The organism is Streptomyces sp. NPDC019443 (genome assembly GCF_044389785.1).
Lineage (GTDB): Bacteria > Actinomycetota > Actinomycetes > Streptomycetales > Streptomycetaceae > Streptomyces.
Genome location: NZ_JBIRYJ010000030.1, coordinates 1 through 43,269 on the forward strand (window position 1 = coordinate 1; position 43,269 = coordinate 43,269).

40 protein-coding genes and 1 riboswitch are annotated in these 43,269 nt (G+C 69.0%); of the genes, 11 read left to right on the forward strand and 29 right to left on the reverse strand.

Annotated elements, in window-relative coordinates; genetic code table 11:
• From ACH492_RS38650 to ACH492_RS38690, 9 genes are all read right to left on the reverse strand, one after another.
• The coding region (locus tag ACH492_RS38650; RefSeq protein WP_398993919.1) for an AMP-binding protein at positions 1 to 1,232 on the reverse strand (1,232 nt) is incomplete at its 3' end.
• 144 nt (positions 1,233 to 1,376) lie between these two features.
• Complete coding sequence (locus ACH492_RS38655) at positions 1,377 to 2,174, reverse strand: alpha/beta fold hydrolase (protein WP_398993921.1); 798 nt, start codon at positions 2,172 to 2,174, stop codon at positions 1,377 to 1,379.
• A gap of 11 nt (positions 2,175 to 2,185) precedes the next feature.
• Positions 2,186 to 2,407 carry an MbtH family protein gene (locus ACH492_RS38660; RefSeq protein ID WP_398993923.1) on the reverse strand — a complete coding sequence of 74 codons (222 nt, stop codon included), beginning with the start codon at positions 2,405 to 2,407 and terminating at the stop codon, positions 2,186 to 2,188.
• Positions 2,408 to 2,501: 94 nt separating this feature from the next.
• Positions 2,502 to 4,451, reverse strand: coding sequence for an ABC transporter ATP-binding protein (locus tag ACH492_RS38665; protein ID WP_398993925.1), 1,950 nt, complete (start codon positions 4,449 to 4,451; stop codon positions 2,502 to 2,504).
• A gap of 211 nt (positions 4,452 to 4,662) precedes the next feature.
• Positions 4,663 to 5,364: a response regulator gene (locus ACH492_RS38670; RefSeq protein WP_398993927.1), complete on the reverse strand. Its 702-nt coding sequence runs from the start codon at positions 5,362 to 5,364 to the stop codon at positions 4,663 to 4,665.
• Positions 5,361 to 6,611: a sensor histidine kinase gene (locus tag ACH492_RS38675; protein ID WP_398993929.1), complete on the reverse strand. Its 1,251-nt coding sequence runs from the start codon at positions 6,609 to 6,611 to the stop codon at positions 5,361 to 5,363. The genes ACH492_RS38670 and ACH492_RS38675 overlap by 4 nt, the downstream gene beginning before the upstream one ends.
• A 128-nt stretch (positions 6,612 to 6,739) precedes the next feature.
• Positions 6,740 to 7,855: a capreomycidine synthase gene (vioD, locus tag ACH492_RS38680; protein WP_398993931.1), complete on the reverse strand. Its 1,116-nt coding sequence runs from the start codon at positions 7,853 to 7,855 to the stop codon at positions 6,740 to 6,742.
• Between the two features lie 159 nt (positions 7,856 to 8,014).
• Complete coding sequence (gene gntD, locus ACH492_RS38685; RefSeq protein WP_398993933.1) at positions 8,015 to 9,025, reverse strand: guanitoxin biosynthesis L-enduracididine beta-hydroxylase GntD; 1,011 nt, start codon at positions 9,023 to 9,025, stop codon at positions 8,015 to 8,017.
• Between the two features lie 319 nt (positions 9,026 to 9,344).
• Entirely contained in the window at positions 9,345 to 10,385 is a 1,041-nt protein-coding gene (locus ACH492_RS38690; protein WP_398993935.1) for an ornithine cyclodeaminase family protein, read from the reverse strand.
• Positions 10,386 to 11,066: 681 nt separating this feature from the next.
• On the opposite strand from ACH492_RS38690, the gene dpgD reads away from it, so the two are divergent.
• Positions 11,067 to 11,870, forward strand: coding sequence for an enoyl-CoA-hydratase DpgD (gene dpgD, locus ACH492_RS38695; RefSeq protein WP_398993937.1), 804 nt, complete (start codon positions 11,067 to 11,069; stop codon positions 11,868 to 11,870).
• A gap of 427 nt (positions 11,871 to 12,297) precedes the next feature.
• Positions 12,298 to 12,738 (forward strand): Rieske (2Fe-2S) protein, encoded by a 441-nt coding sequence (locus ACH492_RS38700; RefSeq protein WP_398993939.1) that lies wholly within the window; start codon positions 12,298 to 12,300, stop codon positions 12,736 to 12,738.
• On the opposite strand, the gene ACH492_RS38705 is transcribed toward ACH492_RS38700, so the two are convergent.
• Positions 12,725 to 13,375: a cysteine hydrolase gene (locus ACH492_RS38705; protein WP_398993941.1), complete on the reverse strand. Its 651-nt coding sequence runs from the start codon at positions 13,373 to 13,375 to the stop codon at positions 12,725 to 12,727. The two genes, ACH492_RS38700 and ACH492_RS38705, sit on opposite strands and share 14 nt — an antisense overlap.
• 128 nt (positions 13,376 to 13,503) lie before the next feature.
• Between ACH492_RS38705 and ACH492_RS38710 the strand changes: the two genes are divergently transcribed.
• Complete coding sequence (locus ACH492_RS38710) at positions 13,504 to 13,971, forward strand: pyridoxamine 5'-phosphate oxidase family protein (protein ID WP_398993943.1); 468 nt, start codon at positions 13,504 to 13,506, stop codon at positions 13,969 to 13,971.
• Here the strand turns inward: ACH492_RS38710 and ACH492_RS38715 are convergent.
• Positions 13,960 to 14,874 (reverse strand): LysR family transcriptional regulator, encoded by a 915-nt coding sequence (locus ACH492_RS38715; RefSeq protein ID WP_398993945.1) that lies wholly within the window; start codon positions 14,872 to 14,874, stop codon positions 13,960 to 13,962. The two genes, ACH492_RS38710 and ACH492_RS38715, sit on opposite strands and share 12 nt — an antisense overlap.
• Positions 14,875 to 14,948: 74 nt before the next feature.
• Here ACH492_RS38715 and ACH492_RS38720 point away from each other — a divergent pair, with 74 nt between their 5' ends.
• Positions 14,949 to 15,968 carry a DMT family transporter gene (locus ACH492_RS38720; RefSeq protein WP_398993947.1) on the forward strand — a complete coding sequence of 340 codons (1,020 nt, stop codon included), beginning with the start codon at positions 14,949 to 14,951 and terminating at the stop codon, positions 15,966 to 15,968.
• Here ACH492_RS38720 and ACH492_RS38725 read toward each other — a convergent pair.
• The gene (locus tag ACH492_RS38725) at positions 15,959 to 17,290 is read right to left on the reverse strand and encodes an aminotransferase class I/II-fold pyridoxal phosphate-dependent enzyme (protein ID WP_398993949.1); all 1,332 of its coding nucleotides are present in this window, start codon (positions 17,288 to 17,290) and stop codon (positions 15,959 to 15,961) included. The two genes, ACH492_RS38720 and ACH492_RS38725, sit on opposite strands and share 10 nt — an antisense overlap.
• Before the next feature lie 35 nt (positions 17,291 to 17,325).
• On the opposite strand from ACH492_RS38725, the gene ACH492_RS38730 reads away from it, so the two are divergent.
• Positions 17,326 to 17,991, forward strand: coding sequence for a pyridoxamine 5'-phosphate oxidase family protein (locus tag ACH492_RS38730; protein WP_398993951.1), 666 nt, complete (start codon positions 17,326 to 17,328; stop codon positions 17,989 to 17,991).
• Between the two features lie 42 nt (positions 17,992 to 18,033).
• Here the strand turns inward: ACH492_RS38730 and ACH492_RS38735 are convergent, their stop codons facing one another.
• The 3 genes from ACH492_RS38735 to ACH492_RS38745 all read right to left on the reverse strand — a co-directional run bounded on the left by ACH492_RS38735 (position 18,034) and on the right by ACH492_RS38745 (position 20,771).
• Positions 18,034 to 18,996: a DMT family transporter gene (locus ACH492_RS38735; RefSeq protein ID WP_398993953.1), complete on the reverse strand. Its 963-nt coding sequence runs from the start codon at positions 18,994 to 18,996 to the stop codon at positions 18,034 to 18,036.
• Between the two features lie 163 nt (positions 18,997 to 19,159).
• On the reverse strand, positions 19,160 to 20,161 hold the full coding sequence (locus ACH492_RS38740; RefSeq protein WP_398993955.1) for an EamA family transporter: 1,002 nt from the start codon (positions 20,159 to 20,161) through the stop codon (positions 19,160 to 19,162).
• An 85-nt stretch (positions 20,162 to 20,246) separates the two neighbouring features.
• The gene (locus tag ACH492_RS38745) at positions 20,247 to 20,771 is read right to left on the reverse strand and encodes a Clp protease N-terminal domain-containing protein (protein ID WP_398993957.1); all 525 of its coding nucleotides are present in this window, start codon (positions 20,769 to 20,771) and stop codon (positions 20,247 to 20,249) included.
• A gap of 242 nt (positions 20,772 to 21,013) precedes the next feature.
• Here ACH492_RS38745 and ACH492_RS38750 point away from each other — a divergent pair, with 242 nt between their 5' ends.
• Complete coding sequence (locus ACH492_RS38750; RefSeq protein WP_398993959.1) at positions 21,014 to 21,442, forward strand: SRPBCC family protein; 429 nt, start codon at positions 21,014 to 21,016, stop codon at positions 21,440 to 21,442.
• A gap of 84 nt (positions 21,443 to 21,526) precedes the next feature.
• On the opposite strand, the gene ACH492_RS38755 is transcribed toward ACH492_RS38750, so the two are convergent.
• Entirely contained in the window at positions 21,527 to 22,117 is a 591-nt protein-coding gene (locus ACH492_RS38755; protein ID WP_398993961.1) for a PadR family transcriptional regulator, read from the reverse strand.
• 138 nt (positions 22,118 to 22,255) lie between these two features.
• Between ACH492_RS38755 and ACH492_RS38760 the strand changes: the two genes are divergently transcribed.
• Complete coding sequence (locus tag ACH492_RS38760) at positions 22,256 to 23,083, forward strand: PhzF family phenazine biosynthesis protein (RefSeq protein ID WP_398993963.1); 828 nt, start codon at positions 22,256 to 22,258, stop codon at positions 23,081 to 23,083.
• Between the two features lie 73 nt (positions 23,084 to 23,156).
• Here the strand turns inward: ACH492_RS38760 and ACH492_RS38765 are convergent, their stop codons facing one another.
• Positions 23,157 to 23,909 (reverse strand): CPBP family intramembrane glutamic endopeptidase, encoded by a 753-nt coding sequence (locus tag ACH492_RS38765; RefSeq protein WP_373430158.1) that lies wholly within the window; start codon positions 23,907 to 23,909, stop codon positions 23,157 to 23,159.
• A gap of 208 nt (positions 23,910 to 24,117) precedes the next feature.
• On the opposite strand from ACH492_RS38765, the gene ACH492_RS38770 reads away from it, so the two are divergent.
• Positions 24,118 to 25,917: a substrate-binding domain-containing protein gene (locus ACH492_RS38770; RefSeq protein WP_398993965.1), complete on the forward strand. Its 1,800-nt coding sequence runs from the start codon at positions 24,118 to 24,120 to the stop codon at positions 25,915 to 25,917.
• Between the two features lie 52 nt (positions 25,918 to 25,969).
• On the opposite strand, the gene ACH492_RS38775 is transcribed toward ACH492_RS38770, so the two are convergent.
• On the reverse strand, positions 25,970 to 27,481 hold the full coding sequence (locus ACH492_RS38775) for a glutamate-cysteine ligase family protein (protein WP_398993967.1): 1,512 nt from the start codon (positions 27,479 to 27,481) through the stop codon (positions 25,970 to 25,972).
• 500 nt (positions 27,482 to 27,981) lie between these two features.
• Between ACH492_RS38775 and ACH492_RS38780 the strand changes: the two genes are divergently transcribed.
• Positions 27,982 to 28,569 carry a hypothetical protein gene (locus tag ACH492_RS38780; RefSeq protein WP_398993969.1) on the forward strand — a complete coding sequence of 196 codons (588 nt, stop codon included), beginning with the start codon at positions 27,982 to 27,984 and terminating at the stop codon, positions 28,567 to 28,569.
• A gap of 349 nt (positions 28,570 to 28,918) precedes the next feature.
• Entirely contained in the window at positions 28,919 to 29,125 is a 207-nt protein-coding gene (locus ACH492_RS38785; protein ID WP_307664751.1) for a DUF5999 family protein, read from the forward strand.
• Between the two features lie 77 nt (positions 29,126 to 29,202).
• Here ACH492_RS38785 and gcvP read toward each other — a convergent pair whose 3' ends face one another.
• Entirely contained in the window at positions 29,203 to 32,088 is a 2,886-nt protein-coding gene (gene gcvP, locus ACH492_RS38790) for an aminomethyl-transferring glycine dehydrogenase (RefSeq protein ID WP_398993971.1), read from the reverse strand.
• A gap of 181 nt (positions 32,089 to 32,269) precedes the next feature.
• Positions 32,270 to 32,367, reverse strand: a riboswitch (glycine riboswitch).
• A gap of 101 nt (positions 32,368 to 32,468) precedes the next feature.
• Between gcvP and ACH492_RS38795 the strand changes: the two genes are divergently transcribed.
• Entirely contained in the window at positions 32,469 to 32,864 is a 396-nt protein-coding gene (locus ACH492_RS38795; protein ID WP_307666065.1) for a PRC-barrel domain-containing protein, read from the forward strand.
• Here ACH492_RS38795 and ACH492_RS38800 read toward each other — a convergent pair.
• The 10 genes from ACH492_RS38800 to ACH492_RS38845 all read right to left on the reverse strand — a co-directional run bounded on the left by ACH492_RS38800 (position 32,774) and on the right by ACH492_RS38845 (position 43,081).
• Positions 32,774 to 34,393, reverse strand: coding sequence for a DNA polymerase IV (locus ACH492_RS38800; protein ID WP_398993973.1), 1,620 nt, complete (start codon positions 34,391 to 34,393; stop codon positions 32,774 to 32,776). The genes ACH492_RS38795 and ACH492_RS38800 overlap by 91 nt on opposite strands.
• Positions 34,394 to 34,486: 93 nt before the next feature.
• Positions 34,487 to 35,083 carry a MerR family transcriptional regulator gene (locus tag ACH492_RS38805; RefSeq protein WP_398993975.1) on the reverse strand — a complete coding sequence of 199 codons (597 nt, stop codon included), beginning with the start codon at positions 35,081 to 35,083 and terminating at the stop codon, positions 34,487 to 34,489.
• A 167-nt stretch (positions 35,084 to 35,250) separates the two neighbouring features.
• On the reverse strand, positions 35,251 to 35,724 hold the full coding sequence (locus tag ACH492_RS38810; protein ID WP_006123076.1) for a bifunctional nuclease family protein: 474 nt from the start codon (positions 35,722 to 35,724) through the stop codon (positions 35,251 to 35,253).
• A 53-nt stretch (positions 35,725 to 35,777) separates the two neighbouring features.
• On the reverse strand, positions 35,778 to 36,521 hold the full coding sequence (locus ACH492_RS38815) for a MerR family transcriptional regulator (protein WP_398993977.1): 744 nt from the start codon (positions 36,519 to 36,521) through the stop codon (positions 35,778 to 35,780).
• Between the two features lie 43 nt (positions 36,522 to 36,564).
• Positions 36,565 to 37,446 (reverse strand): FHA domain-containing protein, encoded by an 882-nt coding sequence (locus ACH492_RS38820; protein WP_398993987.1) that lies wholly within the window; start codon positions 37,444 to 37,446, stop codon positions 36,565 to 36,567.
• 148 nt (positions 37,447 to 37,594) lie between these two features.
• Positions 37,595 to 38,503, reverse strand: coding sequence for a DUF881 domain-containing protein (locus ACH492_RS38825; RefSeq protein WP_398993979.1), 909 nt, complete (start codon positions 38,501 to 38,503; stop codon positions 37,595 to 37,597).
• Positions 38,504 to 38,508: 5 nt separating this feature from the next.
• Positions 38,509 to 38,841, reverse strand: coding sequence for a small basic family protein (locus ACH492_RS38830; protein ID WP_015032176.1), 333 nt, complete (start codon positions 38,839 to 38,841; stop codon positions 38,509 to 38,511).
• Complete coding sequence (locus ACH492_RS38835) at positions 38,838 to 39,767, reverse strand: DUF881 domain-containing protein (RefSeq protein WP_398993981.1); 930 nt, start codon at positions 39,765 to 39,767, stop codon at positions 38,838 to 38,840. The genes ACH492_RS38830 and ACH492_RS38835 overlap by 4 nt, the downstream gene beginning before the upstream one ends.
• 97 nt (positions 39,768 to 39,864) lie before the next feature.
• On the reverse strand, positions 39,865 to 42,360 hold the full coding sequence (locus ACH492_RS38840; protein WP_398993983.1) for a sugar phosphate nucleotidyltransferase: 2,496 nt from the start codon (positions 42,358 to 42,360) through the stop codon (positions 39,865 to 39,867).
• A gap of 112 nt (positions 42,361 to 42,472) precedes the next feature.
• Positions 42,473 to 43,081, reverse strand: a complete 609-nt coding sequence (locus tag ACH492_RS38845; RefSeq protein ID WP_398993985.1) for a CDP-alcohol phosphatidyltransferase family protein — start codon at positions 43,079 to 43,081, stop codon at positions 42,473 to 42,475.
• Between the last annotated feature and the right edge of the window lie 188 nt (positions 43,082 to 43,269).

Below are 43,269 nucleotides of genomic sequence, written 5' to 3' on the forward strand. Positions count from 1 at the left end.
GCCAACGCCAGATTCACCACACCACCATGAGCGACCTGCACACCCTTCGGCCGCCCCGTCGACCCCGACGTATAAATCACATACGCCAACTGATCTGCACAGACGTCTACTTCGGGCGGTGTGGGCGGCAGATCCGCCAGCGCCGCGACGACCTCCGGATCATCCAGCCACACCACCGACTCCGCCGGCACCGCCGGCAGCCCCCCGGCCTCGGCCACCGACCTGTGCCCGATCAGCACCTGCGCCCTACTGTCGGCCAGCATGAACTCCAGCCGCTCGACCGGGTACTCGGGATCCAGCGGCAGATACGCACCACCCGCCTGCCACACCGCCAGCATCGCCACGACCATGTCGACCCCACGCGGGATGCACAGCCCTACCACCGACTCCGCGCCGACACCAAGCCCCCGCAGACGATGCGCCAGCCGGTTGGCACGGGCCATCAAACCGCCGTACGTCAGCACCTCAGCGTCCGACACGACAGCCACCGCGTCCGGGCCCGCATCCGCCCGCCCGGCGATCAGCTCATGCACTCCACCCACCGCGGGAAGAGACACGACAGCGCCCTGCCACTCCCCCACCAGCTGATCGCGTTCGGCGGTGGTCAGGATGACGAGGTTGCCTACTTGCTGGTCGGCGTCCGCGGCGGCGGAGGTCAGGAGCGTGACGAGGTGTCCCGCCATCCGCTGCGCCGTCGTCGCATCGAACAACGCGGTGCTGTACTGGATCTCGCCGCCCAGTCCCCCGTTCTCCCGGTCGCCGAGGCGCACCGCCAGATCGAACTCCGCCTGGTCCGCGGGCGAGAGCTGTTGCCCGCGTCCCTCGGAATCGGTGTAGCCGAAGCAGACGGGGAAGAACGTGGTGTCCGACTCGTCCGGCGTGGTCCGTCGCACCCGGCCCAGCACCTCACGGAACGTCGGGTCGCCCGACAAATCCGTGCGCGTCACCGTCGTGCCGGCAACCAGCGACACGTCGTCCGTGGCGGCATACCGTCCCAGCAGTGCACTCAACGCCGCGAGCAGAGTCGTGCCCATGTCGCCGGACAGGGTCCGCAGCCGTTCCGTCGTGTCCGCCGGTACCTGGAACTCGATCACCGCCGCTTCGGGGGACCGTGCCGGTGTGCGTGGCCGGTCCATGGGCAGGTCCGGTACCGGCTGATCGGCCAACTGCCTGCGCCAGTAATTCAGTTCACTGTCCATGACGCCCCCACTAAGCCCTTCGAGCTGCCACACCGCGATACCGGCGTACTTCTCCTGCTCGTCCCGATGTTTTTTCTCAGCTCATTCCGTCAGCTCATCCCTTCGGTCCTCTCCTTCAGTATTTTTCTTCAATCTTTTTCTTCAGTCTTTTCCTTGCCGCTGCCCTCAGCGGACTTCTCAGTGGTTGTTCAGGAAGTCGATGACGGCCGCGTTGACCTCGGCGGGACGTTCGAGATAGCCGAAGTGCCCGCAGTCGGGAATCTCCACGTAATCGCACTCCGGAATCGCCTCGGCGACTTCGGCGGCCAGATGGGGCGGGGTGACGAAATCGTCACTGAAGCCGATGACGCGGCACGGCGCGGATACGTCCTGGAGTGCCTTGCGCCGATCCTCGTCCGTGTTGATCCAGGTCTGGCCGACCGAATTCTCCGCGCCGGCCAGCCGGAACGTCTCCAGCCACAGGGAGACGGCGTTGTCGTCCTTCAGCGTGGCGGGCGAGAGCATTTGCAGTACCGACATCGCGGATTGGTAGTCGGCCGGCAGCTTCACTCCGCTCTGCATCAGGGCGCGTTCGGCCGTGCCAAGAGCGGTTCGGAGGGCGTCCGAGCGCGATTTGGTGGCGATCAGGACGGCGCACCGGACCAGGTGCGGGTGGCTGATGGCGAGTTCCTGCGCGATCATCGCTCCCAGGGATACCCCGACGATCCGGCAGGGCGCGGCGTCGAGGGCCTCGATGAGGCCCTTGGTGTCGGCGACCATGTCGGCGAGGGTGTATTTACCCGGTGGAATGTCCGAGGGGGCGATTCCGCGATTGTCGAACGTGATGGCCTGATAGCCGGCCTCGTTCAGTGCCGGGGTCTGGTGCAGGCTCCAGACCCGGCCTGCGGCCGAGGAGCCCATGATCATGAGAACTCGTTCACCTCGGCCCGACCGTTCGTAGGAGAGCCGGATGCCGTTGGTGAATACGTGCGGCATTCCGTGACCCGCTATTCGCCGTCGAGCGCGATACGCAGGCTCTTGGGCCGCATATCGGTCCAGGTCTCCTCGATGTACTTGTCGCAGTCTTCCTTCGAGGCGGTCACGCCTGTCTCTTTCCAGCCGCCCGGGACATCGAGGTCGGCGGGCCACAGGGAGTACTGCTCCTCATGGTTGATCAGTACCTTGAATCGTGCCTCAGGGGTTTCGAAGTCGAAGCTCACGGTGCGCAAGGCAATCTCCTCATCACGACGTTGACCGAGAAAGGAACTGCGGGAATGGGAACTGCGGGAAAGAGTTCTGGGGTGTGCATGGGCGCGCGGGCTGTCAGCGCTTGGGACCCGCGACGTCGAGCACGGTTTCGTCGGCGGCCGTCTTCTGCCGGGCGAACTGTGTGTCGTAGAGGTCGGCGTAGAGGTCACCGTCGGCCAGCAGCGATTCGTGGGTGCCGCGCTCGCGGATCTGGCCCTCGTCGATGACGAGGATCTGGTCGGCCTCGCGAATGGTGGACAGCCGGTGGGCGATCACCACGGAGGTGCGGCCCGACAGTGCGGTCTTGAGGGCCCGTTGGATCGCGGCCTCGGACTCCGAGTCGAGGTGGGCGGTGGCTTCGTCCAGCACGACCACGGGCGGGGCCTTGAGCAGCAGCCGGGCCAGGGCGATGCGCTGCTTCTCGCCGCCCGAGAGCCGGAACCCGCGGTCGCCGACGACGGTGTCGAGACCGTTGGGCAGGGTGGCAATGGTGTCCCAGATCCGGGCCGCCTCGCAGGCCTCGACGAGGTCGCGTTCGGAGGCGTCCGGGCGGGCGTACAGGAGGTTGGCCCGGATGGTCTCGTGGAACAGGTGGGCGTCCTGGGTGACCACGCCGACCATGTCCTGCAAGGAGCTCAGGGTGACATCGCGGAGGTCGTGGCCTGCGATGCGTACCGAGCCGGAGACAGGATCGTAGAAGCGCGGCATCAGGTTGGTGATGGTGGTCTTGCCGGCGCCCGAGCGGCCGACGAGTGCCGTGAGCTTTCCGGCGGGTGCCCGGAAGCTGACCTCGTTGAGGACCAGCCCGTCGTCGCCGCGCTCCGAGTTGGGCAGCTCGATCGACTCCAGTGAGGCCAGGGAGACTTCGTGGGCGGCGGGGTAGCGGAAGGAAACCTTGTCGAACTCGATCTCCGGTGCGGCCGTGCCCATGGAGCCGCCGCCGGCGACGAGCAACGCTGTCGCTCCCGGCCGTTCCTTGACCAGTGGTTCGAGGTCGAGGATCTCGAAGACGCGGTCGAAGCTGACCAGTGCGGTCATCGCGTTGGCCTGCACGCTGGACAACTGCTGGATGGGCGTGTAAAGGCGGCCCACGAGCGTGACCAGGGAGACGAAGGTGCCGAGGGCGAAGGCGCCGTCGACGACGAGGAGGCCGCCGATTCCGAAGAGCAGCGCGAGAGTCACCGCGGCGGTAAGACCCATGACGATGCCGAGGAGTTGTGCCGTCACATTGGTCTTTACCCCGATGTCACGGACGTCGCGGGCTCGTCCCGCGAACACGGCGGACTCGTGGGCGGGGCGCCCGTACAGCTTGTTGAGCATCGCCCCGGCGACGTTGAAGCGCTCGCTCATCAGCGAGCCCATCTCCGCGTTGAGCTGCATGGTGCCCCTGGCGAGGCGCTGCATGCGATGGCCGATGATCTTTCCGGGGAAGAGGAAGAAGGGGACCATCAACAGCGCGATGAGGCTGAGCTGCCACGAGAGGTAGAACATCGCAGCGAGGACGAGGACGAGCGTCAGCACGGTGTTGACAGTCTCGGCCATCAGCACGGTGATCGCCTGCTGTGCCCCGACGACGTCCGTGTTCAGCCTGCTGACGAGGGATCCGGTCTGGGACCGGGTGAAGAACGCGAGGGGCTGCGCCTGGACGTGTCCGAACACGGCGGTGCGCAGGTCGTAGATGAGGCCCTCACCGATCTGCGCGGAGAGTTTGGCCTGCCAGTACGTCGTGAGGGCTTCGAACAGGGCCAGCGCGAGCAGGGCGCAGGCCACTGCGATCACGACATCCGTCTTCTGCGGAGTGATGCCCTTGTCGATGATGATGCCGAACAGCAGGGGGCTGGCCGCGGTGACGAGTGCGCCCAGCGCGGACGCGCCTATCAGGAACAGGAGACGCAGCCGATACGGCTTTGCATAGGGAACAATCCTCGGAACGATTCCGGGGCGAATTCGCTGATGGCCTTCTCGGCCCGGAGGATTTCCCTCGGGCGGCGGTTCGTCGGCCGGAGCCTGTACCGTCACTTTCACAGCGGGTATCTCCTCACGGAATTCTCTCGAATTGTTTCGGCACAGCTTCGCTCGGCTGCAAGCATCCCCGAGTGCGCTCTGAAGTAGCAATAGGTTCAGGCGACGACGGCGGTATTCAACTGACGCCGTGCCGCAGTTGAACACTCGGACGCGCCGCCGAGGCGGGCATGGTCCGTGGATGAGCCGTCGAACGAGCAGTGTCGGCGGAGCGCTATTCCGACTTGCGGGAGCCGGGAACGACAAGTCCCGTTTCATACGCGGCGATCACGGCCTGCGTACGGTCGCGCAGCGCGAGCTTCGCGAGGATGCGGCTGACGTGTGTCTTCACCGTCTCCTCGCTGACGACCAGCCTGGCGCCGATCTCCGGATTGGAGAGGCCCTCGGCGACGAGCAGCAGGACCTCTCGCTCGCGTGCGGTGAGCGCCTTCATCCCGGGCGGCGGCGAGGCGTCGGGTCTGGCGGGCATCAGGGCGAACTCGCTGATGAGCCGGCGGGTGATGCCGGGCGCGAGCAGGGCGTCCCCGGCGGCGACGACGCGTACGGCGTCGAAGAGCCGTTCCGCGGTGACCTCCTTGAGGAGGAAGCCACTGGCTCCGGCGCGGAGCGCGTCGTACACGTACTCGTCGAGGTCGAACGTCGTGAGGATCAGGATGCGCGGTGCGTCGACGCCGTCGGGCGAGGAGCCGACGAGCTGCCTGGTGGCCTCGATGCCGTCCATCTCGGGCATGCGGATGTCCATGAGGACGACGTCCGGCGAGACCTCGCGGCAGACCCGTACCGCTTCCGCTCCGGAGGAGGCGGTCTGCACGACGGTGAAGTCCGGCTGGCTGTCGAGCAGCGCGGCGAAGCCGGTGCGGACCACGACGTGGTCGTCGGCGACAACGACCCGGATCAGCGAGGACGGGGTGTTCATGGGGTCTCTTCCGTCTTGGCGGGGAAGCGTGCCTCGACGACGAAACCGCCGCCGCCGAACGCCGAACCGGTGTGTACCTGGCCGCCGACCGCGGACGCGCGTTCCCGCATGCCGAGCAGGCCGTGTCCGCCGGTGGTCCGGTCGGGCGGCGGTCCCGGGCCGTTGTCGCGGACGCGCAGGTGCAGGGCTTCGTCGGTGTAGGTGAGCTCCACGTCGACGGCGGCGCCGGTGGCGTGTTTGCGGGCGTTGGTGAGGGATTCCTGGACGATGCGGTACGCGGCGAGTTCGATGCCGGGGTCCAGTTCGCTCGGCGATCCGCTGAGGATGAGGCGGATGGACGTGGCGGACGCCTTGCGTGCCTCTTCGAGCAGTTCGTGGAGCTGTCGCAGGTCGGGCTGCGGCCGGCGGTCGCCTCCGGCGACGGAGTCGGTGTCCTCCCGGAGCACGCCGAGCAGCCGACGCATTTCGTTCAGGGCCGCGCGGGCGGTGTCCCCTATACCGAGCAGCCGTTCGGCGCCCTCGGCGGGCATGCCGGGGGTGGCCATCCGGGCCGTCTCGGCCTGCACGGCGATCATGGAGATGTGGTGCCCGACGACGTCATGCAGCTCACGGACGATACGGACGCGTTCTCCGCGTGCGGCGTTCTCCCACTGGGTGCCGTCCATGACCTCGCGGATGGCGCTGTGCTGCCGGTGCTGTTCGTTGGAACGGACGACGAGTCCGACGAAGGCGGCCAGCGGGGCCAGTGCCGCGACGAGCACGACCCGTACGCGGTAGTCGGTGTCGTCGGGCCCCGTCAGGGCCAGGACGAGGAAGGGTGTGCCGAGGAGCGCGGCGGACAGGACGGAGCCGCTGCGGCTCAGCCGGTACTGGGCAACGAGCTGGGCGGCGATGCCCGCCAGGGTCAGCGTCTCGAAGATCAGGAGCGAGCCGACGCTCGCCGCGGTGACGGTGATCCCGGCCACCAGAGGACGCAGGAAGACCAGGGGCAGTGCGGTGGACAGGCACAACAGGCCGACCACCATGGCGAACTGCACGCCTGCCGCGCTGCCGTGCGGGCCGGCCTTCGCGGTCGCGTCAGCGAACAGCCGGGGAATCGACCCGTGGGCGCCGATGAACTCGACTAGCGATTCCAGGACGGCGAGCAGCACGAGAAACGTCCCGGACAGCGCACTCACATGCGGTAGTTCCGTCACCCGCCGTCGCGTTGCGATCCAGGTGTCACGCCAAGCCGTCACACGGTGCACGTTGGTCATTATGGCAGTCGGCGCCGCTCGGGATCGTCCCTGCAGCCAGCCACGACACCGTCCCCCGTGCGAGGGACGGCGCCGTCCCCGGACAGGGGGACTGGGCGGACCGACCGGGTGTCAGCGGTTCAGCCGCGGGCCTCGGTCAGTGCGAGCGTCAGGCGCTCCAGGCCTTCCTGGAGCAGATCGGGTCTGCCGCCGAAGCCGACACGGATGTGCCGGGGGCGGCCGAAGCAGGACCCGGGAATGACAAGGACGCCGCGCTTCTGGAAGAGCTCGTCGCAGAACTCGTCCACGTCGGCCGGGCCCGTCAGCCGCGGGAAGGCCGTGACTCCGCCCGCCGGCGCCGCGAGCGTGACGAGCTCGGGGTGGGCCGCGGCCCAGTTCGTCAGGGTCGCGCGGTTGATCCTGGCCTGGTCGAGGCGCGGCCGGATGAACGCCTCGGCGTTCTCCAGGACACCCAGGGCCAGGAGTTCGACGAGCGGCGACACGTGCAGCGTGGTGTAGTCACGGATGCGGACGCAGTCGGTGAGGAGCTCCGGGGGTGCCGCGCACCAGCCGAACCGCAGGCCGGGCAGCCCGAACGCCTTGGAGAAGGTGCCGAAGCTGACGGCGCGCTCGTACCGGGTCGTGATCTCCGGCAGCGGCGGGGCGTCGTAGGTGAGGTCGGTGAACGCGCCGTCCCAGAGGACGTACGCGCCGACGCCCTCCGCGAGGCCGACGAGACGGTCCAGCTGAGCCTCGGTGAGGGTGGCGCCCGTCGGGTTCTGCGGAAAGTTCACGATGATCGCCCGGGTGCGCTCGCTCACCAGCTCGGCGAGCTCGTCCAGCGAGGGCTGCCAGTCCTTGTCGGGATCCAGCCGCCAGGTCTTGATCGTGCAGCCGAGCGCGATGGCGTATTCGACGAGCAGGTGGTAGCCGGGCTGGACGACGACGACCTCGTCGCCGGGGCGCAGCAGCGCGCCGAGGACGAGCGACAGGGCCTCGCCCGAGCCGCTCGTCGTCATCACCTTGTCCGGGTCGACGCCCCCGCAATGACGGGCGACGGCGGCCCGTACCTCGGGCGCGCCGAGGGAGTAGCCGTCGTCGAAGACCAGCCGGTCGACGTCCGCGTGGCGCAGGCCGGTCTTCGCGCGCAGCTCCGCCATGGAGTACGAGTGGAACCCGCTGGAGCTGATGTCGATCTCGGCGGTGAAGTAGTAATCGCGCAGCCAGTCCTCGAGCGGTGCGGACCGAAGTCTCATGGTGTGCCCTCGTTCTCCGTGTCGGAATGTCGGAGTGCCAGATGCGAGTACGACGGGTTCGGCGGGTTCGGCGCGTGACCGCCCGGCTCGTCGGCGAGGCCGGCCCCGGAGGGCTCGTCTCGTCGGCGACGCCTCCCGGGCGGTCACGCGTCGGACAAGTCAGCGGCTGGCGCGCACCGCCCTGGCGTCCCGCGCGGCACGGGACTTGCGCAGATCGCCGGTGACGTTGACACGCTTGAGCCACCGGTCCGTTCCGTCGTGGCGGGCCTTGAAGGGCTTGCGGCCGTGGACGACCCGGAAGTTGTCCAGGAAGCAGAAGTCACCGCTGGCGAGCGTGAGATCGAACATCGCCTCGTCCATCGCCTTGACCAGCGTGTCGAGTGCGAAGCGCGCCTCGTCGTCCCCGTCCGCGACGCTCATGAAGTACGGGTCGGCCCGGACGTAGGGCTGCTGCGGGTTGCCGAAGAGGACGGCCACCAGGTCGGGGTTGCGCTGCATCTCCTCGATGTCCTCGAAGGATTCGAGGCGTTCGGGGTCCTTCACGGAGTTGTTCTTCCCGAGGTGCGACTCGTCGGGGCGGATGATGAACCGCTCCTCGAACAACGTCTCCCGTACGTCCTGCGGCAGTTCGAGTGCGTCCGCGTATCCGACGGTCGTCGCGGCACCGTAGGGGTTGCGGAGGCAGGCGAACGACAGGAAGTCGCCCCTGAGCGGGTGGAAGGCGTCCTCTGTGTGCCAGGTCAGTAGCGCCTCGCTGCTGGAACCCAGTTGCTCGTGCTCATGGCCCTGGATGGGGATGATGTCGTGGATCATCCTGCCGTCCTGCTGTGTCGCCCAGCAGAACGGGTCGCCCAGGAGCGAGCTGCAGAGCATGAGAAGCAGTTCCTCGCGGTGTGCGGGGGAAGGCCCGGACCGGCCGCGCCAGTGCGCCGGCGTGGGGCCGAGCCGATCCTGGTCGACCGGGTAGCCGGATATGCACAGCACGCCCGACAGCTGCTCCAGCCGGAAGGCGTTCAGGTGGAGCCGGACCCTGTTTGGAAGTCGGTGGGCGAGCACGGTGGCGCGGTGCAGCGCCTCCTCGGAGTCGAGGGTCGCGAATTCGTCCTCGAACTCGTCGACGAGTTCTGTCATCGCGCCGATTTCAGTCTCGTCGAGTTCCAGCCTGTCCATGCTGATTTCCTCTCCGTACCTTGCATACGACGAATTGGTTTCCGGATACGCCGTCGAGAGCATCTCTCGGGCCCGTTGAGAAGGTGCTGGCCGATACGGTGCCCGTCAGGGCGCACCGCCGGTCGCGATCCTTCGACATCGACATCCGCACAATGAATCTGATTGATGTGTGCTCTGCGCTGCCGCAGCGAACGCTGATTCGCACTCCTCACCGGGCGATGACGCGTTTTCTGGAAACGATCGCCGGTCAAAGCAGGAGCTGGTCAACTCATGTGATCGTGGTGATCACGCGGTCGGGGTGATCAGGTGGGCGTGATGATCAGGTGGGCGTGATGATCGTGGTGCCGTGGTGCTCGAAGTGCTCGTGGTAGAGCTTTCCGGCCACCGCCACGTCGTGCAGTGACATGCCGAACGGGTTCACCACGATGCGGTCTTCGGCGGACCTCCGGCCCGTCGCGGCGCCGCTGATGAGGTCACACAGTTCGGCTGCGACCTGGACGGCGGGCGCCCGGCGCCCGGCGTCGCCAGGTGTCCGGTGGCGCGGTGGCGGCAGTACGTCGCCGGAGCGGTGCATCCTGCCGAGCAGCCGCGTGGTGTCGGCGGCGACCAGGCTCCAGTCGTCCACGATCACCTTATCGGCGGCGGTGAACGCGTCGGGGAGCAGGTCGTCCAGCGACACGTTGACCGTGACGGTACCGGGGGCGATCCAGTCGGCCGGGATGTAGCCGGTCGTCGTGGTGGTCACGGGGATGATCAGATCCGCTTCGCGCACCGCCTGCTCGGCGGTGGAGGCGACGTGGAAGGCGACCGTGCGGAACGTGTCTCCCAGACGTTCGGTGAGGCGTACCGCACGCTCGGGCACCAGGTCGTGGAGGTGGACTTCCCGTACCGACGGCCATCTCCGCAGGGCCAGGTCGAGATGTGCCTCGGCCAAGGCTCCGGCGCCCACCACCCCGATGGAACGGGCGGGTCGGGCCCACAGCAGCTCCGCGGCGAGCACGCTCACCGCCGCCGTTCGCCCGGCGGAGATGTGTGCCGCGTCCATGGAGCACACCAGCCGGGCGGTGGTGACGTCGAAGAGCAGGACGATTCCGTCGGCGCGGGGCAGACCGCGGTCCGGATTGCCCAGACTCGCGTTGATGATCTTCGTGCCGGCGATGCGCCGGCTGTCGATCTCCACGAGACCGGGCATGTTGAGACTGCGGCAGGACTCACCCAGGTCGTTGGTCCACCGCAGACAGCTCTCCTCCGGCAGCACGGTCCGGTCGGACGCGTGCGCCAGTAACACCTCGCGTACGACGTCGACGAGATCGACCTTGCCGAGCAGCCCGGCCACGTCCGCGCCGGTCAGCTCAAGCATGGAAGCGCCGCTCGGTGTACGCGATGTCTCGCACTGCCACGGGAGTACCTCCGGCGAAGGAAAAGGGTCCTTGCCGCAGCACTATGACCCGACGTCGCACGGGCGATCAATGGTGTGTTCACCAGGGCAGTCGTTCAACTGCGGCCCCGCGCGGGTTGAACAGCCGGTGATCACTCACGCGTTCGGCCGGACGGATCGTGGGCCGCTTGACACGCCGTCGTCGCCGACATGACGATGGCGCGGGCCGTGGGCTGTCTCGATCGTGTCGTCTGCGAGGTGTCTTTCGCCGTGATGTTGAACAACCGGCGCTCCTGATCCATACGGTGAGCGGAAGCGTATTCTCACGCTCCGGTCGGCGGCGCCTCGCCGGCCGGTCCGAGACGAGGCGACAGGAAGTGACGCATGGCCAGGACGTCCGGCATTCCGGGAACGATGAGCCGCCGCACCTTCGTGACAGGGCTGGGGACGGCGAGCCTCGTGGCCGCGCTGTCCGCGTGCGGCCACAAAGACAAAGAGCAGGCCCCTCCTCAGGACAGTCCGTCGGACAGCCCGAGCCCGTCCCAGGACAGTCCGAGCCCGTCCGACAGCCCGAGCCCGTCCCAAGGCAGCCCGAGCCCCTCGTAGCGGAGCTGACAGTCCGGTCACGGGTGGCCGTGCCCGGGGCGGGCTAAAGTCCCCGGCATGCCTCAGCGTTCAAGAGTGCGCTACGAGAAGAGCGCCCACGTTGCCCGGATAACGCTCGACAGGCCCGAGGTCCTCAATGCGATGGATCTGCGGATGCACGAGGAACTCGCGGAGATCTGGGACGACTTCGACGCCGACGACGACATGTGGGTCGCCGTTCTCTCCGGCGCCGGTTCCCGTGCGTTCTCCGTCGGACAGGATCTGAAAGAGCTGGCGCGCCGGGAACACGAGGGGCAGGCCGCTCCCTCCACCTTCGGCAGTCGGGGAAAGCCCGGTTGGCCGCGGCTCACCGAGCGGTTCGATCTGGCCAAACCGGTCGTCGCCAAGGTGCGCGGATACGCCCTGGGCGGCGGGTTCGAACTCGCCCTGGCCTGCGACGTCGTCGTCGCCTCCCACGACGCGACCTTCGCCCTGCCGGAGGCCAGGCTCGGGCTCGTCGCGGGGGCCGGCGGGGTGTTCCGGCTGAGCCGGCAGCTGCCGTGGAAGACGGCGATGGGGCATCTGCTGACGGGGCGGCCGATGACCGCGCAGCGTGCCTACGAACTCGGCCTGGTCAACGAGGTCGCGGCGTCCGGCGACCTCGACGACGTCACCGAGACCTGGGTGGCGGACATCGTGCGCTGCGCGCCCCTGGCGGTCCGCGCCGTCAAGGAGGCGGCCACCAAGTCGGCCGCCCTGCCCCTGGAGTCGGCGTTCGCCACCCGGTACCCGTGGGAGGAGCGCCGGATGCACAGCAACGACGCGGTCGAGGGCCCGCGCGCCTTCGCCGAGAAGCGCGAGCCCGAATGGCAGGCCCGATGAACTACTCGCCGTTGCCGGGCGATGAAACGCGGCGCGCGGCTCTGCCTTCAGGAGCGAAGACTCCTGTAATGCGTCGGACTGCGCCTTCGGACCGTGGCTTCGCGCCGACTGCCGCTGTCCACCGATGCCGGAGGCCCGGCGGACAGTGCGCGGACACCACCGCCTGCCAACGCCGGGTCGTCGGGATGATGACCATGCATGGCGTACGTACCGAGATCGTCGGCCTCGACGATGCCCGGGAGGGACCCCCCTTCACGCAAGGGCGTGACGTAGCGGGTCGCTGTGACTTCGGAGAGCATTCCCACAGTACGAGATCGGCTTCCTGAAGAAATCCTTGAAATCGTGAGGATGTGAACATCCCGGCCCGCCTGCGCGTACAACATCAGGAACCGGCCGATGGAAGGCCGACCGTGGAGAGGGAGCCAGCATGACCGGATCGCAGGTGCCGTCGCGGACCGTGACTCGCCGTACCGTCGTCGCCGCGGTGGGCGGGGCTGGCCTCACCGTCGCGCTGACCGCGTGCGGCGGCTCGGACGACGGCGGGCAGAAGGTGGCCGACACACCGGCAGGCGGAGCGGGCGACGGGGGCAAAGTGCTCGCCAAGACCGCCGACATCCCTGAGGGCGGCGGCAAGGTCATCGGTGATGTGGTGGTCACGCAGCCGAAGCCCGGGGAATTCAAGGCGTTCTCGTCGAAGTGCACCCACCAGGGCTGCGCGGTGAAGGACGTCGCCGCCGGCATCATCAACTGCCCGTGTCACAACAGCGAGTTCAGCGCCACGGACGGCAGCGTCAAGAAGGGGCCCGCCACCTCGCCGCTGCCGCCCGCCTCCATCACCGTGGACGGAGACTCGATCAAGCTCGCCTAGCGCGGCGCGGCCGCTTCCAGCAGGAGAGCACATCGTCGGTCGTGGTGATCGTGGCGACAAGAGCGAGAGTGTTTCGGATCATCGCGGGGGTGTAGTCGGCGGGCACCCCCGCGATGGCGTCCTTGGGAACCACCGCCGTGTAGCCGAGGTTGACCGCGTCGAAGACGGCGTTGGGGATTGCGACGTTCGCCGAGACGCCGGTGACGACGAGGGTCCGGCAGCCGAGGTTGCGCAGCAGCGCGTCGACGTCTGTGCCGGCGATGGGCGACAGGCCGTGCAGCCGCCGTACGACGAGATCTCCGTCCGCGACCTCTATCGGCGGCGCGATACGAACGGCCGTCGTGCCGGAGTGCTGCTGCACGGGGAGCCGGGCGGCCGCCCGGAACAGCCGCGCGTTGTGGTTGGCGCCGCGCCCGTCGGGACGCCGCTCGGCCACCGCGTGCAGGACCTGTACGCCGGCTTCGTGAGCGCTCGCGACCAGCAGGGCGATCCTGAACAGCGCGCCGGACGACCGTGCCTGCGCGGCGAGTTCTGGCAGGGCGCTGTCCTCGCCGACCACACCTTGCTGGCACTCGACGGTGAGCAGCGCCGTGGTGACCGGGTCGAGCTGTTCCGCGAGCTGTTCGAAGGACGGCACGACTCCCCCTCCTCGACTCATCGGACCGATTCTTCGGACCGGGCGCGCGACAGTAACCGCCATTGCGCGACGAAGGAAGAGCCTCCATGATTTCTGACACACAGTCAGCTACGAGGAGGAGGCCACCCATGGCCGCCACACAGCGCCGGGGCCGTCGCATCATGATGACGCCCGGCGAACTGGACGAGTTCCTGGCCGAGCAGCGCACCTGCCGGGTGGCCACCGTGTCCGCCGACGGCCGCCCGCATGTCAGCGCCCTGTGGTTCGCCTGGGACGGGACCTCACTGTGGCTGTACTCCATTACGCACAGCCGCCGCTGGGCACAGTTGCGGCACGATCCGCGGCTCGCGGTCGTGGTCGACGACGGCGAGGAGTACGGGGAGCTGCGCGGCGTGGAGCTGTCAGGCACCGCGGTCTTCGTGGGCGAGGCCCCGCGCACCGGCGAGCCGTGCCCCGAACTGGACGTTCCGGAGGGGCTGTTCGCGCGGAAGAACTTCGGGGTGGACGAGATGCCGCACGACGGCAGGCATGCGTGGCTGCGGCTGACCCCCGACTCGATCGCGTCCTGGGACTTCAGGAAGCTGTCAGGCCTCTGACCGCTCTACCGCGCCCGCGGCCTCGCGCAAGGCCCCGACCGCCGCCCTGATCGACGGGCGGCGGTCCGCGTCCGTCCGCCACACCGCATAGATGTGCCGGCGCATTCGCTGCCGTACGGGCACAAGCCGCACCCCATCAGGCACCCAACCGCGCCCCAGCCTGGGCGTGACGCACACCCCAAGCCCCGCCTCGATCAGCGCCAGCTGCGTATGGTGCTCCTCCGCCATGTGCGCGATCCGCGGCTCGAAGCCCTTCGAGCGCAGCGTGAACATCAGCCACTCGTAACAGAATTCGCCTTCCGGCCAGGACACCCAGTCGTCCTCGGCGAACTCCTCGAGATCCACCTCTGCCCGGTCCGCCAGCGGATGGTCCGCATGCATGGCGACATCCGGGACGTCGTCGAGCAGATGGACCTGCGCAAGCCCGCCGGGCACGGGTAGCCGCTTGTTGCTCCAGTCGAGCACGACCGCGAGATCGAGGTCACCCCTGACCACCTCCTTGATCCCCTGCTCGGGCTCCAACTCAACGGAGCGCACGCGCAGTTCGGGGTGGCTCGTGCGCAGCGACGTCAGGGTCGCGGGGAAGAGCCCGCGGGCGGCTGTCGGGAACGCGCCGATCCTGACCTCGCCCACCACCTGCCCGCGCTGCGCCTCGATATCGGCCTGCGCGAGCTCGACCTGGGACAGGATGCGCGCGGCGTGGTCCGCGAGCAGCTGACCGGCGTCGGTGAGGCGCACGCCGCGCCCGTTCTTGGCCAACAGCTGCTGGCCCACCTCCCGCTCCAGCTTCGCCATCTGCTGGGAGACGGCCGAGGTCGTCACATGCAGCCCGTCGGCCGCTCCGCTCACTGAGCCATGGCGGGCCAGCGCGTCCAGGGTCCGCAGGCGCTCCAGATTCAACATGTAAGCAATGCTAAGCGAACTCGGCAAATAATTCTCGCTTGTCCTACGAGATCAGAGCGAGCAAGGTGGACGGCATGAGCACCGCCGTCCCCTCCCGGACCTCATCGGCCCCCACCCCCGCACCCGCCGGCTCCGCACGCCGCCGCGGCCTCGACTGGCGCATCCGCTTCGCGGTGCTGTCCACGGTGTGGGGCTTCAGCTTCCTCCTCATCAAGGTCGGCACCGGCGGGTACGCACCCTTTCAAGTCACCTTCGGCAGGCTGCTCTTCGGTACGGCGGTACTGGCCGTCGCGATGGCGGTGCGGCGGGAGCGGCTGCCGCGCGGGATCCGCACCTGGATGCACCTCACCGTCGCCGCGTTTGTGCTGAACGCGCTGCCGTTCTCGCTCTTCGCCTACTCCGAGCTGACGATCCCGTCGACGCTCGCCGGGATCTGCAACGCCACCTCGCCGCTGTGGGGCATGGCCCTGTCACTGGTCGCCCTCTCCGAGGACCGGCCGACCCGGCGCAGGGTCGCCGGGCTCGGCATCGGCTTCCTGGGCGTGCTGACCGTGCTCGGCGCGTGGCAGGGGTTCTCCGGGCTCGACTTCGGCGGCACGGCGATGGCACTGCTCGCCTCACTGAGCTATCCGATCGGCTGGATCTACGTACGCCGCACTCTGGCCGGCAGCAGCCAGTCCAATCTCTCGCTGACCGGCGCGCAACTGCTGCTCGCGACGGTCCAGCTCGCCGTGATCACACCGCTGTTCACGACGCTGCCGACGTCCTTCCCGCTGGTGCCGCTGCTCGCGGTAGTCGCGCTCGGTGCGCTGGGGACGGGCTTCGCCCTGCTCCTCCAGTACGGTCTGGTCGCCGAGGTCGGGCCGACGACGGCGCAGATGGTCACGTACTTCATCCCGGTCATCGCGACGGCCGCGGGCGTCGCGGTGCTGGACGAGCAGCTGGGCTGGAACACTCCGGTGGGCGCGCTGATCGTCCTGGCGGGCGCGGCACTGACCCAGAGCCGGCCGAAGGCACCGGCCGCGGCCACCGGCACCTCGGCTCAGCCACAGTCTCGCGCCGAGGCCGAGGCGGGGGCCGCGGCTCAACCGTAGCTGCGCGCGGGCGCAGGCCCGGCAGCAGCCGCGACCGCGTCTGCGACCGGCTCGATGTCGTCCATCGCGAGGCCCGAGACAGTGAGCCGCACGCCGGGTGGCGCGGACATCCGGAAACGAGCCCCCGGCGCGACCGCCCAGCCGGCGTGCAGCAGCCGCGCCACGGCCCCGGTCTCGTCGGGGACGGGCACCCAGACGTTCATCCCGCTACGCCCATGGGCCTCGATGCCACGCTCCGCCAGCGCCCGCAGGAGCGCGTCGCGCCGTTCCCCGTACGCGTGCGCGACGACGAGCGGGTCCACCGCGCCCGAGGTCCACAGCTGGACGACCGCGCGCTGCAGCAGTCTGCTGACCCAGCCGGGACCGAGCCGCTGCCGTCCCATGACGCGGTCGACGGTGACGGCGTCGCCGGTCAGTACGGCGACGCGCAGATCGGGTCCGTACGCTTTGGCGGTGGAGCGTACGAGCGCCCAGCTGTCCGTGACCCCGGCGAGCGGGTGCAGCGGCAGATCGACGATGGCGTGCCCGTGGTCGTCCTCGATGAGCAGGGTCTGAGGGAACCTGGCGAGCACGGCACGCAGTTCACGCGCGCGTGCCTGGCTCACCGCGGCGCCGGTGGGGTTCTGCGCCCGGTCGGTGACGATGAGCGCGCGCGCCCCGCCCGCGAGCGCCTTTTCCACCTCGCTCGCCAGCGGCCCGTCGTCGTCGAGCGCCACGGGCACGGGCTTCAGTCCCAGCGCCGGCACCAGGTCCAGCAGGCTGCCCCAGCCGGGGTCCTCGACGGCGACCGTGTCACCCGGCTTGAGGCGCGCGGCGAGCAAGCGCTCGATCGCGTCCAGCGATCCGGAGGTGACGGCGACCGGCCCGTCGGGCACGCCGTCGGCGTCCATCGCGGCGCGGGCGAGCCGTGCGAACTCCGCGTTGACGGGAGCCTGTCCGTACAGACCCGGCTCCTCCGCGTTTTGCCGGGCCGCGGCGGCGAGCGCCTCGCCCAGCGGCGGCAGCAGCGCGGGGTCCGGGTTCCCCTCGCCCAGGTCCCGTACGCCGGGGGGCGCGTCGACCCGGATCGACCCGCGGGCCGTACTCGCCGGCCGCGGGCGCACCCGACTGCCCTTGCGCCCGGCGGTCTCGATGACTCCACGGTCGCGCAGGGTCCGGTACGCGGACGCGACGGTGTTCGGGTTGACGCCCAGCTCGATCGCCAGCTCCCGCATGGGCGGCAGCAGTTGACCCGGTTCCAGGTCCCCTGCACTGACCGCGCTCTCGACGCTGGCGGCAATCTCCGATGCGCGGCGCCCGACAATCCGATACTCTCCTAGCACAAACGAGATTATGCACTAGTGCAATGGAGTTTGCAATGCCGGACGCTTACGAGCCGACCGAACGCACCGTCCCCACCCGCTCCCGGGACCGCGCCGCGTACGACCGAGAGCTGGTCCACTCCATACTCGACGAGGGATACGTCTGCCATCTCGGCTTCGCACGCGACGGCGCGCCGGTCGTCCTGCCGACGCTGTTCGCCCGCGTCGACGACCACCTGTACATCCACGGCTCGACGGGCTCGCGCCCCTTGCGCATGGCGGGCGAGTCGGACCCCGGCCTCGACGTGTGCCTGACGGTCACCCACGTCGACGGCCTGGTCCTTGCCCGCTCGGCGTTCCACCACTCGATCAACTACCGCTCGGTCGTGGTCCACGGCACCGCCCACCAGGTCATGGACCCGACCGAAAAGCGCACGGCCCTCGACGCCCTGGTCGACAATGTCGTCCCGGGCCGCTCACTCGACTCCCGCCCGGCGAACCCGAAGGAACTGGCGGCCACGGCGGTCCTGCGCCTGACCTTGACGGAGGTCTCTGCCAAGCTCCGTACGGGCGGCCCGAACGACGACCCGGAGGACGCGGAACTCCCGTACTGGACGGGAGTGGTCCCGCTGACCACCCAGCGGGGCACACCGATCCCGGCGGCGGATCTGGACGACTCGATCGGGGTACCGAGCTATCTGGCGCGGAGGGGCTCACTTTGAGCCCCTCCGCCGATTGAGGAGCGGGGGTCCGGGGCGGAGCCCCTACCCCCTCCCCACCCGCGTCTCCGCCACCGCCAGCCCCGCCACTGCCGCCAGCAGCAGCGCCGTCCCCACCACCGTCGCCGCCGTAAGCCGCTCATCCAGCGCCGTCACCGCGATCACCGCCGCGCTCACCGGCTCCAGCAGCATGATCACCGAGACCGTCGCGGCCCGCACCACCGCCGCCCCCGCGAAGTAGAGCGCGTACGCAAGCGCCGTCGGCACCGCCGCGACGTACGTCAACAGCCACACCACCTGCCCCAGTTCCGCGGTGTGAGGCACCAGCCCTTCGCCCAGCGCCATCGGCAGCAGCCCCACCGCGCCGATCGCGAACGCCCACGCCGTCGTGGCCAGCGAGTCACCGCCGCCCCCGTCACGCCCCAGCCACCGCGTCAGCAGCGTGATCGCCGCGTACCCGGCCGCCGAGAGCAGCGCGAGCGCGACCCCCGCAGGCCGTACCGTCCCGCCCTCGCCGCCGAGGACCAGGACGAACAGGCCGGCAAGCGCCCCGGTGACGGCGACGAGGCCGCCCCGCCCGAGCCGCTCCCCCATCGTCAACCGCGCGCCCACCGCGATGAGGACAGGCCCGGCGCCCAGCGTGACGACCGTGCCCACCGCGAGACCCGTCGCCTGGACGGCCGCGAAGTAGGCGCTCTGGAAGAGCGTGAGCCCGATTCCCGTACCGAGAATGCGCAGCAGCCGGCGCCGTCGCGGCTCGGCGGGCCCCGCGACAACGCCCCCAGCCACAGCAGTACGCCGCGCCCGCAGCGCAAGCGCGCCCAGCAGCAGCACCAGACCCCCCACGCAGCGCCAGAACGACAGCGCGAGAGGACCGAGATCGCTCACCCGGAAGACCAGCGAGGCAGCCGCGCCCGCGGTCCCCCATGCGATTCCGGCAAAGATCAGATAGAGGAGGCTCCGCCCGACGGGCACGCCGACAGCAGGAGCGTAGGAAACATTCGACACGTGACTTCTCCGTGTGAAGAACGGGATGGGTGGTCGCTCGACTGCGTCACGCGGGCAGCGACGAACCGCTCGGGGACACCCCGAGCCCGGTCTTCGTCAGAAAAGCGGCCGCCCGCGCTAGGCGGCAGGCGGCGGAAGTACGGTCAAATGCATGATCGGCACCCTACGGTGCGACGTGCGGCGCCGACAACTCACCCTCGGTAGCGACGGCAGCGCCGCTCTGTGCGGGCACACCCCCGGCCACCGGCCCCGACGCCGCCTTCGGCGCCTGTGACTGCGCGATGAACGCCCCCACCAGCACCACCACTCCGCCGAAGATCTGCGGAGCCGACAGATGCTCCCGCAGCAGTACCCAGGCCAGCACCGTCGCGATGACCGCCTCCAGGCACGCCACCACACCCGCCACCTGTGGCGAGAGCTTGCGCACCGAGATGACCCCGGTGACATACGCCAGCACCGTGGCGATCAGCACGATCCAGCCCAGTAGCAGCGCCGCCGGCACCTGCGTACCACCCATGTCCGCGCTACCGCCGAGCAGCGAGAAGTCCATCCCCCACGGCCGCGCCAGCAGCGTCAGCACCGCCGCGCCGATAAGCAGTCCGTACGCGATCACGCCCAGCGGATCCGCCGCGTCGTCCCCTTCGCCGCCCTGGTCGGACAGGACGAAGTAGCCGACCTGGCAGCACGCCGCGGCCAGCGCGAGCAGCAGTCCGATCGCGTCGAAGCCGACCCCCGCCCACACCTCGACGACGCACGCGAGTCCGGCGACCGCGAGGACCACGCCGACCGACGCGGCCCGGGTGACGGGTCGGCGCTGCACGAAGCGGACCCAGCCGAGAACCAGCGCGGGGGCGAGGTATTCGATGAGCAGCGCGACGCCGACGGGGATCCGGGAGATCGCCGCGAAGTAGCAGGCCTGTACGCCCGCGACGGCGAGCAGCCCGAAGCCGACGAGCAGTGCGGGCTTGCGCAGCACCAGGTCACGGTGGCGCCAGGCCACCGGCAGCATGATGAGGGCGGAGCCGGCCACTCGGAGCCACACCACATGCAGCGGGTCGAGACCCGCTTCGATCAGCGGCTTGGCCGCGACACCTGATCCACCGAATGCGAACGCCGAGCCCAGGGCGAGCCCCAGACCGGCGCTCCTTCCCTGAGACGCGCGCATCGGCACATCATGTCAGCGCGAGTCAGGACCGTCATCCCCATGACACATGTCGAGACGTCCGGGCCGTCCATGGGTCATTCGGACACTATTCGGCCGCCAGCCGCCCGCCCAGCAGCTCCATGTCCACCCCGGCCCGCTCCAGCACCTCCACGGCCCGGCACTCCGGGTCCGCGGCGAGGCAGGCGAGCAGATCGGTGCCGCCGGCCCGCTCATCGCCGCGCACGTGCGCCCGCTCCAGCGCGCCCTCCATCGCGGCGGCTGCCGAAGGCGACCATCCCGACATCTCCGGGTCCGTCTCGCGTACGACGGGTACGGTGCCCGAGTCCTCCACCGAGCCCTGCCAGCGCAGCCCGTATCCGATGCTGCGCTGCACGAGATACCCGAGCACCCGCGCGACCTGCGGTCCGGCGCCGAGAGCGGCACGGACCTCGGGGTCCGACTCGATCAGGGAGTGCAGCAGATGGGCCGTGTCGATCTGCCGGTCACCGTCGCGCAGTGCCCTCCTGCGCGCACCCGCGACCACCGAGGCCAGCTCCACGGTGAGCCTGGCATCGATCTCCGTACGGGTGGCGGCGGGCTGCTGAGGCACCCGAGGGACAGGGCTTTGCACACCTCCTACCTCATCAGCTTCCGGGGGCCCGGGCGTCGCCGTCGGGGCCCATTTGCGCATCCCACGGAGGTTGGGCACGCACGAGCGTTTTCTCCTCCTCACGGATGAGATCACGACAGTTCTCCCCGAGGGGCGCGCGCCGCCTTGCCATACGACAGATCTGACTGTTCATCAGTATTGAATGTTCACGTCGGCACGGCTACGTTCCGCGACACCGAAACCCGACATGGAGGGGTGGTCGTATGGCCGAAGTCAGTGCCGAGGCCCGTATCGAGGCGCCGGCCGAGAAGGTCTGGGCCCAGCTGACGGACTTCACCAGCTACGGCCAGTGGAACGCCACCCACACCAGCTTCCCCAACGGCGCCCCTGGGACGCTGGAGCTCGGAGCCACCTACGAGGAGAACATGAAGCTCATGGGCTTCCCGGCCGAAGTGGCCTGGACCGTGGACGAGTTCGACGCGGGCCGGGTGCTGGGCGTCAAGGGCAAGGGCCCGATGGGCGTCAGCGTGGGCAACCGCTACACCCTCACTCCGGACGGGGACGGCACGAAGGTGCGCATCGACGGGGAGTTCACCGGCGCCGCCGTGTCGCTGATGGCCGGAAAGCTCAAGGACTCGGCGACGGCCGCGCTCAACGAGTCACTGCGCAAGCTGGGCGGCCTCGTCGCCTGACACCCCGGGCTGACACCGGCAGCCTGACACCCGGCGCACGAGAAAGGGCCCCGCGCTGTTGCGCGGGGGCCTCCTCGCACCGGCTCAGTGCTCGTCGGCGAGGATCAGATAGAGCTTCTTACGGGCTTCGTTGATCACGGCGACGGCCTTCTGCCGCTGCTCGGTGCTGCCGGTCTTCCAGACCTGGCCGAACGCCTCCATCAGGCCGAACCCGGCCTGCCGGATCTCGTTGACCGTCTCCCAGTCGACTCCGCGCCCGGCCTCTTCCCATGGAGCCTCCGGCCCCGATTCGGCCTCGGCGCGCCCCGATTCGGTGAGCGTGAACAGCTTCTTGCCGCCCTCGCTCTCATTGGTGATGAGACCTTCGTCCTCGAGCAGCTGGAGCGTCGGGTAGACCGAGCCCGGGCTGGGCCGCCAGGCCCCACCGCTGCGCTCGCCGATCTCCTGGATCATCTCGTAGCCGTGCATCGGCCGGTCCTTCAACAGCGCCAGGATCGAGGCGCGCACATCACCGCGCCGCGCCCTTCCCCGACCACCGCCACGACCGCGTCCGCCACCGAACGGCGGCCCGAACGGACCGAACGCCCCGCGGCGTCCCTCGAAGTCGCCCCGACCCTGATGGCCGGGCCCGCAGTGCCCATGACCCTGACCGTGTCCTTGTCCATGTGAACGCATCGCTACGCTCCTTCCATCGTTGATCTGTCGCGATGCGTCAACGATATATCGGAATGTGTCGGCTGGCAACGCCCAATCGGTCCAGCAACCCCGAATTGGCCTTGGCCTGCGGCTTTGCGCCGCCCCTACGGTCAGCTCATGCGGATTCGAATCGTCGACGCCTTCACCGACCGCCCCTTCACCGGCAACCCCGCCGGAGTCCTGCTCCTGGACTCCGACCGGTTCCCCGACGACTCCTGGCTCCAGCAGGTGGCGACCGAGGTGAACCTCTCGGAGACCGCCTTCGCCCACCCCCTGCCCGCCGACGGCGAGGCCGACTGGGCACTGCGCTGGTTCACCCCGGCCACCGAGGTCGACATGTGCGGGCATGCCACGCTGGCCACCGCCCATGTGCTGCACACCACCGGCACCGCGAGCGGCACGGTGCGCTTCGCCGCACGCTGCGGCATCCTCTCCGCCACCGCCCACGAGGACGGCACGATCACCCTCGACTTCCCAACGTCCCCGCTCACCCCCGTCGAGATCCCGGACGGCGTCGCCGAGGCGCTCGGCGCCAAGGTCATCTCGGCGCACGACACGGGCCCGCACATCGGCGATCTGGTCGTCGAGCTGGCCGACGAACAGGCCGTACGGACACTGACCCCGGACTGCCGTGCCCTGACGGTCCACTCGAAGCGCGGCATCATCGCCACCGCCGCCGCCGAAGACCCGGCCGGCTCCTACGACTTCGTCTCACGCGGCTTCTTCCCCCGGGTCGGCATCGACGAGGACCCGGTGACCGGCAGCGCGCACACGGCGCTCGCGCCGTTCTGGTCCGCCCGTCTCGGCCGTACGGAACTCACCGGCCTGCAGGCCTCCGCCCGCTCCGGCCTGGTCCGCACCTCGCTGCGCGGCGAGCGCACCCTGCTCACCGGCCACGCCGTCACGGTCATCGACGGCGAGCTGCTGACCACGCCCAGCAGCTGACCGCGCCGACCGGCCTACCGCACATGCCAAGGGGCGTACGGCAGCCGCCGTACGCCCCCTCACTCCACCCCGGTCACGGCGTGGGCAGCCATCCCACCTTCCCGGCCAGCAGCGCGTACCCGACGAAGGCCGTGATGTCGAGCAGCGCGTGCGCGGCCACCAGCGGCCCGACCCGCCCCCACCGCCGGTAGAGCAGCACGAAGACCGCGCCCATCACCATGTTGCCGACGAAGCCGCCGATGCCCTGGTAGAGGTGGTACGAACCGCGCAGCACCGAGCTCGCCACCAGCGCCGCCATCGGCGTCCAGCCCAACTGCCCCAGTCTGCGCAGCAGATACCCGACGACGATCACTTCCTCCAGTACGGAGTTCTGGATCGCCGAAAGGATCAGCACGGGGAATTTCCACCACACCTCGGGCAGCGCTTCGGGCACCACGGTGAGGTTGAACCCGGAGGCCCGCGCCACCAGATAGAACGCGAGCCCGGCACCACCGATGCCCGCCGCGACGAGCGCGCCGCGCCCGAGGTCCGCCCATGGTCTGCTCCGGTCGAAACCGATCGACCGCAGCCCTACGCCCTCCCGCAGCAGCAGATGCGCGACGAGCAGGACGGGCACCAGGCCCGTCGCGATGTCGAAGAGCTGCCAGGCGAGATCGAGCCACGGCCGCCCAGGGGCGTACGACGCGTTCAGCGTCGCCGCCTGTTCCTTGAGGCCACCCGGCTTTGTCAGCGATCCGACAAAGCTGATCAGCGCCGATACTCCGCTCGCACCCAGCGAGACCGCGAGTACGAGCAGTGTCTCGGATCGCAAGATCCTTCGCGACATGCCCTCTTGAGGAAGAGAATCAGCCACGCGTCCCGCCTCCGCCTGCACACCTGCCTCCAGTTGAGTAATCCCGCCTCATCCCCATCCTCGTCCCGCTAGGGTCTCGAATACAGGTACGAAGATCGCGCGCGACAGGCCGGGGGACGAGCGTCATTGCGATGACGCGGTCCCCTTTTCCTTGCTCATCGTTCAAGGAGGGGCACACCGCATGGGACGTCACAGCTTGCCCGACGAGGAGGCGACGGACGCAGGCAGGTCCCGTCCCCGGGGGCGCCGTCGCACGATCGCCGTCGCCACGATGCTTGTCCTCGCGGTGGTGGCGGGGACTGGGATCGCGGCGCAGAGCGGCCTGCTGTCCTTCGCGGAGTCGTGCGAGGACTCCGCCATACGCCTGGACATCGTCGCCTCCCCCGACATCGCCCCGGCCGTGCGCGAAGTCGCCGACCGCGCCCGCGCGGAGAAGATCACCTCGGACGGCCAGTGCATGGACGTACGCGTCGCCGCCCGCGAGAACTACGAGGTCGCGCAGGCACTCGCCGCCGGCAGCGCCACGCCCGACTACGAAGTGTGGCTGCCCGACTCCGGCGTCTGGTCCAAGCGCGCCAAGGCGCTCGGGGACGGCGTGCCATTGACGCCGGCGGGCAATGTCGCGGTCTCCCCGGTCGCCCTGGCCACAGTCCAATCGGCGGGCGCCACGCTGGGCTGGCCCAGGAGGACATACACCTGGGCGCAGTTGGCGGCGGCCACCACCACGACGGACAAGGTGCGCCTCGGCGCCGCCGACCCCGCCCGCAGCGCCACCGGGCTGCTCGCGCTCACCAGCGTCTCCCGGTCCGTGGCGAAGGAGGGTCCGGATGCCGACACCAAGGTCGCGGCCATCGCCAAACTGCTGTCTCAGCGGGTCTCCGAGGCGGACGCGCAGGTCCTGCGCACCCTGGCGCCGGACTCCGGCACAGGGGCCGACTCCCGACGCAATCACGCCGTGTTCCTCTCCGAGCAGGCCTCCTTCGCGTACAACTCGGCCCATGGCGGCGCCGACGGCCTCGAGCTCTTCTATCCTACGGACGGCGTGCCCCGGCTGGACTTTCCGTACCACCTGGTCGACGAGGGCGAGCTGAGCACCGACGAGGCCCGGGCTGCCATCCGCTTCATGGCGCTGCTCGGCGAGCAGGAGTCCCGGCGGACGCTGGCGGCGCACGGCTTCCGCCCGCCCGACAACTCGGCGGTCGGCGAGAGCCTCGTACGCACCGCGGGCGGCGACGACCCGCAGCCGTACGACGCCTCCAACTCCAAGATCACGGCCGAGCCGCTGTCGTCGGACGCCCTCCAGGAGACGCTGGGCATGTGGACCATCACCGTGCAGAGCGCCCGGCTGAGCACGGTCGTCGATGTCTCGGGATCCATGCAGTCGCCGGTGCCGGGCCGTGGCTCGCAGAGCCGGCTCGATGTCACCAAAGCCTCCCTCCTCCAGGCGCTCGACCAGTTCACGCCCGAGGACGAGATCGGGCTGTGGGAGTTCGCGACCGGGCTCGACGGCCCGCGGGACTACCGAAAACTGGTGGCGACGGCTCGGCTCGGCGCTCCCGCCAAGGGCGAGGGCACCCAGCGGGCGCGGCTCGCCAAGGCCTTCGAGTCGCTCGCACCCGTGCCGGACGGCGCGACCGGACTGTACGACACGACGCTCGCGGCCTACAAGGAGGCCCAGGCCACCTATGTGAAGGGCAAGTTCAACGCCCTGGTCATCCTCACCGACGGCGCCAACCAGGACCGGTTCGGCATCTCCCGCAGCTCGCTGATCTCCGAACTGAAGGAGCTCGCCGACCCCGAGCGCCCGGTGCCGCTGATCGCCATCGCGGTCGGGCCGGACGCCGACCTTCAGGAGGTCGACCAGATCGCCAAGGCGACGGGCGGCGCGGGCTACCAGGTCAGCGACCCCGCCGAGATCCAGGCCGTGATCCTCAAGGCGATCATGGCGGTCGGCCAGGCGGGCCAGACCGCCGCTCAGTGAAGGCCGCTCAGTGAAGGCCCGCTCACTGAAGGCCCGCTCACTGAAGGCCCGTTCAGGAGTGCGCGCCGGGGAAGCCGACCGGCCAGGTGTGCACCGGCTCGCCCTGGTGCATCAGCTCGCAGTAGCGACGGGTGGTGGCGGCGAGGGCTGCGTCCCGTTCGAGACCGGCCTCCAGCGCGCGATGGTATGTGTCGGCCTGCCACGACGCCCCGTTCACCCGCCGCTTGCACCGCTCCTCGATCACTCCGAGATAGAAGTCCCGGTCGGCGGGCTCGACGTTCCACGCGTCGAGTCCCGCAGCGGCCAGCGGCAGCAGTTCGTCGCGTACGAGTTTGACGGCCGGCACACGCGTGATTCCGCCGGCCCGGCCGGGGCGCGGCCACTGGAGCTCGGCGTCGATGCCGTGTCGGCACGCGGTGTCGAAGTTGTCGGCCGCCGCGGCGAAGGGCAGCCTGCTCCACACCGGCCTGGCCTCTTCGGCGAGCGCGCGCACCAGCCCGTAGTAGAAGGCGGTGTTGGCGATCACATCGGTGACGGTGGGCCCGGCGGGCAGTACGCGGTTCTCCACCCGCAGGTGGGGCACGCCGTCGACGACTCCGTACACCGGGCGGTTCCAGCGATAGACCGTGCCGTTGTGCAGGACGAGTTCCTGCAGCCGCGGAACACCGCCGTCGTCGAGCACCCGCAGCGGGTCTTCGTCGTCGCAGATCGGCAGCAGGGCAGGGAAGTAGCGAAGATTCTCCTCGAAGAGGTCGTACGCCGAGCTCACCCACCGCTCGCCGAACCAGGTACGCGGCCTGACTCCCTGGGCCTGGAGCTCGGGCGGTCTGGTGTCGGTGGCCTGCTGGAACAGCGGCGGCCGCGACTCGCGCCACAGCTCCCTGCCGAACAGGAAGGGCGAGTTGGCCCCCACGGCGACCTGCACGGCGGCCACGGCCTGCGCGGCGTTCCACACATCGGCGAAGCGCGCGGGCGTCACCTGGAGGTGCAGTTGCACCGAGGTGCAGGCGGCTTCGGGAGCTATCGACGCCGAGGTGCAGGTCAGCCGCTCCACGCCCTCGATGTCGAGCATGAAGTCCTCGCCGCGCGCCGCGACGATCTGGTCGTTGAGCAGCATGTATCTGTCGACGTCGGAGAGGTTCGCGGAGACCAGGTCATGCTGGGCGAGTGTTGGCAGAATTCCAATCATCACGATCCCCGAGCCGACCTCGGCCGCTTTCCGGTTCGCATATCCGAGACCGGTACGCAACTCCTCGGCAAGCTGGTCCAGAACCCTCCCGCTCAACCGGTGCGGAACAATATTTACTTCCAGGTTGAACATTCCGAGCTCGGTCTGGAAATCACGGCTCGCGATGCGCTCGAGAACTTCCGCATTCATCATCCGTGGCAGCCCGTCGGCACCCGCGAGATTCAGCTCGATCTCGAGGCCCATGAGATTCCTGGGCCGGTCGAATCTCTTCTCCGCCAGCAGCCTCCCGAGTCCCGCGAGGCACTGCTGCAACTTTCGCCGGTACCTTTGCCGATCGGACAGGTCGATCCCGCCTGCCACGACCTTCTCCCCCATCGAAGCGTCCCTCCTCGAGTGGGCACCACGGAGCATCAGCCGCTCGCGTCACGGACGATAATGCCCAGACTGACTGATCCCTAACGTCCCGCGAACGGTCCGCAGCCGGTACTGTGTACCGAGTGATCGAGCGGCACATTCCTTCGGCATGATGCACTCCGCAGTTACACCGCCTGATGCCTGGTGAAAAACACCGACTGGTTTCGGCCTACCGTTCGACCGATAAAATCCCAGGCTGCGGACCTGCCCTCACGAAAAATCGGCAGAAAAACCGCAACAGAAAGACCTGATACCGCCTTACCGGAAATACGCACGAGCGCTAGCGGAAACACTGTGAGAACACGTTTCGTATAAACTCCGTGAACGAGGCAGAGAGTTGGCGCCCGGTGGCCTTTCCGGCCCCTCTGGTCCCCGCACGCTGACAGCGCCGTCCGCACCTGCCCTTGCCCCTTGCACCAACCCTTGCACCAACGTGTCTCCGAAGTGAGAGGCGACCCATCATGCCGCTGCTTGTCCCCCCGGCTCCCGCGCCTGCCCTGCGCAGCGTCCTCGCGGCACTCGGTTCCCCGACAGCCGTCCGCGAGGCCCGCACACCCGCCCTCAGGTCCGTCCAGGGACCTCTGAGCCCCGAATTGCCGCTGCCCGTCCACGTACTGGATCAGATCGTGCCGAGCGACAGTGCCCCCTACACCCGCCTCGCGGGCTGGCGTTTTCTGATCCGCAGCGGCGAACGAGCCGTGGCAGCGGCGGAGACGATGCTGACCCCCGACGGCTGGACCTTCTCCCACTTCTTCGAAGGGCCCTACCTGAGCTCCACCGAACGGGCGTTGCGCCAGGCCGAGTCGATGAAGACTCACTTCCAGCCACGGCTGCTTTCCATCCCCGAGCTCTACATGCTCACTCTCTGGCTGCACGGCGACACGGACGCCGACGCCTCGACCGGCACACCCCTTCCGACGGACGTCCTGGTGCCGCTGCGCCCCGCGCCTCCCGGCATAGCGGCACACCGGGCGCACCGCGTCGCCGATCTGCTGCCGGTGATGACCCTGCGGCTCACACCGGCACCACTGCTCGGCTCCCCAGCCTGACCGTCCGCCCCCCTCCGCCCCGCTCGAGCCCGCACGCGCGCTGCTCGAGCCCAGCTCACGCCGCCCTTCGCGCCCCGTGACCACCCGGTCGCGGGGCGCACTCCTGCCCCATCCGGACTAGCCCATACCGGCCACCCCGAACCACCCGAAAGGACAGTGGAGTTGAGCTGAACCGTCCGCCCGAGTGATACGTCATTAACCAGTAAGAAGAGCTGCCGCGAAATCCCTGCGGATTGACGCCCGTAGGGCAACACTGGGATCGGACCGACAGATACGGGGGGCGGCCATGAACACCTCATCGAGCCGCAGGACAGTCACAGTCACTACAACGCAGCGAGAGAACCCACCCATGTGCCAGCACCAGCCAGCCTGCCCGACATCCGACTCAGCCGACCGGGAAGCCGCCCGTCTCATGGCGCACCACCCGGAGCAGGGCTGGAGCCTGCTGTGCAACGGCGTACTGCTCTTCGAGGACACCGGTGAGCTGCTGCCGGACGGCCAGATCATCGCGCCGCACCGGCCGCGGGCGAGTGGGCAGGTGATGACGGCCGCCTAGCGCCGTCCGTACGACAAGGGGCCGGCCCGGAGACTGATCTCCGCACCGGCCCCGACGCATGAGCGCCGCCGCGCCCGTCAGTTCTCGTACTCGTCCAGCGGCGGGCAGGAGCAGACGAGGTTACGGTCGCCGAACGCACCGTCGATCCGGCGCACCGGCGGCCAGTACTTGTCCGAGGCGCTCACTCCGGCCGGGAAGACCGCGTCCTCGCGGCTGTACGAGTGCTCCCACTCCCCGCCCAGGGCCGCCGCGGTGTGCGGGGCGTTGCGCAGCGGGTTGTCCTCCGCGGGCCACTCGCCCGAAGCGACCTTCTCGATCTCCCCGCGGATCGCGATCATCGTGTCGCAGAAGCGGTCGATCTCGGTCAGGTCCTCGCTCTCGGTGGGCTCGATCATCAGCGTGCCGGCCACCGGGAAGGACATCGTCGGCGCGTGGAAGCCGTAGTCGATCAGACGCTTGGCGATGTCGTCCACGCTGACGCCGGTCGCCTTCGACAGCGGCCGCAGGTCCACGATGCACTCGTGCGCGACCAGACCGGCCGGGCCGGTGTAGAGCACCGGGTAGTGCGGCTCCAGTCGCTTCGCGATGTAGTTGGCCGCGAGCACGGCGACCTGCGTGGCCCGCTTGAGGCCCTCGCCGCCCATGAGGCGTACGTACGCCCAGGAGATCGGCAGGATGCCCGCCGAGCCCCACGGAGCGGCCGAGATCGGTCCCACGCCCGTCTCGGGTCCCGCGGTGGGCTGGAGCGGGTGGTTCGGGAGGTACGGGGCGAGGTGCGCCCGTACGCCCACCGGACCGACGCCGGGGCCGCCGCCGCCGTGCGGGATGCAGAAGGTCTTGTGCAGATTGAGGTGCGAGACGTCGCCGCCGAACTTGCCCGGCTTGGCAAGGCCCACCAGCGCGTTGAGGTTGGCGCCGTCGACGTACACCTGGCCGCCGGCCTCGTGCACCTGTGCGCAGATGTCGGCGACATGCTCCTCGAACACGCCGTGCGTGGACGGGTAGGTGATCATCAGGACCGAGAGCTGGTCGCGGTACTGCTCGATCTTGGCGCGCAGGTCCTCGATGTCCACCTCGCCGTCGTCGGCGGTCTTCACCACGACGACCTTCATGCCCGCCATCACGGCGCTGGCGGCGTTGGTGCCGTGCGCGGAGGACGGGATGAGGCAGATGGTGCGCTGGTCGTCACCGTTGGCGCGGTGGTACGCGCGCACGGCGAGCAGACCCGCGAGCTCGCCCTGCGAACCGGCGTTGGGCTGGATGGAGACCGCGTCGTACCCGGTGACCTCGGCGAGGCGCTCCTCCAGCTCATGGATGAGCGTGAGGTACCCGGCGGCCTGCTCGACCGGCGCGAAGGGGTGGATCTGCCCGAACTCCGGCCAGGTGACCGGCTCCATCTCGGTGGTCGCGTTCAGCTTCATGGTGCAGGAGCCGAGCGGGATCATGCCGCGGTCCAGCGCGTAGTCGCGGTCGGCGAGCTTGCGCAGGTAGCGCAGCATCGCAGTCTCGGAACGGTGCTGGTGGAAGACGGGGTGGGTGAGGTAGTCGTCCGTGCGCAGCAGGGCGGCCGGCAGGGTGTCGTCGGTCGCCGCGTCGAGCGCCTCGACGTCGGCCTCGACGCCGAAGGCGACCCAGACTGCGGTCAGTTGGGTACGGGTGGTGGTCTCGTCACACGCGATGGAGAGGTGGTCGGCGTCGACGAGGTGGAGGTTGACCCCGCCCTCACGCGCGGCGGCCACGACGTCGGCGGCCTTGCCCGGCACCTGTGCGGTCAGCGTGTCGAAGTACGCCCCGTGGACGACCTCGACGCCACCGGCCCGCAGCCCCTCGGCGAGGATCGCGGCGTACCGGCGGGTGCGCTGCGCGATTCCCCTGAGCCCATCCGGGCCGTGGTACACGGCGTACATCCCAGCCATCACGGCGAGGAGCACCTGGGCGGTACAGATGTTGCTGGTGGCCTTCTCGCGGCGGATGTGCTGCTCACGAGTCTGCAGCGCGAGCCGGTAGGCCTTGTTGCCGTCCGCGTCCACGGAGACGCCGACGAGCCGGCCGGGCAGGCTGCGCGCGAACTTCTCGCGTACGGCCATGAACCCGGCATGCGGGCCGCCGAAGCCCATCGGGACGCCGAAGCGCTGCGTGGTGCCCACCGCGATGTCGGCGCCCAGCTCGCCGGGCGAGGTGAGCAGGGTGAGCGCCAGCAGATCGGCGGCGACGGTGACGATCGCGCCGAGCTCGTGCGCCTGCTCGATGACGGGCTTGATGTCGCGTACGGCACCGGAGGCGCCCGGGTACTGCAGCAGCACGCCGAAAACGCCGCGCTCCGCGATCTCGGCCGGGATGCCGTCGCTGAGGTCGGCGGTGACCACCTCGACGCCGGTGGGCTCGGCACGGGTCTCGATCACCGCGAGGGTCTGCGGCAGAGTGTCGGCGTCGACCAGGAAGACGCCGTTCTTGACCTTGCCGACCCGGCGGGCCAGCGACATGGCCTCGGCGGCGGCCGTTGCCTCGTCGAGTAGCGAGGCACCGGAGGTGGGCAGACCGGTCAGGTCGGCGACCATCGTCTGGAAGTTGAGCAGCGCCTCGAGCCGGCCCTGGGAGATCTCCGGCTGGTACGGCGTGTACGCGGTGTACCAGGCCGGGTTCTCCATGACGTTGCGCAGGATCACCGGCGGCGTGAAGGTGCCGTAGTAGCCAAGGCCGATCATGGGCGCAAGCACCTGATTGCGGTCGGCAAGCGTGCGCAGCTCGGCGAGCACATCCGCCTCGGTACGCGCGCCCGGGAGGTTCAGCGCCTCCGCGCTCTTGATCACATCAGGCACCGCGGCGGCGGTCAGCTCGTCGAGCGAGCCGTAGCCCACCTGTGCAAGCATCTTCGCCTGGGCCGCGGCGTCGGGCCCGATGTGGCGCTGCTCGAAGGGGGTGCCTCGCTCAAGCTGGGAGAGCGGAATGCGGTTGGCGGTCATTTGGGAGGCCTCCTGGTCTGACACGACCGGCGAGGGGCACCACGGCGCGGATGCCCGAACGGCCTCCCCCTCTGTCATCTCAACCTGAGAGTTTCACCGGGGCGTGCGCATGCCACGCTCCGGCTTTCACCGTCGGTGAGAGCGGATGCCGTCCGACGCCCGCCCTGCTTTCCAGAGTGACCTCGTCCGTGCGGTACAGGGGCCTGAGAGATTCCGGGGAGGATTTGCTCCTTCGGCGCCGCCGGCACTTTCACCGGTGGACTCTCCCGCACGGGGTCAGCAGCCGCTTGCCAGCCTACCAGCGCGTCCCTCGTCGATCGCTCAAGTGGCCGACACCCTCGATGTGCACTTTTGTAGTATTTAAACAGCAGTTGCGACCTATTGGAGGGACCGTGCAGACCGATATCGATCCGCGCAGCCTGATCGGCCGCAAGGCGTTCGACCGCAACGGCCACAAGATCGGGACTGTGGACGAGGTGTACCTGGACGATGCCACGGGAGTGCCCGAGTGGGCGGCTGTGCGGACCGGCCTGTTCAGCCGGGACGCGTTCGTCCCCCTGGAGCCGAGCAAGCTGGTCGACGACACCCTGCATGTCCCGTACGAGCGCTCGCTGATCAAGGATGCCCCGGACTTCGGCGTCGGCCGCCATCTCTCCCCGGAGCAGGAGCTTCAGCTGTACCACCACTACGGCCTCGACCTCTCCGAGGCCCCCGAGACGCCCGCTCCCTCCTCGGGGGACCGGTCCTTCGGCCGCGTCGCCGGCCAGGAGGACTGACCCGCACTCTCCACCGCCGCGGGCAGCGCGACGAGCGGCAGCGGATCGGAGAGCTCCAGATCGGGGTCGTCGACCCGGAAGGTGCGTACGCGCCCCGGCGGCGACCCCGGCTCCTCGAACCGGACGGTGACGCGGCCGAGCCCGCTGCCCTGCACCCACCCCGCCCCGTATTCGGCATGCCGCACGTCGTGCCCCGCGGCCCAGCGCCGCGCCGCGAGCGCCTCGTGCTCCGCCCCGCCCGCCCCGGCCTCTGCTCCCGCCCGGGCCCCTACCCCGGCCGCGACCCCGGCCCCTGCGCCTGCCCCGGCCCCGGCCCCGGCCGCGACCCCGGCCCCTGCCCCTGCCCCTGCCCCTGCCCCTGCCCCTGCCCCTGCCCCCACCGCGGCGTCGGCCTCGGGCGTCTCCCGCTCGCCCTCCGCCGCCTCCTCGTGTGCTTCGCGCTCTGCCTGCTCATCGGCCGCGGCCTGCGCGAAGAGATCCTCCTGGGTGTAGTCCGCGAGCCCCGTCACGCCCACCCCCAGCAGCCGCACCCCGCCCGTGGTGTCCACCGCCTCCAGCAGCCGCCCGGCGGCCTCCCGCACCACCGCCGGATCGTCCGTCGGCCCGCGCAGCGTCTCCGAGCGCGTCAGCGTCGAGAAGTCGTACCGCCGCACCTTCAGCACGATGGTCCGCCCCGAGTGCCCGGACGCCCGAAGCCGCTGCACACACCGGTCGGCCAGCCGCTCCACCTCGATCCGCACCCGCACCCGGTCGTGCAGATCCACATCGAAGGTGTCCTCCACCGACACCGACTTCGCGTCCCGCTCGGCCACCACCGGCCGGTCGTCGTACCCCATGGCCATCAGGAACAGCGAGGTCCCGTGTGCCTTGCCCAGCAGCCGTACGAGCTCGTCCTCGCCCGCCTCCGCCAGCTCGGCGACTGTCGTCATCCCGGCCCGCCGCAGATGCTCCCCGGTGGCCGGCCCCACCCCCGGCAGCGTCCGCACGGACATCGGCCCGAGCAGCTCACGCTCCGTCCCAGGCTCTATGAGCAGCAGACCGTCCGGTTTCGCCTGCTCGGAGGCGATCTTGGCGAGCATCTTGGATCCCGCGAGCCCGACGGACCCCGTCAGCCCGGTGACGGCGAGGATGTCTCCGCGCAGCCGCTCACCGGCCGCCCGCGCGGAAGCCGAGTCATCGGCCGAGCCCCCCGCCTCCAAGTCGACGAAGGCCTCGTCCAGGCTCAGCGGCTCCACCAGCGGCGAGAGCCTGCCCAGCAGCTCCATCACCTGCTCGCTGACCGCACGGTAGAGCGAGAAGCGCGGCACGAGATACGCGGCGTTCGGCGCCAGCCGCCTTGCCTGCGCCATCGGCATCGCCGAGTGCACGCCGAAGCGCCTCGCCTCGTACGAAGCGGTGGCGACGACCCCGCGCGGCCCGAGCCCGCCGACGACGACCGGCTTTCCGCGCAGACTCGGCTTCGCCGCCTGTTCGGCGGCGGCGAAGAAGGCATCCATGTCCAGATGCAGAATCGTCGGCGCGGTTCTCACATGTTCGATGCTGCCCTACGCCACTGACAATGGCGCCGCCGGACGAGCGCGCCATCCGGCAGTGGCGACGGCAACGACGACCGGCCTCGGCGCTCAGACGGCCCGGTCGCGCCTGCGCCTGGCCAGCTCGTCCGCGGGGTTGTTCCCGACGAGGGTCTCGCCGGTGTCGATCCGCTCGCCGTGCAGCTGAGACAGCGCCGCCTCGACATCCCGCCACACCACGCCGACCGCGATCCCGAAGACCCCCTGGCCGCCCTGGAGCAGGTCGACCACCTCGTCGGGCGACGAGCACTCGTAGACCGTGGCGCCGTCGCTCATGAGCGTCATGCGTTCGAGGTCCGTGAAGCCGCGCGCCCGCAGATGCTGCACCGCGGCCCGAATGTTCTGCAGCGCCACACCGGTGTCGAGAAAACGCTTGACGATCTTGAGGACGACCACATCGCGGAAGCTGTAGAGCCGCTGGGTGCCCGATCCGTACGCCGGCCGCACACTGGGCTCGACCAGCCCGGTACGCGCCCAGTAGTCGAGCTGTCGATAGGTGATGCCCGCCGCCGCACACGCGGTGGGCCCCCGGTAGCCGATCGTCTCCCTCAAGGAGTCGGCCGCACTCTCGTGAAGCGGATACGGCCCGCCCTCCCCCAGACTCCGTCCGGGGGCGCCCCCTGCCGTACCGTCGCCGCTGCTTCTCACGCCGACCTCCGTCCTTGACCTGCCATCTCGACGGTAGGCAGTCACCCGGGGTGCGTCAACGATCGCCACACTCGGCACGCCGAGTGATAATCACCCTAAGAGTGGTTTCTCGTGCCCGTATTCGGGGAAAGGCTACTCGAATGTGCCAACGCCGCCTGTCGCGGCGGTCACTGGCTGTTGGTGCCGAAGTCCTCGGGCGAGATCTGATCGAGGAACTCGCGGAACTTCTCCACCTCGTCCTCCTGCTCGTCCGGGATGGCGATTCCCGCGTCGTCGAGCACCCCGTCACTGCCGTAGATCGGCGTACCGGTGCGCAGGGCCAGCGCTATGGCGTCGGAGGGTCTGGCGCTCACCTCGACTCCGCTGGCAAAGACCAGCTCCGCGTAGAAAACCCCTTCGCGCAGGTCAGTGATGCGGACCTCGGTGAGCTCCTGGCCCACCGCCTCCAGCACGTCTTTGAAGAGGTCATGCGTCAGCGGCCTGGCCGGTGCCATGCCCTGCTGGGCAAAGGCAATGGCGGTGGCCTCCCCGGGACCGATCCAAATGGGGAGGTACCGATCGCCTCCCACTTCACGTAGGAGCACGATCGGTTGGTTCGAGGGCATTTCGACCCGGACACCCACAACGTCGAGCTCGTTCACACAGCAACCCTAGGACTTGCCCGACCGGTTTGGGTAGTCGGGCTCCCCCATGATCAGTGCAGCCGTACTCCGAGCGCCGTCTGCACCAGGGCCGCGTGAAGCCGCACCGACAGGGCCGCCAGCTCTTTCGTGGTCGCCTCGGCATGCGCTCTGGTCTGCGGATTACGGTGCCGCCGCAAGGGTGCGACCAGCTGCTCGACCAGTCCTGCCTCACGGTCTGCGGCTGCCTTCATCGCCCGCAGATGCCGGGGTTCGAGACCGAATCTCCCCAGATCCGCAACCAGCCGTGCAACGGTCACCGATTCGGCGTCGTAACCGCCGTCCACGTCCCGCGCGAGCAGGCCGTACGACTCCCACTCGTCCAGCTCCGCCTCACTCACCTCGGCGGCGGCGAGAAGCTCTGAACGGCCCACCCTGGCTGCGGTCACACGCTCCGAGTCGGATTCCCAGGCGCCGTCGAGCAGCTCCCGCTGCGGCCCCTGCGCGGGCAGCTGCACCTGCTCGCCGCGGCCGAGGGCGTCGAGATGCTCGCGGATGACCTTCAGCGGAAGATAGTGGTCCCGCTGCATCCGCAGCACCTGGGCCAGCCGCTCCACGTCCTCGGTGCTGAATTTGCGGTACCCGGACGGGGTGCGCCGCGGCTCGACCAGCCCCTCGGCTTCCAGAAAACGGATCTTGGAGATGGTCACTTCGGGAAACTCGTCGCGCAGCTGGCTGAGCACCGTGCCGATGCTCATCAGCCTCTCGCCCGCTGTGGCGGTGCCGTGACCGGCACCGCCAGTCGGTGTTCGCAGCATGTACCTTCCCTGGGGGTCCCCCCGGACGGAGTCTGGGGGAGGGTCACACGCCCCGCTGGCTCGCATAGAAGACCAGCCGGTACTTGCCGATCTGGACCTCGTCACCGTTCGACAGGAGGACCGAGTCGATCCGCTCGCGGTTGACGTAGGTGCCATTGAGACTGCCGACGTCCGCGACGCTGAACCTACCGTCAGGGCCCCTGCGGAACTCCACATGACGCCTCGAGACGGTGACGTCGTCGAGGAAGATGTCGCTCTGCGGGTGACGGCCGGCCGTGGTCAGCTCGCCGTCGAGCAGGAAGCGGCTGCCGGAATTGGGCCCGCGGCGCACCACCAGGAGCGCCGAGCCGAGCGGCAGTGCGTCGACTGCCGCCTGGGCCTCGGGAGAGAGCGACGGAACCTGCGTCTGGCCCGTCACTTCCGAGTCGTACGCCTCGAGGCCCGAGATGGAGATCGTCGAGGTCGTCTCCGAAGGACGCTCCGCCGGCGCCCCGGCACGCAGCGGCGCGCCGCAGTTGGAGCAGAACCGGCTGGCCTCGGCATTGCGGTGCCCACACCTCGTACAAACCAAGGCCGACATGGAAAAATCCTCCTGCCGCGGCTGCCCCGCGTGGGGATTGGTCGCATACGGGTCCGAGGAAAACCCTCCACCCGTACTTGAGGTTGATGGTTCCCCGAAACCTATGCGGCCGGGACCTGCAGGGTCAACAGACGACGCGCCCTGACCGCCCGAAATGTCACCGCCCGGACCACCGACCTCGTCCCGGAAGAGCGGGCGCTCACCGCCCTGCTCCTCACTCTGGCCATGGCGCGGTGCGCGATGCCTGGCGTTGCCGCCGTCCTCGCGTGCGCTCTTGCCGAACAACTTCCCAAACAACTTCACGGGCGATTCCCCTTGACCGAAATAGACCCGCCCGTGGGGCAGGACGAACCCTCAATGACCACACCTGCCGACCCGGACATCCTCACAACGTCCGTAACCACCAGACAGTTTCCACCACGCGGCACGCTTGTGATGGGCCGACCCCCCGCAACGTCATGCCCTGGTCCGCCCGACCCCATGCATCCCCGCCTCACGGCGCCGACGACCGAGCGTAGTCAGGCCGCTTCGCAGGTCGCAAGGCATCCACGACGATCTTCTGCGAGCGCTCCACCGTGGCGGTGGCCTGCTCCTTCTCGAGCGTCTGCACCACACCGCCGGGGATGTTGAGGGCGGGCTCCAGATCCTGCGGCTTGCCGATGACCTTGAAGCGGTACGGCGCGGTGATCTTCTTGCCGTCCACCTCGATCTCACCACCCGTACCTGTGAAATGCGTGTCAGCGACGACCCGGATGTCGTTGACCTGGATCGCTTCCGCACCGGCGGCGCGCAGTTCCTGGATCGCGTCGAGCAGCATGTCCGACTCAACCGTGCCGGACGGGTCCTCGATGGTCAGCGTGATGCCGGGGCCCTGTGCCGCGACCGTGCCCGCCAGGATGCCGAGTTGCTGCTCCTTCTGCCGCGTCTGCTTGCGCGCCTCTTCCGCCTGGTCCGAGCTGTTCTCCAGTTCGGCGCGCTGGTCCTCGAGACGCTGCTTCTCGTCCTCGAGGCGCTGGGTGCGATTGTCGAGTTCGTCGAGGATGCGGACCAGGTCCTCCTGGCGGGCGCCCCGCAGCGCGCTGTTGTCGCTGGTCGAACGGACCTGGATGGCGAGCCCCAGGCCGAGGACGAACAACAGCACGGCAACGATGAGTTGAGCGCGGCTGACCCGCGGCGGCCACAGCACCGCGACGAGCCGCTGGCGGCCGGTCTGCTGCTCGGCCTGGGGTTGGTCCGGCTCAGCCTGCCCCGGCACGGCCTGCTCGGGCTTGGGCCGCTCGGCCTGCTCGGGCTTGGGCTGCTCGGCCTGCTCGGGCTCGGGCTTGCGCTCGGGCTGGTCCGCCGACGGCACAACCGCCTCCGGCTCCTCGCCCTTCGGCTTCGGGTTCTCTTCGCTGTTCATCGGCCTCACGCCCGGAACACATGCCGGCGGATCGCGGCAGCGTTGGAGAAGATCCGGATGCCGAGCACGACCACGACACCCGTGGACAGCTGGGCGCCGACGCCCAACTTGTCGCCCAGGAACACGATCAGCGCTGCCACCACCACGTTCGACAGGAAGGAGACGACGAAGACCTTGTCCACGAAGATCCCGTCGAGCATGGCCCGCAAGCCGCCGAAGACCGCGTCGAGAGCCGCGACGACAGCGATCGGCAGATAGGGCTCGACCACCGCCGGTACCTCGGGTCGGACCAACAGTCCGACCACGACTCCCACGATGAGGCCCAGTACGGCGATCACGATGTGCCCTTCCCTGTGTCAGCCGTGCCCTGCCCGTTGCCCTTCCCGGCGTCGGCGGTCTTCGGCTCTGCTGTACGTACGATCAAGCTCGGCGCCGCCGGCAGACGCACCTTCTCTTCGTTGGAGATGCTGGCGCGGATACCGAAGTTCTCCTGCAACGCGTGCAGATACTGTCCGTCGGCACTGTCCTGGAAGGCAGTGCTCAACTTCTTGCCGTCCCCCACCGCGAGCACCGTGTACGGCGGCACCAGCGGCCTGTTGTCGACCAGTATGGCGTCGCCCGCCGCGCGGATCGCGGACAGGGCGGTCAGCCGCTGCCCGTTGATCGCCACTGCTTCCGCACCCGACTCCCAGAGCCCGTTGACGATCCGCTGCATATCGCGGTCGCGGACCCGGCCCGTGTCGCTGAAGCCGCTGCTCTCCCGCGGCCCGTCGCCGCCCTGGTCGGTGTCCTTCGCATCGTCGACGACGAGCTTCACACCCGGCCCCTCGACCTCGGTGGCGCCGGCGAGCAGTGCGACGAGTTCCCCCTGGCCCCCGCCCTGTGTCTTGAGGGCCTTCCGCTGCCGGTCCCCCACCTCGTCCCGGAGTTTGTCGACGCTCCGCTCCAGCGCGTCGGCGTCGGACGTCTCGGCGCCGATCCGGTCGATGAGCTCCTCGCGCTCCTTCGCCACGACCGGTGCCGATATCCGCGCCTGCGCGGCCCCGACGGTGACGACAAGAGCCGCCAGCACAAGTCCGGCGGCGAGTCCGAGCTTCGCACGCAGCGTACGGGGCAGTCCCCCGCCCTCGGCCTCCCTGCGGGCCGTCGCCTCCGCGTAGCCTTCGTCGAGGCTGTGCTCCATAACGTTCGTCAGCAGCGACATGGACGCATCGGGACGTACGGGTGGAGCGCCGGTGCTCCGAACGGGGGGCTGCTGCGACATGCCGCACATCGTCGCACGTCGCAGGCGCTACCGCCGAATGGCCCCACCGGTGTGCCGGAAGCCATCGAAAGACAACTTCCGGCACACCTGTCCCACCTCAGTTACCTGCGCTGTCCACGACGGCCGACCACTCGTCGAGCAGCGCCTGCGCCGAAGCGTCGTCGGGCCCCTCTGCCCACAGATGGGTGACGGCCTCCGCGGGGTCGGGAAGGACCATGACCCAGCGGCCGTCGGGCTCGACGACCCGCACCCCGTCGGTCGTATCGACGTCCCGGTCGCCGGCCGCCTCGACGACGCGTCGCATCACCAGTCCCTTGACCGCCCACGGCGTCGCCAGATCACGCCGCAGCACATGCGCCCGCGGAATCCGGGCATCGATCTGGCTCAGCGTGAGCTGCGTACGAGCCACCAGGCCGACCAGCCGCACGAAGGCCGCGAAGCCGTCGAAGACACTGCTGAACTCCGGAACGATGAAGCCACCACGGCCGTCTCCGCCGAAGATGGTGGTCTCCTCCCGGCCCACACGCGTCAGATCGTCGGGCGATGTGGTCGTCCACTCCACCTGTGTGCCGTGGTACGCCGCCACCTGCTCGGCGATCCTGGTGGTCGTCACCGGCAGCGCCACCCGCCCGCTGCGCCGTTCGGCCGCGACCAGGTCGAGCAGCACCAGCAGCGCGCGATCGTCCTCGACGATCCGCCCGCGTTCGTCAACGAAGGACAGCCGCTCGCCGACGGGGTCGAAGCGCACACCGAAGGCCGCCTGTGAGGAGGCCACGATCTCGCCCAGCCGCACCAGCCCGGACCGGCGGGTATCCGCCGATTCGGTGGGCCGGGACTCGTCGAGCCCCGGGTTGATCGTCAGGGCGTCCACACCGAGCCGTCCGAGCAGGTTGGGCAGCACAAGCCCGGCGCTGCCGTTCGACGCGTCGATGACGACCTTGAGCCCCGATTCGGCGATGCCCGAGGTGTCGACATTGCGCAGCAGTGCGCCGGTGTACGAGTCGAAGACACTGGACGGGAAATGCAGGTCCCCGATCTCGCCCGGGAACGCACGCCGGTACTCCTGACGCGCGTACACCCGGTCCAGCTTCCGCTGCCCGGCCTGCGAGAGGTCCGCCCCGCGCTCGTCGAAGAACATGATGTCCACGGAGTCGGCCACACCCGGCGACGTACGGATCATGATGCCGCCGGCGCTGCCGCGCGCGGTCTGCTGTCGCGCGACCGGCAGCGGTACGTTCTCCAGATCCCGTACGTCGATGGCACTGGTCTGCAGCGCCGAGATCACGGCCCGCTTCAGCGCCCGGGCACCCCTGGAGTGGTCACGCGCCGTGGTGACCGACGCCCCCTTCTTGAGGGTGGTGGCGTACGCACCTGCCAGCCGCACCGCCAGCTCGGGCGTGATTTCCACATTGAGGATTCCGGTGACGCCACGAGCGCCGAAGAGATGCGCCTGGCCCCGCGACTCCCAAATGACCGAGGTGTTGACGAACGCGCCCGCCTCGATCGTCTTGAACGGGTAGACCCGCACATTGCCCTGGATGATCGATTCTTCGCCCACGAGGCACTCATCGCCGATCACGGCGCCGTCCTCGATGCGAGCGGCACGCATGATGTCGGTGTTCTTGCCGATCACGCAGCCGCGGAGGTTGCAGTGCTCCCCGATGTACACGTTGTCGTGGATCACGGCCCTATGGAGAAAGGCGCCACTCTTGACGACCACGTTGGACCCGACGACCGTGTGCTCGCGGATCTCCGCATCGGCTTCGACCTTGGCGTAGTCACCGATGTACAGCGGACCACGCAGCACGGCGGCCGTGTGCACCTCCGCACCTTCAGCGACCCAGACACCTGGGGAGATCTCGAACCCGTCGATCTCCACATCGACCTTGCCCTCCAGGACATCGGCCTGTGCCTTTACGTAGCTCTCGTGTGTGCCCACGTCCTCCCAGTAGCCCTCGGCGACATAGCCGTAGATCGGCTTGCCTTCCTTCATGAGCTGCGGGAACACATCCCCGGACCAGTCGACCGAAACGTCTGCCTCGACGTAGTCGAATACCTCGGGCTCCATGACATAGATGCCCGTATTCACGGTGTCCGAGAAAACCTGTCCCCAGGTCGGCTTCTCCAGGAAACGTTCGACCTTTCCCTCTTCGTCCACGATGGTGATACCGAATTCCAGCGGATTCGGCACCCGCGTCAGACACACTGTGACCAGTGCGCCCTTCTCCTTGTGGAAGGAGATCAGATCAGTGAGATCGAAGTCTGTGAGCGCATCACCGGAGATGACAAGGAACGTATCGTCCTTGAGCGCTTCCTCGGCGTTCTTCACACTCCCCGCGGTGCCGAGTGGCTTCTCCTCATTGGCATAGCTGAGCTCCATCCCGAGCTCTTCGCCGTCCCCGAAGTAGTTCTTGACGAGTGAGGCGAGAAACTGCACGGTTACGACGGTCTCATTGAGCCCATGCCGCTTGAGCAACCGCAGCACATGCTCCATGATCGGCCGGTTGACCACCGGCAGGAGTGGCTTGGGCATACTCGAGGTCATGGGGCGAAGTCGGGTACCTTCGCCACCGGCCATCACGACGGCCTTCATGTCGGAAGCGTCCTCCTTGAAGAGACGACGGTCTAGCCGACTTCACCCGCCCAAAGAGGCGCTCGGGCGTCATACGCGGCCGGCAACACTGCACGACAACGCATCGACGAGGTCAATCGGCCACTGCATCCGCCTTGACGAGGCGGCGGACCTGGACCACATAGAGGATCCCTGCCCACCAATACAGAGTTGTACCCCATCCCGCGAACGCCCATCCGAAAATAGCAGCCAGTGACGCAAGCCACCCACTTCCGTCACTGAGGAGCAGTAGGGGGAAGGCATACATGAGGTTGAACGTGGCCGCCTTGCCCAGGAAGTTCACCTGGGGCGGCGGATAGCCGTGCCGGCGGAGGATTCCCACCATCACCAGCAACATCAGTTCCCGCGCCAATAGGGCCGCGGTGAGCCAGATGGGCAGAATCTCGCGCCAGGTCAGCCCCACCAGGGTGGACAGGATGTACAGACGGTCAGCGGCCGGATCGAGAAGCCGCCCCAGGCGACTGATCTGGTTCCATCGCCGGGCAAGCTTGCCGTCGAGATAGTCACTGACGCCGCTCAGCATCAGCACGAGCAATGCCCAGCCATCGCTCTTGGGGCCCCCGAACTCGGGGCGAAGAATCAGCCACAGGAAGAGCGGCACACCGGCGAGGCGCGCCATGCTGAGAATGTTGGGGATGGTGAGTACCCGGTCCGTCTGAACGCGGGTCTCCTGGACCTCCACCCGGGGGCCTCCTGTGTGGAACGTGCCAACGATGCCCCCTGACCTTACCCTCAGCCACTGCCGACGCCTGCACAGGGGTAGTACCGCCCCCTGAACGCAGAAAAGCCCCGCACCAAAATGGTGCGGGGCTTTCCCACAATGATTGTTCGGCGGCGTCCTACTCTCCCACAGGGTCCCCCCTGCAGTAC

Excerpts from the sequence above, each read along its gene's own strand:
- ACH492_RS38840 (WP_398993983.1), bottom strand. The coding sequence starts at position 42,360 with ATGAAGGCCGTCGTGATGGCCGGTGGCGAAGGTACCCGACTTCGCCCC.
- ACH492_RS38760 (WP_398993963.1), top strand. The coding sequence starts at position 22,256 with ATGCGGATTCGAATCGTCGACGCCTTCACCGACCGCCCCTTCACCGGC.
- ACH492_RS38825 (WP_398993979.1), bottom strand. The coding sequence starts at position 38,503 with ATGAACAGCGAAGAGAACCCGAAGCCGAAGGGCGAGGAGCCGGAGGCG.
- vioD (WP_398993931.1), bottom strand. The coding sequence starts at position 7,855 with ATGAGACTTCGGTCCGCACCGCTCGAGGACTGGCTGCGCGATTACTAC.
- ACH492_RS38715 (WP_398993945.1), bottom strand. The coding sequence starts at position 14,874 with ATGTTGAATCTGGAGCGCCTGCGGACCCTGGACGCGCTGGCCCGCCAT.
- ACH492_RS38765 (WP_373430158.1), bottom strand. The coding sequence starts at position 23,909 with ATGTCGCGAAGGATCTTGCGATCCGAGACACTGCTCGTACTCGCGGTC.
- ACH492_RS38730 (WP_398993951.1), top strand. The coding sequence starts at position 17,326 with ATGCCGGACGCTTACGAGCCGACCGAACGCACCGTCCCCACCCGCTCC.
- ACH492_RS38690 (WP_398993935.1), bottom strand. The coding sequence starts at position 10,385 with ATGCTTGAGCTGACCGGCGCGGACGTGGCCGGGCTGCTCGGCAAGGTC.
- ACH492_RS38720 (WP_398993947.1), top strand. The coding sequence starts at position 14,949 with ATGAGCACCGCCGTCCCCTCCCGGACCTCATCGGCCCCCACCCCCGCA.
- ACH492_RS38750 (WP_398993959.1), top strand. The coding sequence starts at position 21,014 with ATGGCCGAAGTCAGTGCCGAGGCCCGTATCGAGGCGCCGGCCGAGAAG.
- ACH492_RS38700 (WP_398993939.1), top strand. The coding sequence starts at position 12,298 with ATGACCGGATCGCAGGTGCCGTCGCGGACCGTGACTCGCCGTACCGTC.
- ACH492_RS38755 (WP_398993961.1), bottom strand. The coding sequence starts at position 22,117 with ATGCGTTCACATGGACAAGGACACGGTCAGGGTCATGGGCACTGCGGG.
- gntD (WP_398993933.1), bottom strand. The coding sequence starts at position 9,025 with ATGGACAGGCTGGAACTCGACGAGACTGAAATCGGCGCGATGACAGAA.
- ACH492_RS38815 (WP_398993977.1), bottom strand. The coding sequence starts at position 36,521 with ATGCTGCGAACACCGACTGGCGGTGCCGGTCACGGCACCGCCACAGCG.
- dpgD (WP_398993937.1), top strand. The coding sequence starts at position 11,067 with ATGCCTCAGCGTTCAAGAGTGCGCTACGAGAAGAGCGCCCACGTTGCC.
- ACH492_RS38780 (WP_398993969.1), top strand. The coding sequence starts at position 27,982 with ATGCCGCTGCTTGTCCCCCCGGCTCCCGCGCCTGCCCTGCGCAGCGTC.
- ACH492_RS38770 (WP_398993965.1), top strand. The coding sequence starts at position 24,118 with ATGGGACGTCACAGCTTGCCCGACGAGGAGGCGACGGACGCAGGCAGG.
- gcvP (WP_398993971.1), bottom strand. The coding sequence starts at position 32,088 with ATGACCGCCAACCGCATTCCGCTCTCCCAGCTTGAGCGAGGCACCCCC.
- ACH492_RS38835 (WP_398993981.1), bottom strand. The coding sequence starts at position 39,767 with ATGTCGCAGCAGCCCCCCGTTCGGAGCACCGGCGCTCCACCCGTACGT.
- ACH492_RS38670 (WP_398993927.1), bottom strand. The coding sequence starts at position 5,364 with ATGAACACCCCGTCCTCGCTGATCCGGGTCGTTGTCGCCGACGACCAC.
- ACH492_RS38655 (WP_398993921.1), bottom strand. The coding sequence starts at position 2,174 with ATGCCGCACGTATTCACCAACGGCATCCGGCTCTCCTACGAACGGTCG.
- ACH492_RS38740 (WP_398993955.1), bottom strand. The coding sequence starts at position 20,161 with ATGCGCGCGTCTCAGGGAAGGAGCGCCGGTCTGGGGCTCGCCCTGGGC.
- ACH492_RS38785 (WP_307664751.1), top strand. The coding sequence starts at position 28,919 with ATGTGCCAGCACCAGCCAGCCTGCCCGACATCCGACTCAGCCGACCGG.
- ACH492_RS38710 (WP_398993943.1), top strand. The coding sequence starts at position 13,504 with ATGGCCGCCACACAGCGCCGGGGCCGTCGCATCATGATGACGCCCGGC.
- ACH492_RS38775 (WP_398993967.1), bottom strand. The coding sequence starts at position 27,481 with ATGGGGGAGAAGGTCGTGGCAGGCGGGATCGACCTGTCCGATCGGCAA.